General features: G+C 64.9%; 30 protein-coding genes. 22 read left to right on the top strand and 8 right to left on the bottom strand.

From position 1 onward, the window contains the following. Positions 1-168 precede the first annotated feature (168 nt). The gene (locus ABDW57_RS26565) at positions 169-672 is read left to right on the top strand and encodes a hypothetical protein (protein ID WP_343733146.1); all 504 of its coding nucleotides are present in this window, start codon (positions 169-171) and stop codon (positions 670-672) included. 3 nt (positions 673-675) lie between these two features. Here the strand turns inward: ABDW57_RS26565 and ABDW57_RS26560 are convergent, their stop codons facing one another. Then, positions 676-1,212 carry a UPF0149 family protein gene (locus tag ABDW57_RS26560; protein ID WP_343733145.1) on the bottom strand — a complete coding sequence of 179 codons (537 nt, stop codon included), beginning with the start codon at positions 1,210-1,212 and terminating at the stop codon, positions 676-678. A gap of 279 nt (positions 1,213-1,491) precedes the next feature. Here ABDW57_RS26560 and ABDW57_RS26555 point away from each other — a divergent pair, with 279 nt between their 5' ends. From ABDW57_RS26555 to ABDW57_RS26520, 8 genes are all read left to right on the top strand, one after another. After that, complete coding sequence (locus tag ABDW57_RS26555; protein ID WP_343733144.1) at positions 1,492-15,468, top strand: hypothetical protein; 13,977 nt, start codon at positions 1,492-1,494, stop codon at positions 15,466-15,468. Positions 15,469-15,573: 105 nt separating this feature from the next. After that, positions 15,574-15,711, top strand: a complete 138-nt coding sequence (locus ABDW57_RS26550) for a hypothetical protein (RefSeq protein WP_343733143.1) — start codon at positions 15,574-15,576, stop codon at positions 15,709-15,711. A 191-nt stretch (positions 15,712-15,902) separates the two neighbouring features. Next, positions 15,903-16,043 (top strand): hypothetical protein, encoded by a 141-nt coding sequence (locus ABDW57_RS26545; protein ID WP_343733142.1) that lies wholly within the window; start codon positions 15,903-15,905, stop codon positions 16,041-16,043. 95 nt (positions 16,044-16,138) lie between these two features. Further along, a complete protein-coding gene (locus ABDW57_RS26540; RefSeq protein WP_343733141.1) occupies positions 16,139-16,504 on the top strand; it encodes a hypothetical protein in 366 nt (121 codons plus the stop codon). 71 nt (positions 16,505-16,575) lie between these two features. Then, positions 16,576-19,998 carry a response regulator gene (locus ABDW57_RS26535; RefSeq protein ID WP_343733140.1) on the top strand — a complete coding sequence of 1,141 codons (3,423 nt, stop codon included), beginning with the start codon at positions 16,576-16,578 and terminating at the stop codon, positions 19,996-19,998. A gap of 88 nt (positions 19,999-20,086) precedes the next feature. Further along, positions 20,087-20,554, top strand: coding sequence for an acyl-CoA thioesterase (locus tag ABDW57_RS26530; protein WP_343733148.1), 468 nt, complete (start codon positions 20,087-20,089; stop codon positions 20,552-20,554). Beyond that, entirely contained in the window at positions 20,551-21,621 is a 1,071-nt protein-coding gene (locus tag ABDW57_RS26525; protein ID WP_343733139.1) for an alpha/beta hydrolase, read from the top strand. Before ABDW57_RS26530 ends, ABDW57_RS26525 begins: the two co-directional genes overlap by 4 nt. A gap of 107 nt (positions 21,622-21,728) precedes the next feature. Then, a complete protein-coding gene (locus ABDW57_RS26520) occupies positions 21,729-22,178 on the top strand; it encodes a Rid family hydrolase (RefSeq protein ID WP_343733138.1) in 450 nt (149 codons plus the stop codon). Here the strand turns inward: ABDW57_RS26520 and ABDW57_RS26515 are convergent. Both ABDW57_RS26515 and gudD read right to left on the bottom strand, forming a co-directional pair. Continuing rightward, positions 22,175-23,488 (bottom strand): MFS transporter, encoded by a 1,314-nt coding sequence (locus ABDW57_RS26515; protein ID WP_343733137.1) that lies wholly within the window; start codon positions 23,486-23,488, stop codon positions 22,175-22,177. The two genes, ABDW57_RS26520 and ABDW57_RS26515, sit on opposite strands and share 4 nt — an antisense overlap. 32 nt (positions 23,489-23,520) lie before the next feature. Continuing rightward, positions 23,521-24,852, bottom strand: coding sequence for a glucarate dehydratase (gene gudD, locus ABDW57_RS26510; RefSeq protein ID WP_343733136.1), 1,332 nt, complete (start codon positions 24,850-24,852; stop codon positions 23,521-23,523). 150 nt (positions 24,853-25,002) lie between these two features. Between gudD and ABDW57_RS26505 the strand changes: the two genes are divergently transcribed. Next, complete coding sequence (locus tag ABDW57_RS26505; RefSeq protein WP_343733135.1) at positions 25,003-26,034, top strand: LacI family DNA-binding transcriptional regulator; 1,032 nt, start codon at positions 25,003-25,005, stop codon at positions 26,032-26,034. 18 nt (positions 26,035-26,052) lie between these two features. Next, the gene (locus ABDW57_RS26500; RefSeq protein ID WP_343733134.1) at positions 26,053-26,322 is read left to right on the top strand and encodes a KTSC domain-containing protein; all 270 of its coding nucleotides are present in this window, start codon (positions 26,053-26,055) and stop codon (positions 26,320-26,322) included. On the opposite strand, the gene ABDW57_RS26495 is transcribed toward ABDW57_RS26500, so the two are convergent. Genes ABDW57_RS26495 through ABDW57_RS26485 form a run of 3 tightly spaced genes read right to left on the bottom strand, consistent with a single transcriptional unit; the run spans position 26,323 to position 29,454 of the window. After that, complete coding sequence (locus ABDW57_RS26495) at positions 26,323-27,285, bottom strand: alpha/beta hydrolase (RefSeq protein ID WP_343733133.1); 963 nt, start codon at positions 27,283-27,285, stop codon at positions 26,323-26,325. 37 nt (positions 27,286-27,322) lie between these two features. Continuing rightward, a complete protein-coding gene (locus tag ABDW57_RS26490) occupies positions 27,323-28,573 on the bottom strand; it encodes an MFS transporter (protein ID WP_343733132.1) in 1,251 nt (416 codons plus the stop codon). Next, the gene (locus ABDW57_RS26485) at positions 28,570-29,454 is read right to left on the bottom strand and encodes a dihydrodipicolinate synthase family protein (RefSeq protein WP_343733131.1); all 885 of its coding nucleotides are present in this window, start codon (positions 29,452-29,454) and stop codon (positions 28,570-28,572) included. Before ABDW57_RS26485 ends, ABDW57_RS26490 begins: the two co-directional genes overlap by 4 nt. 59 nt (positions 29,455-29,513) lie before the next feature. Between ABDW57_RS26485 and ptsJ the strand changes: the two genes are divergently transcribed. Further along, on the top strand, positions 29,514-30,812 hold the full coding sequence (gene ptsJ / locus ABDW57_RS26480) for a transcriptional regulator PtsJ (RefSeq protein WP_343733130.1): 1,299 nt from the start codon (positions 29,514-29,516) through the stop codon (positions 30,810-30,812). A gap of 69 nt (positions 30,813-30,881) precedes the next feature. Continuing rightward, the gene (locus tag ABDW57_RS26475) at positions 30,882-31,457 is read left to right on the top strand and encodes an SET domain-containing protein-lysine N-methyltransferase (protein WP_343733129.1); all 576 of its coding nucleotides are present in this window, start codon (positions 30,882-30,884) and stop codon (positions 31,455-31,457) included. Here the strand turns inward: ABDW57_RS26475 and ABDW57_RS26470 are convergent. Both ABDW57_RS26470 and ABDW57_RS26465 read right to left on the bottom strand, forming a co-directional pair. Then, positions 31,375-34,221, bottom strand: coding sequence for an EAL domain-containing protein (locus ABDW57_RS26470; RefSeq protein WP_343733128.1), 2,847 nt, complete (start codon positions 34,219-34,221; stop codon positions 31,375-31,377). The two genes, ABDW57_RS26475 and ABDW57_RS26470, sit on opposite strands and share 83 nt — an antisense overlap. 208 nt (positions 34,222-34,429) lie before the next feature. Beyond that, positions 34,430-35,092 carry a fused MFS/spermidine synthase gene (locus ABDW57_RS26465; RefSeq protein ID WP_343733147.1) on the bottom strand — a complete coding sequence of 221 codons (663 nt, stop codon included), beginning with the start codon at positions 35,090-35,092 and terminating at the stop codon, positions 34,430-34,432. 165 nt (positions 35,093-35,257) lie between these two features. Here ABDW57_RS26465 and ABDW57_RS26460 point away from each other — a divergent pair, with 165 nt between their 5' ends. The 9 genes from ABDW57_RS26460 to fdhD all read left to right on the top strand — a co-directional run bounded on the left by ABDW57_RS26460 (position 35,258) and on the right by fdhD (position 44,314). Next, positions 35,258-35,533 (top strand): hypothetical protein, encoded by a 276-nt coding sequence (locus ABDW57_RS26460; RefSeq protein ID WP_176647357.1) that lies wholly within the window; start codon positions 35,258-35,260, stop codon positions 35,531-35,533. A gap of 14 nt (positions 35,534-35,547) precedes the next feature. Beyond that, positions 35,548-36,717, top strand: a complete 1,170-nt coding sequence (locus ABDW57_RS26455; protein ID WP_343733127.1) for a GGDEF domain-containing protein — start codon at positions 35,548-35,550, stop codon at positions 36,715-36,717. Between the two features lie 70 nt (positions 36,718-36,787). Continuing rightward, positions 36,788-38,239: a Ppx/GppA phosphatase family protein gene (locus tag ABDW57_RS26450; RefSeq protein WP_343733126.1), complete on the top strand. Its 1,452-nt coding sequence runs from the start codon at positions 36,788-36,790 to the stop codon at positions 38,237-38,239. Positions 38,240-38,252: 13 nt separating this feature from the next. Next, positions 38,253-39,026, top strand: a complete 774-nt coding sequence (locus ABDW57_RS26445) for a transporter substrate-binding domain-containing protein (RefSeq protein WP_343733125.1) — start codon at positions 38,253-38,255, stop codon at positions 39,024-39,026. Positions 39,027-39,072: 46 nt separating this feature from the next. Beyond that, positions 39,073-41,670 carry an ATP-binding protein gene (locus ABDW57_RS26440; RefSeq protein ID WP_343733124.1) on the top strand — a complete coding sequence of 866 codons (2,598 nt, stop codon included), beginning with the start codon at positions 39,073-39,075 and terminating at the stop codon, positions 41,668-41,670. Beyond that, a complete protein-coding gene (locus ABDW57_RS26435; RefSeq protein ID WP_343733123.1) occupies positions 41,667-42,044 on the top strand; it encodes a response regulator in 378 nt (125 codons plus the stop codon). Before ABDW57_RS26440 ends, ABDW57_RS26435 begins: the two co-directional genes overlap by 4 nt. A 38-nt stretch (positions 42,045-42,082) precedes the next feature. Beyond that, positions 42,083-42,583 (top strand): hypothetical protein, encoded by a 501-nt coding sequence (locus ABDW57_RS26430; protein ID WP_343733122.1) that lies wholly within the window; start codon positions 42,083-42,085, stop codon positions 42,581-42,583. Between the two features lie 99 nt (positions 42,584-42,682). After that, the gene (locus ABDW57_RS26425; RefSeq protein WP_343733121.1) at positions 42,683-43,453 is read left to right on the top strand and encodes a GNAT family N-acyltransferase; all 771 of its coding nucleotides are present in this window, start codon (positions 42,683-42,685) and stop codon (positions 43,451-43,453) included. Between the two features lie 57 nt (positions 43,454-43,510). Next, entirely contained in the window at positions 43,511-44,314 is an 804-nt protein-coding gene (gene fdhD, locus ABDW57_RS26420; protein WP_343733120.1) for a formate dehydrogenase accessory sulfurtransferase FdhD, read from the top strand. Positions 44,315-44,602: the final 288 nt, after the last annotated feature.

Raw genomic sequence — 44,602 nt, 5'->3', positions numbered from 1 at the left:
GTGATCAGCGCCGTCATGCATAAACTCGCACACCTCATTTATGGCGTGATCCATACCGGCAAGCCTTTTGATCCCAATTACCTGTCAAAAGGCCTTGCTATTCAAGACGGTATCTGACCCCGAATTGTGATTCGGGCTAGAATGCGGAAAAATTAATGAGGAGAAGTTATGAAGTCTGTTGCCGCATTCCTGATCTCGACCCTGCTGGCTGGCGCCGTTCACGCGGCTACGCCCAACCCGGACGCCGCCCAAATCAAGGCGGCGCATGATCTGCTGGCCGCCATGCAGGCCGAGAAGATGATGCGCATGACCGCCGGCATGAGCAAATATGCCTCGCCCGAGCAGCGCAAGCAGGTGATGGATAAGGTCATCAAGCTGCAGCCGGAATTCGTCTACAACAAGCTGGCCACGCCGGTGGCCAAGCTGCTCAGCACCGAGACGGCGCTGGAAATGACCCGCTTCTATCAGTCCAGTTACGGCAAGAAGATTCTGCAAGACACCTACAACAGCAGCGCCCAGCTTTATCCCAGCACCCCGAAGCCGACTCCGGCCGAACAGGTGGAATTGAAGAAGCCAGCCTATCTCAAGGCGGAGAAGGAGTTCAAGGCCAACGAGCAGGCCATCCACCATGAAACCTTCGTGCTGCTGAAGGAAGTCATCAACGGCAAGTGAGTCTCAGCCGCAGCACTTCTTGAATTTCTGTCCGCTGCCGCAAGGGCAGGGATCGTTGCGGCCGACCTTGGCCGCTTTCGCCTGCGGCACATGGAAGAAGGCGTTGATCTGGATGACGGACGGCGCCACCCTGGCGGCGTTGACCGGCGCCGTGAACGGCACCAGCAGCGCCGGCTGCTGCGCGCGCAGCGGCGCCCAGGCGTCAGCTGCCAGCTGTATGCCGGCCATGAAGCCGGCGCACCACGCCTCGGCGGTCCAGTTGCCGCCGCATTCGTAGATCGGCTCGAAACTGGCCGGGTCTTTCTGCATCCACGTCTGCATGTAGGCGTGATGGCGCAGCACCAGCGCCTGCGCTTCGGGACTGCCTTGCGCGCCGCCCCACACCAGCGGCAGCCATGCTCCCTGCGCCACTTCCACTGGACCGATCACCAACGCGGTCAGCAAGCCTTCCAGCGCGGACACGTCCATCGATTGCGGCCCGATGGCCAGCAGCAGTTCGTCAAGTTGATCGTATTCGTCGTCGTTCAGTGGGGTGCTCATGGCGGCTGTGTGTGCGGTGAAAAGCCGCCATTGTACCTAGCTGGCTTTGAAGCAGGCAGGCGCGCCATCGGGAGGTTTGTAATCGTTCTGGCAAAGTTGATTTTTTTCTCTGTTGTTTTCCTTTTCTCTGACACATTTTCTGTTCCTAGGTTCAACTTTTTTCTTGGTAAATCAGCTACATAAATGCTAATTTGGTTCCTTTCCGACCGACCCAAAGATGGCGGCGGAGCGTTGCCAGACAGTAGATCAGACGCAAAAACCAATATTCAGGGAAAAATCATGGGAAATGTAATCAACGGCACGAACGGCCCGGACACGCTTAACGCCACTGGCAGCGGGGACACCCTCAACGGCCTCGACGGTAACGATTTTCTGACCGGCAAAGCTGGCAACGACGTCATCAACGCTGGCGCCGGTAACGATTACATCAACGTCCGCGGCGGCGGCTCGGATACGGTAGACGGCGGGGAAGGACTGGACCGTGTTTCCTACTACAGCACGGCCGGCCAGCTGAAAGTCGATCTGGAAGCGGGCACTGCCGACGATGGCAACGGCAGCAACGCCATCGATCACCTGACCAGCATCGAGCGCATTACTGGCAGCGCCGGCTTTGGCGACATCATCACCGGCCGCGCCGATACCGATGAGACCCTCCAGGGGAACGCCGGCAACGACACGCTGGACGGCGGCATCGGCGGCAGCGATACCACCAGCTACTACTTCGCTGTGGGCGGCGTGCAGGTCAACCTAGCCGCCGGCGTCAGCAGCGGTGCCGACGGCAACGACGTGCTGAGCAACTTTGAAAACATCGAAGGCAGCCGGTCCAACGATATGCTGATTGGCGACAGCGGCGCCAACATTCTTTCCGGCCTGGACGGCGACGACCAACTGCTCGGCGCCGGCGGCAACGACACCCTGATCGGCGGCGCCGGCAATGACCGCGCCATCTACACCGGCAACCGCAGCGATTACACCATCACCATGCTGGCCAATGGCGATGTCACCGTGCAGGACAACCGCGACGGCGCGCCGGACGGCATCGACACCGTGCGCGGCGTCAAATACCTGCAGTTTGTCGACACCACCTTGGTGGCGGTGGCCCAGGCGCAAGTGGTCAACGGTGACACCGCCGGCGCGCAGCTGTCGCAGGCATCGGTCGTGCTGAACGGCACCGGTGGCGCCGGCGCCAATGGCTACGTGACGGTGTTTCGCGGCAGCGATGCCAGTGGCGACGGCATCTTCGTGCGCCTGTTTGACGAGGACGGCCAGCCGCGCAGCAACGATATCGCGGTCAACACCACCACCACCGGCGACCAGCGCGTGCCTGGCGTGGCGGCACTGGCCGATGGCGGCTTCGTGGTGATCTGGGACAGTACCCCGGAAAACTACCCATACACCAATCAAGCCCTGCAGGAAATCAAGCTGCAGCGCTTCGATGCGGACGGCAACAAGGTGGGCAGCGAGGTGGAGGTGAACACCACCACGGACTTTATGCAGCGTTTCCCATCCGTTACCGGCACTGCGGATGGCGGCTATCTGGTAGTGTGGCAGTCGCGCCATGAGAGCGGCGGTACCAGCACCGGCATTTACGCCCAGAAATTCGACGCCGCCGGCGCCAAGAGCGGCGATGAAATGCACATCAACACCACCGTGAACGGCAATCAGCAGTTGCCGCTGGTGCGCCAGATTGCCGATGGCAGCATGGTGGTGGTCTGGCAGGGTACGCTGTCGAGCGGCGCCAACGGCTTTGCCCAGCAGTTACTGGACGCCAGCGGCAACAAGATCGGCGTCGAGCAAATCGTGTACACCGCCCCGGCCGGCGCCGTCATCAATTTCACGCGCGAGACGCCAGTCGAGAATGGCTATGTGCTGACCTGGACCATGACCCTGGCCAACGGCAGCGGCGCCGTCATGGCGCAAGTGTTCAACCTGGACGGCACGGCGCGCGGCAACGCCTTCACGGCCGCCGCCGGCGAACGCTACCGCGGCAGCGATGTGATCGAAACCTACAACGGCGACATCATGCTGGTGTGGGATGTCACCCACGGCAATGGCAGCAGCGAGGTGGTCGGCCGCAACTTCAACGCGGCCACCGGCGCCGCCAGCGGCGCGCTGTTCCGCGTGAGCGACGACATCACCAGTATCAACGCCAGCTATCCAACCCTGAGCGCCAGCGGCAACGGCGACATCATGGTCAACTGGAGTTCGCTGGTCACGCCATCCACCAGTGGCAGCGGCGGCGTGTTCCAGCAACTGATCAACGGCAATGGCGAGCGCGAGTATGGCGTGTTTGACACCGGCGCGGCGCCGGCCGCCACCACCTTCACGGTGCAGACCGTGGCCGGCGGCGCTATGCCGCAGGTCAACTCGCTGGGCGAATATGTGCTGGGCGCTGCGCTCAACAGCGGCGATACCGTCAGCGGCCAGCATCTGGCCCTGAATGGCACGGCCGCATACGGCAGCCGGATCACCATCTATGCCGGCGACACCGCCCTGACCACGGTCAGCACCGATGACACCGGCAAGTGGTCGGCCGACATCAAGCAGCTGAGCGACGGCGTGTATCACCTGACGGCGGTGGTCAGCGATCTGTTTGGCCACGCCAGCGCGCCAAGCGCGGGCTTTGACCTGACCATCCAGAGCGTGGCCGCCATCAACGGCACCAGCGGCGACGACAATGCCCAGTACTGGTACAACAACGGCGCCACCAGCGGCGCCCAGACCCTCAACGGCGGCGACGGCAACGACACCATGGACGGCGGTGGCGGGGCCGACACCCTGAACGGCGGCGCCGGCAACGACACCTATGTGTGGAAATACGGCGCGGTGATCAATGAGGATGCCGACAGCGGCACCGACACCATCCTGTCCGAGTATGGCATGGCGTTGCCGGACAATGTCGAGAACATGACCAACACCACCAGCGCCAACAACGGCATGTTCGGCAATGCGCTGGACAATGTGCTGAAGGGCGGCAGCGGCAGCGACTTCATCGATGGCGGCGCCGGCAACGATACGCTGTGGGGCAATGCTGGCAATGACAACTTCCTGGGCGGCGACGGCAACGACTCCGAACTTGGCGGCGACGGTGAAGACTATTTCATCGGCGGCGCCGATGATGCCGGCAACGACCTGATCGACGGCGGCGGCGGCAACGATTACTTCAACCTCTCGACTGGCCAGGACACCATCCTCGGCGGCGCCGGCGACGAGGACCGCCTGTTCACCAACATTCCCGGCGCCACGCATGGCGTCAACATCAACCTGGCCACCCAGGTGATAGTCGATAATGGCTTTGGCGAGAGCGGCGTCATCAGCGGCATCGAGCGGGTGGAGGGCACGGCATTTGCCGATACCGTGATCGGCAGTGGCGTCGACGAAGACTTCCACAGCCATGGCGGCAATGATTCCTTCGATGGCGGCGCCGGTTCTGACGCCTTCATCTACGACGGCAGCGCTGCCTTCACCGGCAGCCTGAGCACCGGCACCGGCAGCAGCGCCGACGGCACGGTCAGCTTCACCAATGTGGAGGCGCTGGGCGGCGGCAGCGGCAACGACAGCCTGACCGGCAGCAGCAAGGCCGACATCCTGGGCGGCTTCCTCGGCAACGACACCCTGACCGGCCTGGGCGGCAATGACACGCTGTACGGCGTGGGCGGTGCCGATACGGCGGTCTACCGCGGCAACAAGACCGACTACATCATCACCACCAATGCCGACTTCAGCGTCACCGTGCAGGACAAACGCACCAGCGGCACCACGCTGGACGGCACCGACACCCTGTACGGCGTGCGCACCCTGAAGTTTGCCGACGGCACGACCGACTTGCGGGCGGTCGACCATGTGGTCAGCAGCAGCGCCGGCGGTTACCAGGTCTATCAGAGCACGGCGGCGCACTGGTATCGCGATGGCGGCTTCATCCAGGTGTTCCGCGCCACCGACGGCAGCGGCGACGGCCTGTACGCGCGCGTGTTTGACGAAGATGGCAACCCGTGGGGCAACGACATTCTGATCAACGCCGGCAACACCGGCGGCGACCAGCGCGCGCCGGTGGTGAGCGCGCTGCAGTTTGGCGGCTATGCGGTGGCGTATCACAGCAACGCTTCCGTCGGGGCCGGCGTCGGCAACCCGGGCTGGGATATCAAGGTGCAGATCCTCGACAACGGCGGCAATATGATCGGCGGCCCGGTCACGGTCAGCACCACCGCCGACGTGGCGCAGCGTCTGCCTAGCGTCGCAGGGCTGGATCACGGCGGCTTCATGGTGGCCTGGCAGTCGGCACAAGCTGGCGAGGATGGCCATCTCGGCGTATATGCACGCCTGTTCGCGTCCAACGGCCAGCCGTACGGTCCGGAAATCCAGGTTGGCAGCACCAGCATTTACAACCAGAGCGCACCGACCATCACGGCGCAAAACGGTAACACCGCGGTGGTGACCTGGAACGGGGTGACGCAGGACGGCCACTACGGCCTGATCGAGCAGCGCTTCGACGGCGCCGGCAACAAGCTGGGCGACGAGCAGGTGGTGTTTGCCACCAATGACAACGTGGCCACCCTGTCGGTATCGCACAGCACGCGCACTGCCGACGGCGGCCATGTGTTGACCTGGATCTACGACGCCGACGGCGCTGGCGCCGGCCAGGACGTGGTCATGGCGCGCAACTACAATGCCGACGGCGAACCGGTGGGCGAAGCGTTCGTGGTCGCCACTGCCGGCTTCCAGCGCGCCACCCAGGTGCTGGGCCTGAGCGACGGCAGCTATATGGTGGTGTGGGACGTGGAAAATGCCGATGGCAGCTCGGCCATCATGGGGCGCCGCTACAGCGGCAGCGATAACAGCACGCTGGGCGCGGAATTCAAGATCAGCAATTCCAACACCGCCGGCGTCAAGATGTTCCCGACCCTGGCCGAGTTCCAGAATGGCCAAATCGTGGTGAGCTGGGGCACGCAGGGCCTGGCCGAGCTGACCAGCAGCGGCGGCATTTACCAGCAGATCATCGACTTTAACGGCGTGCCGCTGTTCTACGCCGGCGATTCCACCGGCGTCAAGCCGGCCGCCACCACCCTGACGGTGCAAACCGTGGTGGGCGGCACCCAGCCGGTACTGGATCCGGCTTACCCGGCCTCGGCGTATTACCTGAAGGACGCGCCACTCGGCACTGGCGCCACGGTCAGCAACAGCCACCTGGTCATCAGCGGCACGGCCGCGCTGGGCGCGACCGTCACGATCAAGGACGGCACCACGGTGCTGGGCACGGTGGCGGTTGACGACGACGGCCGCTGGGCTCTCGACGTGCCGTCGCTGCTCAGCGGCAGTCACGCGTTCAGCGCCACCGTGACCAATCTGTTCGGCGTCGCCAGTGTGGTGAGCGGCACCTTCAACCTGACCGTCAACAACGCCATCGACGGTACCGCGGGAGCGGATGGTGAAAATTACTGGATCATCCGTGGCGCCAATGGCACTGCGCAATCGCTGATGGGCAAGGAAGGCAATGACACCATCAACGGCGGCGGCGGCAACGACACCCTGAATGGCGGCGCCGGCGACGATACCTACATCGTCAACAACACCGGCGTCACCATCACCGAAGCGCTGAACGCCGGCACTGATACCGTGCTGACCACGGTGGGCCTGACGCTGGCAGCCAACGTCGAGAACGGCGTCGTGCAAGGCACCACCGGCGTCGCGCTGACCGGCAATGCGCTCAACAACCTGCTGGTGGGCAGCGACGGCAACGACACCCTGAATGGCGGCGCCGGCACCGATACGCTGCAAGGCGGCAAGGGCGACGACACTTACCTGGTGGATGCGGCCGGCGACGTGATTGTGGAAGGCGGCAGCGAAGGCACCGATACCGTGCAAGTGGCCTTGGCGGCTGCCGGCACCTACATTGTCGGCAGCAATGTCGAGAACGCGATCGCCAACGGCACCGTGGCCATCAACCTGACCGGCAACGACCAGGCCAATGCGCTGACCGGTAACAGCGCCGCCAACATCCTGATCGGGAACGGCGGCAACGACACCCTGAACGGCGGCGCCGGCAACGACAGCATGAGCGGCGGCGATGGCAATGATGTGTACGTGGTGGATGCCAGCGGCGATGTGGTGACCGAGGCTGCCGACGGCGGCAGCGACACCATCCAGACCACGCTGGCCACTTACACGCTGACCGCGGCCAACGTCGAGAAACTGGCCTACATCGGCACCGGCAACTTCACCGGTAACGGCGGCAGCGGCAATGACGCTATCAATGGCGGCAACGGCGCGGACACCCTGAGCGGCGGCGCCGGCAACGACACCCTCGGCGGCGGGCTTGGCAACGATTCGCTGCTGGGCGGCGACGGCGACGATCTGGCCTACGCCAGTGGCGGCGCCGACGTGGTGGACGGTGGCGCAGGCCTGGATACCGTGGCGCTGGAAGGCAATCTTGCCGCCTACACCATCACCCGCGTGACCGGCACCGACACCCGGTTCACCAGCAAGATGACCGGCGAGAGTGTGTTGGTGCGCAACGTTGAACAAATCATGTTCAACGACCAGACCAAGACCATAGAGCTGCTGACGGCCAATACCGCCAGCCCGGGCAACGATCTCATTACCGGCAGCGAGAACAACGATAGCCTCGACGGTCTGGCCGGCGCCGACACCCTGCGCGGTTTGCAGGGCGACGACACCTACTACATCGATAACAAGGATGATGTGATCGACGAGAGCCTGGATGGCGGCACTGACGCCGCGCTGGTGGGCTTTGCCGCCGCAGGCACTTACACGCTGGCGGCCAACGTGGAAAACGGCGTGGTCACCTCGGGCGCCACGATCGCGGTCAATCTGGTCGGCAATGACGGCAACAACGCGCTGTACGGCAACGCGGCGGCCAACGGCCTGACCGGCGGCGCCGGCGACGACACCCTGGTGGGCGGCACCGGCAACGACACCATGGTGGGCGGCACCGGCAATGACCTGTTCGTGGTGACTGACGCCGGCGATGTGGTCACCGAGCTGGCCGGCGGCGGCACCGACGTGGTGGCCACCAACCTGGCGACCTATGTGCTGGCGGCCAACGTGGAAAACCTGACCTATGCCGGCGAGACGCAAACCAACGCCACCGGCAATGAGCTGAACAATTCCATGCTGGGCGGCAATGGCGCAGACACCCTGGCGGGCGGCGGCGGCAGCGACACCCTGAGCGGCGGCCTCGGCAATGACAATCTGCAGGGCGGCAGCGGCGGCGATTTGCTACTGGGCGGTGGCGGTGCCGATGTGCTGGATGGCGGCATCGGCGGCGACACCCTCAACGGCGGCGCCGGCAACGACACGCTGGAAGGCGGCCTCATCACCGACAAGATCGGCTACAGCGACGCCAATGTGGTCAGCTACGATGGCGCCACCAGCGGCGTCACCGTCAACCTGGCCAGCGGCACCGCCCAGGACGGATTCGGCAGCACCGACAAGCTGAGCAACATCAACGTCGTGGTCGGCTCGCTCCACGACGACGTCATCGTCGGCAGCAGCGCGCTGGTGTTCGAGCAGTTCGAGGGCCGCGAAGGCGACGATACCATTGACGGCGGCGCTGTCACCGATACTCTCAACCAGGAAAACAACAACCGCGTCACCTACGTGCGCGCCACCGGCGGCGTGGTGGTGGACCTGGAGCAGGGCACCGCCAACGGCGACGGCGTTGGCACCGACACTGTGCTCAACATCACCCAGGTGCGCGGCTCGGCCTTTGGCGACGAGCTGCTGGGTTCGGACAGCACCCTGACCGAGCAGTTCGAGGGCATGGCCGGCGATGACACCATCGACGGCCGCGACGGCTTTGACTTCGTGCGCTACGACAGCGCCACCAGCGGCGTCAGCGTCGACCTGGCCAGCGGTACCGCCAGCGATGGCTATGGCGGCACCGACACGCTGCTGCATATCGAAGGCGTGCGCGGCTCGGCCTTTGACGACGAGCTGATCGGCGGTAATGCGGACAACGGCGCCGACCTGCACGACGGCCTGGTGGAAGCCTTCATCGGCAACGGCGGCAACGATACCATCGATGGCGGCCAGGGTTATGACCGCGTCGACTACACCAGCAGCACGGCGGCGGTGACGGTCGACCTGGGCGCCGGCACGGCACAGGACGGCCTCGGCGGCACCGACGAGCTGCACAATATCGAAGGCGTGCGCGGTTCCAGCTTCAACGATACGCTGCTCGGCAGCGACGAGGGCGAGTTCGAATCATTCGAAGGCCGCGAGGGCAACGACAGCATTGACGGCAAGGGCGGCACCGACCGGGTGGATTACCAGCATGCCAAGGCCGGCGTGGTGGTCAACCTGACCACCGGCACCGCGGCCGATGGCTACGGCGGCACCGACAAGCTGCTCAACATCGAGGATGTGCGCGGCTCCACCTTCAACGACAGCATCACCGGCAGCGCCGGCGACAATGACCTGCAAGGGCTGACCGGCAACGACACGCTGGCGGGCGGCGCCGGCTTCGACCGCCTGGACGTGGGCACCGGCGTCGATGTGGCGGACGGCGGCGCGGATGCGGATACGCTGGTGCTGCTGGGCGACTATCAGAGCTACACCATCACCCGTCCGAACGCAACCGACCTGGTGCTGGTGAATACGCTGACCGGCGAGAACATCACGGCGCGCAATATCGAGCTGTTCGAGTTCCAGGACGGTCCACGCAGCTACGAGGACACCATTGCCAACACTGTCAGCAACTTTGGCGACTTGTTGACCGGCAGCCCCGATCCGGACCGGATTGACGGCAAGGGCGGCAGCGACACCATGGTGGGCCTGGAGGGCGACGACACCTACGTGGTGGATGTGGCCGGCGATGTGATCGTCGAGGACCTGGGCGGCGGCACGGACACGGTGGAAGTCGCCTTCACGGCGGCGGGCACCTACACGCTGGGCGAGGAGGTCGAGAACGCCAAAGTGACCGCGGGCGCCACGATCGCGGCCAGTGTGATCGGCAACGCACTGGACAACGCATTGGTCGGCAACGCCGCCGCCAACAAGCTGACCAGTCTGGACGGTGCCGATACGCTGGACGGCGGCGCCGGCGCTGACACCATGATCGGTGGCAATGGCGACGACCGCTACGTGGTGGATGTGGCGACCGACGTGGTCACCGAGCTGGCAGAGGGCGGCAACGATGCGGTGGTCGCCAAGCTGGCCACCTACGTGCTGGCTGCCAACGTGGAAGACCTGGAATACCAGGGCAGCGGCGGCTTCAACGGCACTGCCAATGCACTCGATAACCTGGTATCCGGCAATACCGGCAACGATACGCTCAGCGGCCTGGCCGGCGATGACACGCTGTACGGCTACGACGGCAACGACAGCCTGCTGGGCGGCGACGGCAATGACCAGATCAACGCCGGTCTCGGTCTCAACGTGGCGGATGGCGGTCTGGGCGACGACACGGTGCTCGTCAGTGGCACGTTCGAGGACTACACGCGCACCCGCATCTCGGCCACCGAAACCAGGCTGGTCAACAACGATACCGGTGAAACGGTCACCATACGCAATGTGGAACACGTGTCGTTCGATGGCGACGATCGCACGCTGACGGAAGTCAATTACAACCTGCAGAGCGTGGCTGACGACGTGCTGGAAGGCACTGCCGGCAACGACAGGATCGACGGCCTGGCCGGCAAGGACACCATGAGCGGCCTGGCCGGCGACGACACCTATGTGGTGGACGTGGCGGGTGATGTGATCAATGAAAGCGTGGGCGGCGGCGCCGACACGGTGGAGGTCGCCTTCACTGCGGCCGGCAGCTACACGCTGGGCGCTGAAGTGGAAACCGGCAAGGTCACCTCGGCGGCCACCATTGCGGTCAACCTGGTCGGCAACGCCTCCGACAACGTGCTGGCCGGCAATGCCGCAGCCAACACGCTGACCGGCAACGCCGGTAATGACAGCCTCGACGGCGGCGCCGGCAATGACAGCCTGCTGGGCGGCGATGACAACGATACCCTGGACGGCGGCGCCGGCACCGACACGCTGGTGGGCGGCGGCGGCAATGACCGCTACTACCTGGACGGGGGCACCGACGTGGTGGTGGAGGCACTGGATGGCGGCTACGATTACGTCTACGTCAAGGCGAACAGCTATGCGTTGACCTCCAATGTCGACTACCTGGCGTTCACCGGCACCGGCAATTTCAATGGCAGCGGCAACGCGCTTGACAACGACCTCTATGGCGGCGCCGGCAACGACACGCTCAATGGTCAGGCTGGAGACGACGCGCTGCTGGGCGGCGATGGCAACGACAGTCTGCTGGGCGGCGATGGCGATGACAATCTGGTCGTCGGCAAGGGTAGCAACGATGTGGCCGATGGCGGTCTGGGCGAGGATACCGTGTCGGTGGACGGCGATTACGATGACTTTGTATTTACGCGTACCAGCGCCACCGACACCAGGCTGGTCAACACCATTACCGGTGTCTCGGCCACGGTGCGCAACGCGGAATTTGTCTCCTTCAACGGTCACGAGCATACGATCGCGGAAATCAACTTCAACCTGCCTAGCGTCGGCAACGACGTGCTGCAGGGCACCGACCTGGCCGACAGCATGGACGGCGGCCTCGGCAACGACACCATGTCCGGCGGCCTCGGCAACGACATCTATGTGGTGGAGGTGGCAACCGATGTGGTCACCGAACTGGCCGACGAGGGCACGGACCTGGTGGAAGTGGCCTTCAAGGCCGCCGGCACCTACGCCATGACGGCCAACGTGGAAAACGCCAAGGTGACCAGCGCACTGGCCGTCAATATCACTGGCAATGCGCTTGGCAATACCCTCACCGGCAACGCGCTGGCCAACACCCTGAACGGCGGCGATGGCAACGACAGCCTGATCGGCGGCGCCGGTATCGACACGCTGATCGGCGGCGCCGGCAACGACACCTTTGTGGTGGATGTGTCCGGCGACGTGGTGACCGAAGCGGTTGGCGGCGGTACCGATCTGGTCCAAACCGCGCTGGCCGCCTATACCCTGGGCTTGAACGTCGAGCAGCTGAGCTACACCGGCAGTGGCAACTTCAGCGGCAATGGCAATGCGCTGGACAACCTGATCACGGGCGGCGCCGGCAATGACACGCTGACCGGCGGCGCCGGCAACGATACGCTGGGCGGCGCCAACTTTAATCCCGGCAACGACAGCTTGTCCGGCGGCGATGGCAATGACCAGCTGTTGGTCGGCGTCGGCACCAACGACTTTGCTGACGGCGGCAACGGTGAGGACACGTTGATCGCCTCGGGCAGCTTCAGCGACTTTGTCCGTACCCGTGTGAGCGCCACCGATACCAAATTGGTCAATTCCATTACCGGCGAGTCGTTCACCATCCGCAACGTCGAGTGGGTCCAGTTTGACGAGACGACCAAATCACTGGCCCAGATCAACGACAATCTGGTCAGCGTCGGCAACGATTCGCTGACCGGTTCCAGCGGCGTTGACTCGCTCGATGGCCTGGCCGGCACGGACACCCTGGTCGGCCTGGAAGGCGACGATACCTACGTGGTGGATGTGGCGGGCGATGTCATCGTCGAGGCGGCGGACCAGGGTAGCGACCTGGTCAAGGTGGCCTTTGCCGCAGCCGGCACTTATACGCTGAGCGCCAACGTGGAAAATGCCGCCATCACTGGCACGGCTGCCATCAACGTCACCGGCAATGCGCAGGATAACGTCCTGACCGGCAATGCGGTCGGCAACAAGTTGGCAGGCGCGGGCGGCAACGACACGCTGATCGGCGGCGCCGGCACCGACACCATGGAGGGGGGCGAGGGCAATGACGTCTATGTGGTGGACGTGTCCGCCGACGTGGTGACCGAGGGCGTGGGCGCTGGCACCGACCGGGTGGAAACCAGCGCCGCCAGCCTGACGCTGGCGGTCAACGTCGAGAATCTGAAGTACACCGGCGGCCTGGCCTTCAGCGGCACCGGCAATGCGCTGGCCAACGAGATCACCGGCGGCGTCGGCAACGACACCCTGAGCGGCGGCCTGGGCAATGACAGCCTGAACGGCGGTGCCGGCAACGACAGCCTGCTGGGCGGCGACGGCGATGACACCCTGTCGGCCGGCAGCGGCACTGGCACCGGCGATTTCATCGACGGCGGCCTGGGCAGCGATACCGTGAACCTGGCCGGCAACTTCAGCGCCTATACCCGCACCCGCGTATCGGCCACCGACACCAAGCTGGTCAACAACGCCACCGGCGAAGTGCTCATCATCCGCAATGTCGAGACGGTGCACTTCAACGATGGCGACAGGGATCTGGCTGCGGTCAATGACAACCTGGCCAGCGCCGGCAACGACAACCTGACCGGCACGGACGGCAATGACGCGATGAACGGCGGCACCGGCGCCGATACCATGGCTGGCGGCCTCGGCAACGATACCTACACGGTGGAGGTGGCTGGCGACGTGGTGACCGAACTGGCCGACGAGGGCATCGACACCGTCAACGTGGCGTACGCCGCAGCGGCCACTTACACCTTGGGCGCCAACGTCGAGAACGCCACGGTGACCAGCGCCGTGGCCATCAACCTGCTTGGCAATGCGCTGGACAACATCCTGACCGGCAACGCCGTCGGCAACAAGCTGACCGGTGGCGCCGGCAACGACACCCTGGTGGGCGGCGCCGGCGTGGACACCCTGGACGGCGGCGACGGCAACGATGTTTATGTGCTTGATGTCGCTGGCGACGTGGTGACCGAGGGCGCCAGCGCCGGCACCGACCGCATTGACACCAGCGCCGCCAGCCTGACCCTGGCGGCCAATGTCGAGAACCTGAGCTACACCGGCAGCCTGGCCTTCAGCGGCACTGGCAATGCGCTGGACAACGAAATCCAGGGCAGCAGCGGCAACGATACCCTGGGCGGCGGTGCGGGCAACGACACCCTGCGCGGCGGCGTCGGCAACGACAGCCTGCTGGGTGGCGATGGCAACGACGAGCTGTATGCCGGCACCGGCACCACCGACGTGGTGGATGGCGGCGCCGGCGACGACAAGGTGTACGTGGCCGGCAATTTCGCCAGCTATACCCGCACCCGCGTATCGTCCACCGACACCAAACTGGTCAATGTCAACACCGGCGAGTCGCTGACCATCCGCAACGTTGAAACCGTGCACTTCAATGACGGCGACAAGGCGCTGGCGGCAGTGCAGGACAACGTGGCCAGCCCGGGCAACGACACGCTGACCGGCACCGATGGGAATGACGTGCTGAACGGCGGTGCCGGCATCGACAGCCTGATCGGCGGCCTGGGCGACGATACCTATGTGGTGGACGTGGCCGGCGACGTGGTAAGCGAACTGGCGGACGAGGGTACCGACACCGTCAACGTGGCCCTCATCGCTGCCGGCAGCTACACGCTGGGCGCCAACGTCGAGAACGGCACGGTGACCGGCACGCTGGCCATCAGCATCGTCGGTAATGACCTCGACAACGTGCTGACCGGCAATGCCGTGGCCAACACCCTGACCGGCGGCATCGGCAACGATACGCTGATCGGCGGCGCTGGCAACGACACCATGCTCGGCGGCGCCGGCGACGACCTGTACGTGGTCGACGTCAGCACCGACGTGGTGACCGAAGCCGTGGGCGCCGGCACCGACCGCGTGCAGACCGCGCTGGCCACCTACACGCTGGGCAACAACGTCGAGAACCTGAGCTACACCGGTACGGCGGCCTTCACCGGCACCGGCAATGCGCTGGCCAACGAGATCCGCGGCGGCATCGGTGCCGACAAGCTGCTGGGCGGCGCAGGCAGCGACACCCTGATCGGCGGTGCCGGCAACGACACCCTGACCGGCGGCACCGACAGCGACACCTTCGTGCTCAGCAGCGCCACCGGCGTCGATACCATTGCCGACCTGTTCAGCGGCAGCGACAAGATCAGCATCAGCCAGGCCGTGCTGGCCATCGGCGATGGCGACAACGTGGTGGAGGATGGCGTGGTGCGCGCGGCGACGGGCGGCTTCTCGGCCGACGCCGAACTGGTGATCTTCACGCCAAACACCGGCGGCACCACGGAGGCCACTGCGGCTACCCTGATCGGTTCGGCCACCGGCAACTACACGCTGGGCCAGCAGGCGTTGTTCGTGGTGGACAACGGCAGCAACAGCTATGTCTACCTGTTCAAGTCCAACGGTACCGATGCCGCGGTGTCGAGCAGTGAGCTGACGCAGATTGCCATTCTGACCGGCAACGCTGCTACCGCGCTGACCGACTTCCAGTTCGTCGCCTGACGCACTGTCGCCCTCCTGCGTGTGGCAACGCACGCAGGAGGGCATTTCCTCCTTTGCATGCGCCCCGGCGTAGCCGACACTGAAGGCTAACCGAGGAGAATTCGTATGCAGCACCTGCACACCACCCCCGACCCCGAAGTGCCGCCGCCGCCGGAAAAAGATCCGCCGCCGGACAATACGCCATTGCCGGAACAGGCGCCGATCGAGGAACCGACTCCGCCCAAGCCGCCGATTAAAACTTGACGATTGATTACATGATTGTGTGCGCCAGCGTACCGTCCGTTGCGTGGAACGGACGGTATTCTGGTTCCACGTCGCTGCTTGTTGCTCGCTGGACACATATTTTCCCTTTTGTGCCGGGCGTCACACAGCGGTCATGAAAGAGTTTCTATAATTTAGTCATGTCGTCGGTTTTCTGTTCACGGAGAGCAATCATGGGCAATTCCTTACACAATAAAATCTACCTCGGTCGCCGTACGGTTGCCCTGAGCACCAAGCGTGTACCAGCCATGATTTGCATCGCAGCGTTTGCCAGCATCGGCCTGGCCTGGCTGCTGATCCGAGCGTTCCAGTAAGCAGCGTCATCCGCGCTTAACTGTCATTGCTTGCCGCCAAGGCGGCGTGCGCGTACCATGAGGGCCGCAGTAAGTCTCTTATGGAAAAAATGGCAATGAAGAATGAAAAATTCACGCAGGACGAGTACGACGCCCTGTACGAAATCAAGCGCGGCATCAAGGGTGATCGCGTCAGCGCGTGCGTCGGCCGCAACAGCAAGCGCCTGTCCGGGCTCAAGCTGATCAGCATCGCCCGCAACGGCCGCATCTCGCTGACCGAGAAGGGCGAGCAGGCGATTTTCCTGCGCCGCTGCGTGCTGGCCCTGCGCGCGCTGTCCGAGCAGCCGGGCGCCCCGGTGGACGCCGACGTCGCGCTATTCCTCGGTAAAAAGTCCCACATCCTCGAACGCGCCGAAGGCGGCTTCGAAATCAGCGACAAGGGCCGCGAGTCGCTGGAAGACATCATTAGCCAGGGCTACTGATAAAAACGCTCCTACGGAGCGTTTTTTTTCTGTAATGTAGAGCTAATACACCAACAAGAGCTCCGTCCGTCATGAGAATCACCACGCTGCACAAGTTTCGCAAACTGTTTGGCATGCTGGTGACGGCCGTGGTGGTGGTGTTGCTGATCGTCTCGGTGTTTGTGGTGCATGTGCTGAATCAGAGCCGGCTGCGCTACTACGCCAGCGCCGAGGCCACCGCGCACAATCTCACGGTCTCGCTGGAAAACTTCCTCAACTCCCATTTTCAGGCGGCCGAGCTGGCCATGCGCCGCGCCGACCAGGAATTCCGCACCCTGCATCAGGAGCGCCGTTTCGACGACGCCCAATTCAGCGCCTACCTGCGCAGCCTGAAGGAGCGCCTGCCGTACGCGCAGGCGGTGCGCGGCTCCAACGCGGCCGGCCTGGTGGTGTACGGCGAACAGGTCGACCTCGCCAATCCACAGGATCTGACCATCCGCGAGTTTTACGCGCGCGTGCAGAATGAGCATCAACTGATCTTTGGCGTGCCGGTCAAGTCGCGCATCAGCGGCGAGTGGGTGCTGCCGCTGGTCTACCCGCTGACCCTGCCGAGCGGCGAGTTTGGCGGCACCGCCTATGTGGTGATGAACAGCGCCCGCATCACCGAAGCGTTTGCCGCCCTGAATGTCGGCCCGCACGGTTCCATCGTGCTGCTGGATGACAAGCGGCGCGTGCTGCACCGCTATCCCGAAGTGCCGGACATGCCGATCGGCAGCACCATCAAGGTCAATCCGGCCACCCAGGCCATCCTGGACGGCAAGCAGCAGCGTGCCAGCTATATCGTCATCAGCCCGCGCGACCGCCGCGAGCGCACGCTCAGTGTGGAGAAGATCGGCGCCTATCCGGTGTATGTGGTGGTGGGCCTGGCCAGCGACGATTTCCTGGCGCCGTGGTACAAGGAGGTGCGCAACGCCTCGATCTTCCTGGCTATCCTGCTGGGGCTGGCGGCGGCGCTGCTGGTGGGCGTGCGCTATGGCCTGGAGAAGCAGTTCCAGGCGCTGCAGACCCTGGGCGAGACCGACCGCGCGCTGCAAACCTCGCTGGCCCGGCTGACCGCCTCGGAATCGCGCTGGCGCTCGTTGACCGAGGGCCTGCCGCAAATGGTGTGGACCGCCACGCCGCAACTGCGCATCGACTTCCTCAGCCATCACTGGGAAGATTTCAGCGGCATGCCGGCCGGCCAGCTGATCGCATCGGGCGACTGGTCGCGCGTGATTCATCCGGATGACCTGCCGGTGGTGACGGCCGCCTGGCAGCGCGCGCTGCTGGGCGGCGACCAGTTCCGCTGCGACTGCCGCCTGCGCCGCCACGATGGCGAATGGCGCATCTTCGACAATCACGCGCTGCCGCAGAAGGATGCCAGCGGCGCCATCGTCAGCTGGGTCGGCAGCAGCACCGATTCCACCGAGCTGCGCACCGCGCACGAGGCGCTGCTGCAGGCCAAGGAAGCGGCCGACAAGGCCGGCCGCGCCAAGTCCGACTTCGTGGCCAATATGAGTCACGAGATCCGCTCGCCGATGAACGCCGTGCTGGGTATGCTGCAGCTGCTGCGCCAGACCGAGATGAGCGGGCGCCAGCAGGATTACGTCAACAAGGCGCATGCGGCCGCCAGCGCCTTGCTCGGGCTGCTCAACGATGTGCTGGACTTCTCCAAGGTGGAAGCCGGCAAGCTGGCGCTCGATCCGCATCCATTCCGCCTGGACAAGCTGTGGCGCGACCTGGCGGTGATCCTGTCGGCCAATGTCGGCGCCAAGGATATCGAGGTGCTGTTCCGCATTGCGCCCGAGCTGCCGGCCATGGTGGTGGGCGATGCCCTGCGGCTGCAGCAGATCCTGCTCAACCTGGCCGGCAATGCCATCAAGTTCACCGAGCGCGGCGAGGTGGTGGTGTCGGCCCAGCTGGTGGCGCAGGGCGAGCGCAGCCTGTCGATCGCGTTTGCCATCCGCGACACCGGCATCGGCATCGCTCCCGAGCAGTGCGAACGCATCTTCGACGGCTTCTCGCAGGCGGAAGCCTCGACCGCGCGGCGCTTTGGCGGCACCGGCCTGGGGCTGGCGATCAGCCAGCGGCTGGTGCGCCTGATGGGCGGCACCTTGCGCGTGGTGAGCGAGCCGGGCCATGGCAGCGTGTTTGATTTCACGGTGGAATTCGGCATCTCCGACGAACAGCCGCCAGCCGCGTCGCCGGCCGTGCTGCCGGCGCAGGAAGCCATGATGCGTGGCCTGTCCTGTCTGGTGGTGGACGACAACCCGGTGGCGCGCACGGTGCTGCGCGAAATGGCCACCTCGTTTGGCTGGCGGGTCGAGGTGGCGGCCGACGGTTACGAGGCGCTGGATGCGATTGCCGCGCAAATCGCGCGCCACAAGCTGTATGACGTGGTGTTCATCGACTGGCGCATGCCGGCGCTGGACGGCTGGGAAACCAGTTGCCGCATCCGCCAGCTGGCGCCGGAAGGCAAGACGCCGCTGATCGTGATGGTGACCGCGCATGACCGCGAGATCCTGGCCCAGCGCCACAAGGAAATGGGGCCGGTGCTGGATGGCTTTGTGGTCAAGCCGGTCACGGCCTCGATGCTGTTCGATGCCGTGGCCGACGCCCGTCTTGAACGGCGCCAGCCGCTGGAGCTGGTGGCGGCACCGGCGCAGCAGCGGCTGGCCGGCGTGCGCCTGCTGCTGGTGGAAGATAATCCGGCCAACCAGCAGGTGGCCAGCGAACTGCTGGGCAACGAGGGCGCACAGGTGGAGGTGGCCAGCTCCGGCCAGGCCGCACTTGCCGCCCTGAGCCGTCCGGGCGCTTTGCCGGACCTGATCCTGATGGATATCCAGATGCCGGGCATGGATGGCTACCAGGCCACGCGCGCCATTCAAGGCAAGCTGGGCAAGGCGACGCCGGCCATCGTGGCCATGACCGCCAACGCGCTGGCGGCCGACCGCATTGCCGCGCTGGAGGCCGGCATGGCCGACCACATCGGCAAGCCTTTCGATCTGGAGCAACTGATTGCCGTGATCCTGCAGCATGCGCGCGGCACGACGCCGGCCGCCGTTGCCGAGCCGGCGGCTGCGGTGGCGGCGGCGCCGGCCGGCGAGGAGGGCGGCGCCATGCCGCTGCCAGACGCCGGCTTGAACAGCGCTGCGGCACTGAAGCGGATGGGCGGACTGGAGTCGGTGTACCTGATCGCCTTGCGCAGCTTCGCGGTGGAAGCCGAACGGCTGGCCGAGCAATTGCGCAATGCCAGCCAAGAGCACGATACCGCGGCCGCCTTGCCGGCGCTGCATGTCCTGAAGGGCCTGGCCGGGACGGTGGGCGCCGACCGGTTGGCCACCCTCAGTCAATTGGCCGAGCGCGCGCTCAAGCAGGATGCGGCGGCGTGGAAGCCGCTGGAGCTGGTGCTGGATGCCTGCGCCGATGTGGCCGAGGACGTCGGGCAATTACTGACCGAGCGTCATTCGCGCTGAAACCGGTCCAAATCATTATTTGCGAATAGCAAGCTTAGCGGATAGCATGTTGTTACAGACAACTAGGAGCTAGGCAATGGAAAAACCGATGAACTGGGTGGAGCACGAACTGAGCATGACCGTGCTGATGACGCCGGATATGGCCAACTTTTCAGGCAACGTCCACGGCGGCACGATTCTGAAATACCTGGACAGCGTGGCCTATGCCTGCGCCAGCCGTTACTCGGGCAGTTATGTGGTGACGCTGTCGGTGGACCAGGTGATGTTCCTGCAGCCCATCCATGTGGGTGAACTGGTGACCTTCCTTGCCTCGATCAACTACACCGGCCGCACCTCAATGGAGGTGGGCATCCGCGTGGTGACGGAAAACATCCAGCAGCGCCTGGTGCGCCATGCCAACAGCTGCTACTTCACCATGGTGGCGGTGGACTCCAACCGCAAGCCGGTGGAAGTGCCGACCCTGGTGCCGGCAACCGAGGAACAGAAACAGCGCTGGGAGCAGGCCCTGCTGCGCAAGCAGGCCCGTCAGATGGTGCACGGCAACCGCAAGAAATGAAGCGGCTGGCGCTGGCCGTCGCGTTGGTCATGGCGTTGCCGGCGGTGCTGGCGGCGCCGCCGACCGGGCGGGAGATCATCGGCGACGTCAGCCGCATTGTCGCGCCAGACGGCGTGCAGGAGAACTTCAAGCTGCACGTCAACGGCATCGATCAGTGGGTCTACACGCGCGGCCAGGACCGCAGGAATCCAGTGCTGCTGTTCCTGCATGGCGGGCCGGCATCACCCAGCGCGCCCACCATGTGGATGTACCAGCGCCCGTTGGAGGAGTATTTCACGGTGGTGAATTACGACCAGCGCGGCGCCGGCAAGACCTATCTGGAAAACGCTCCAGACCAGGTGCGCCCTACCCTGAACATCCAGCAGTTTGTTGATGACGCGGTGAAAGTAACCGAAGCCGTCTCCCGACGTTACGGCAAGCGCAAGGTGATCCTGGTCGGCCACAGCTGGGGCACGGTGGTGGGCATGCGGGCGGCATTGGCGCGGCCGGACCTGTTCCACGCCTATGTCGGCATCGGGCAGGTGATCAGCATGCTGGATAACGAAAAGGTCAGCTTCGATTTCGCCATGGCGCAGGCGCGCAAGGAAAAGAATGAGAAGGCGATCAAGGAGCTGGAGTCGATCGCGCCGTATCCGGGCGATACGCCGATCACGCGCGAGCGCATCGTCATCGAGCGCAACTGGGCGCAGCACTACGGCGGCCTGGCGGCTTACCGCAGCGACTTCGCCTACTACTTCAACGCGCCGCTGCTGTCGCCCGAGTATGACGACAAGGCCACGCAAGCCATCGACCAGGGCAGCCTGCTGACGCTGGAGCGGGTGTTGAACGAGTGGCTGCAGGTGGACTTCAAGCCGGTGAAATCGTTCCCGATTCCGGTGGTGATGTTCATGGGCCGTCATGACTACACCACGCCGTCCGAACCGACGGCGGCCTGGCTGGCCAAGGTCAAGGCGCCTTATAAACGCGCCGTCTGGTTTGAAAACTCCTCGCACCTGGTGCAATTCGAAGAGCCGGGCAAGACCCTGGTCAGCCTGCTGAACTACGTGCGCCCGCTGGCCAGGGACTGAGGCGCGCTTCTGCAATAAGGCGTACGCGCAACGCCTATATGTGGTGACGCGGGCTGCCGCGCGATTGTCTATGCTTCTTGCTCGATTCATTCACCGGGAAGAAAGACATGACTACCTCGACGTTAAACAAGCAGACCGCCAACCTCGGCGTGGCCTGGGAAGGCATTTACGGCTACACCCAGGCCGTGAAGGTGAAGGACACCATCTACATTTCCGGCCAGCTGAGCCACGACAAGCAGGGCAATCTGGTGGCGCCCGCCGCACTGGGCGCCGACGGCAAGCCGCGCGATTTCGATACCATGGCAGCGCAGATGCGCCAGACCTATGGGAACGCCGTCGAACTGCTGGCGCAGTTCGGCGCCACGCTCGACAACGTGGTGGAAGAAACGCTGTTCGTGCTGGACGTGGACGCCGCCTTCAAGGTGGCTGGCGAGGTGCGCAAGGAGATGTACGCCAGCGCGCAACCCGCCATCGCCAGCAATCTGATCGGCGTGTCCAGGCTGGCATTCCCTGAACAGCTGATCGAGATTACTTTCCGCGCCATCCTGCCGGATTAAGCCGGCTTGCGGCGGCGGGTCAGGAACACCAGGCCCGCAGCGATCACCGAAGCGGCGGCCAGGGCGTACAGACCGCCCTGGATGGAGCCGGTCTTCTGCTCCAGGTAGCCGAAGGTGGCCGGCGCCACGAAGCCGCCCAGGTTGCCCAGCGAGTTGATCAGCGCGATCACGGCGGCGGCGATGCGGCTGTCCAGATAGCCTTGCGGGATCGGCCAGAACAGCGATGAAGCCGCCTTGAAGCCGATGCCGGCAAAGCAGATCGCCACGAACGCAAACACCGGACCGCCGGTGGTGGAGGCAAACATGCCGCAGGCCGCAATCACCAGCGCCACCGCCACCCATGCCTGCTGGTGGCGGTACTTCTGCGCCAGCGAGGCAAACATATACATGGCCGCAATCGAGATGATCCACGGGATTGAGTTGAACAGGCCGATCTGGAATTCGCTGAAATGGCCCATCTTCTTGATGATGCTGGGCAGCCAGAAGGTGGCGCCGTAGATGGTCAGCTGGATCGCGAAGTAGATGAAGCAGAACAGGGCGATGCGGCTGTCCTTCAACAGCGTGAACATGCTGGCGTGGGCCGGCTTGGCGGCGTCGCGCTCCTTCTTCTCGGCGGCGATCACGGTGGCCAGGGCGGTGCGCTCGGCATCGCTGAGCCACCTGGCGTCTTCCGGACGCGAGTCGAGGAAGAACCACACCACAAAACACAGCGCCACCGAGGCCAGGCCTTCAATAATGAACATCCATTGCCAGCCGTGGAAGCCGCCGCCTTCAATCGACAGCAGCGCCCCGGACAGCGGCCCCGACATCACCGACGCCAGCGCCGAACCGCTCAGGAAGATGGCCATGGCCTTGCCGCGCTCGCGGTTCGGCAGCCACTGGGTAAAGTAGTAGACCACGCCGGGGAAGAAGCCGGCTTCGGCCACGCCCAGCAGGAAACGCATCACGTAGAACGACATCTCGCCCTGCACAAAGGCCATGCCGGTCGCCACCACGCCCCAGCTGGCCATGATGCGGGTCAGCCAGGCCTTGGCGCCGAAACGCTGCTGCAGGATGTTGGAGGGCACTTCAAACAGGGCGTAAGCCAGGAAAAACACGCCGGCGCCAAAACCGAACGCCGCCGCGCCGATGCCGAGGTCTTTTTCCAGATGTGAACGCACAAAGCCGATGTTGACGCGGTCGATGTAGTTGGCGATGAACATCACCACAAACAGCGGCAGGATGCGCCATTTGACTTTGCTGACCGCCGTGTCGAGCACGGCCGGGACGGCGGCTGCGGTGCCGCCTGTGGTGGTTGCTGCGGTAGTCATGCTTGTCTCCAGGTTCGTTGTTGTTATCGGTGTTAGCGAACCATGCAAGGCATCTTGTTGTTGAACTGCCAGCCCGGGATCAGGAACTGCATCGCCACCGCGTCGTCACGCGCGCCCAGGCCCATGTTGTTGTACAGGTGGTGGGCGGCATCGATGGCGTCCATGTCCAGCTCCACGCCGAGGCCCGGCGCGGTCGGCACCTGCACCATGCCGCCCTTGATCTGCAGCGGGTTTTTGGTCAGGTGCTGGCCATCCTGCCAGATCCAGTGGGTATCGATGGCGGTGATATTGCCCGGCGCGGCGGCCGCCACGTGGGTGAACATGGCCAGCGAGACGTCGAAGTGGTTGTTCGAGTGCGAGCCCCAGGTCAGGCCCCATTCATGGCACATCTGCGCCACGCGGACCGAGCCCTGCATGGTCCAGAAGTGCGGGTCGGCCAGCGGAATGTCGACCGATTGCAGCTGGATGGCATGGCGCATTTCGCGCCAGTCGGTGGCGACCATGTTGGTGGCGGTCAGCAAGCCGGTGGCGCGGCGGAACTCGGCCATCACCTCGCGGCCGGAGTAGCCGTTCTCGGCGCCGCATGGGTCTTCGGCGTAGGCCAGCACGTCGCCCTTGTCGCGGCACAGGCGGATGGCGTCCTTGAGCAGCCAGCCGCCGTTCGGGTCCAGCGTCACGCGCGCCTGTGGGAAGCGTTCGTGGATGGCGGTGACCGCTTCGATTTCTTCCTCGCCGCGGAACACGCCGCCTTTCAGCTTGAAGTCGTTGAAGCCGTAGCGCTCATAGGCGGCTTCGGCCAGGCGCACCACGGCTTCCGGCGTGACCGCCTGCTCGGTGCGGATGCGGGTCCAGTTGTCGCTGGCGTCATCCGGCACGCCGGCGTAGGGCAGGTTGGTGGCATTGCGGTCGCCAATGTAGAACAGATAGCCCAGCATCTCGACTTCGCTACGCTGCTGGCCCTCGCCCAGCAGGGCGGCCACCGGCACGCCGAGGAATTTCCCCACCAGGTCCAGCAGTGCCGCTTCCAGTGCGGTGACGGCGTGGATGGCGATGCGCAGGTCGAAGGTTTGCAGGCCACGGCCGCCGGCATCGCGGTCGGCAAAGGCGGCGCGGGCGGCGTTCAGGATGGCGTTGTAGTTGCCGATCGGCTGATTCAGCAGCAGCGGGCGCGCATCTTCCAGCGTCTGGCGGATTTTCTCGCCGCCCGGCACTTCGCCGACGCCGGTGTTGCCGGCGCTGTCGGTCAGGATGACGATGTTGCGGGTGAAATAGGGGCCATGGGCGCCGCTCAGGTTGAGCAGCATGCTGTCGCGGCCGGCCACGGGAATAACGCGCACGGCAACGATACGTGGGGTGTCTTGCATGATAATCCTTCTAAAATGATTGCGCTGTCATTTGCATGGTAACCATGTATCCCAGCATTTTCAAGGGAAACCTGCGGATTTTAGGTTTTTAAAATGATAGAAAATGATGTGCGATGCTACAATGGCACCTCTTTTTATAGCGAGGTGTTTATGAGCGAGCTGCGCACGTTGCGCACGGCCGCCGGCGAGATCAGTGTCAGCGGCGCCACGCTGGCGGATGTGGCCAAGGTGGCGGGCGTGTCGCCAATTACCGTCTCGCGCGCGCTGAACCAGCCGCATCTGGTGCGGCCGAATACCGTGGCCAAAGTGCAGGCGGCGGTGCAGCAGACCGGCTACGTGAAAAACATGATGGCTGGCGCGCTGGCCTCCAGCCGCAGCAGGCTGGTGTCGCTGGTGCTGCCGACCATCTCGACGCCGATCTTTGCCGACATGGTGCAGGCGGCCAGCGATCATCTTACTGCGGCCGGCTATCAGGTGATGCTGGGCTTGTCCAGCTACGAGGCCTGGCGCGAGGAGGTGCTGGTCGAGACCATCCTCAGCCGCCGTCCGGATGGGGTGATCCTGACCGGCTCGCTGCACACCGACAGCACGCGCCGCCGCCTGCAGGCGGCGCAGGTGCCGGTGGTGGAGGCCTGGGACCTGACGCCGTCGCCGATCGACATGATGGTCGGCTTCTCGCACGAGGAAGTGGGCCATGCGATTGCCCAGCATTTGCTGGAGCGCGGCTACCAGCGGATCGCCATCCTGGCGGTGGAAGATCCGCGCGCGCAGCGCCGCAACCAGGGCTTGCAGGCCGGGCTGGCCAAACATGGTTTGCAGGTGAGGGCGATACAGGTCATGCCCTTGCCATCCACCTTTGCGCTGGGGCGCGATGGCCTGGCGCAGTTGCTGGAGCGCTGTGCGGATGTGGATGCGGTGGTGTGCAGTTCCGACACGCTGGCGCACGGCGTGTTGACCGAAGCCATCGCGCGCGGACTGGCGGTGCCGCAACAATTGGCGGTGGTCGGCTTTGGCGATCTGAATTTTGCGACGCGCACCCATCCGCCGCTATCGACTGTGCGCGTCGATGGCGCTAATATCGGACGTGTGGCGGCGCAGGCGATCCTGGATCGGCTGGAAGGCAAGGCGGTGAGCTGCCTGACAGATACCGGTTTCCAGTTTATCCAGCGCGGCAGTACTTAACCGACCAGGGAGGCCGGCATGGAAATGAAGCGCATCAATGCGGGGAAATTGCGGGCCATCGGCTATGACGCGCGCGACAAGCTGTTGCGGGTGGAGTTTGAGGATGGCAGTGCCATCGACTATTCGGGCGTGGGCAACGAGGTGTGGCGCAAGCTGTCCAGCTCCGGTTCGGCGTGGAGCTACTACCGCGACAATATCGAGGATGAATATACCGGCCGGCGCGGCGTGGTGCGCAAGCCCACCACGCGCGCCGACCTGGAGGACTTGTTCAAGTCCCCCGGCGAGTAATTACAGGCGGCCGACGGCGATGACGGCGTCGGCAAAGGCCTTGGGCGCTTCCTGCGGCAGGTTGTGGCCGATGCCGCCGTTGATCTGCTGGTGCTGGTACTTGCCGGTGAAGCGCTTGGCGTAGCTGGCCGGTTCCGGATGCGGCGCGCCGTTGGCGTCGCCTTCCATGGTGATGGTCGGCACGCTGATGTTGGGCGTCTTCGCCAGGTTGTCTTCGAGTTCCTGGTATCGGGCCTCGCCCGGTTCCAGGCCCAGGCGCCAGCGGTAGTTGGAGATGGTGATGGCGGCGTGGTCCGGGTTCTCCAGCGAGGCGGCGCTGAGGGCGTAGGTGGCGTCATCGAAATGCCATTGCGGCGAGGCCAGTTTCCAGATCAGTTTGGCGAAATCGCGGTGGTTCTTCTGGTAGCCGGCGCGGCCGCGTTCGGTGGCGAAGTAGAACTGATACCACCATTGCAGTTCGGCGGCCGGCGGCAGTGGCTGCTTGCCGGCTTCCTGGCTGCCGATCAGATAGCCGCTGACCGAGACCAGTCCGGTGACGCGCTGCGGCCACAGGGCGGCAATGATGTCGGCGGTGCGCGCGCCCCAGTCGTAGCCGGCCAGTGTGGCTTTTTCGATGTTCAGTGCATCCATCAGGGCGACGATATCGGCGGCCAGCGCGGCCGGCTCGCCGTTGCGTGGCGTGCTGGCGTTGAGGAAGCGGGTGCTGCCGTAGCCGCGCAGGTGCGGGATGATGACGCGGTAGCCGGCCTTGGTCAGCAGCGGCGCCACATCGACGTAGCTGTTGATGTCATACGGCCAGCCGTGCAGCAGGATCACCACCGGACCGTTGGCCGGCCCCTGATCGACATAGCCGACATTGAGGTCGCCGGCGTTGATCTGCTTAATGTCCGTAAAGCCAGCGGCCGACGCCGCTCCCGATAAGGCAAACAGCGCGGCTGCAATAAGATGGCGGTAAAGTTTCATGACGGTCTCCGGTAAAGGTGGGATGAGCCGTCAAATCTTAGACCTTCCGCTGCCGCCCCAATTCCTCCCGAAGAGATAAGCCGCTCGTTCTTTTGGGTAGGTAGGCCAGCATGGCGGCAGTGGTGATGAGGAGGGTGCCGGCGAGCAGTGGCGTGCGGGCGTCCCAGCTGGACAGCAGGCCGGCGCTGGCGGTGCCCGCTGAGCCGGCCGTGATTTTCAGGGCCGCCACCCACAGGAAGATCTGGCCGCGGGCGTTGGCGGGCGCGTATTCGGTGCGCGCGGCCAGGGTGGCGGCAAAGAAGAAGGCGTTCGCCACGCCGGCGATCCAGAACAGGCACACCGCCAGTTGCCAGCCGTCGCTGAGCATGATGGCGCACAGGCCGCTTGCGGCACACAGGGCGAGGCGGGTCATCAGCCGGTCCGGGCTGCCGCGCAAGGGGCGCAGCATGACGCCGACCGATCCCGACAGATTGCCGATGCCGTAGGCGGCGGTCATGGCTGCCGCGCCGGCCAGCGGGATGCCGAGCCGGCCGGTCATCTGGACGGCGGTGATCGGCAGCGCGGCCATGCAGAACGCCACCAGCACGGTCATGTAGAGGGTGCGGCGCAGTTTGCCGTTGCCGGCGATCAGGGCAATGGTGCGCCATGCGCCGGGTACGGCTTGCGGATTGCCGCCATGCCCGGGCGCGGCGTAGGGCAGGCGCATCACCAGCCCGGCGGCCAGGAAGGTGGCCGCGGCCAGACAATGTGCGGCCAGCGCGGGTGATCCCCAGGCCGAGACGGCGGCCACCATGGAGGGGCCGACGGTGCCGCCGATGCCGTAAGTGGCGACGTCCCAGCCTTGGGCGCGGCGCAGGTCGGCGCCGCAGCCGGCGATGGCGGGCAAGCGGGTGCTGATGCCGCCGGTCAGCAAGGGGCCGCACAGGCCGGCCAGTGCCAGCAGCAGGCCGGTCAGGGCGAGCGGCACGCGGCCGTAAGTGGCGACGGCGGCGGCCAGCGCGGCGGCGTATAGCAGACAGGCCAGGGCGATGATTTTGCGGCCGTCGTCGGCCAGGTCGATGCGGCGCGCGACGAAGGGACCGAGCAGGTGGGGCGCGGTCAGGCAGGCGCCCAGCACGCCGGCGACCTGGCCGCCGTCGCCGCGCGTGGTGGCAAGCAGGACCACCGCCACCACCGCGCCGCCATCCGCCATCCGCGCCAGCGAGGCCGCGGCGACATAGCGGGCGAGGGCGCCGCGCGGCGCAGTCCCGGCACTCGCGGGAACGGCAGCGCGTGCCAGAGCGGTCATGCCAGTTCCAGGGTGTCGATCAGCCTGGCCAGTTCGGCGCGGTCGGCGGCCGCCAGGGATTGCAGCGGCCGGGGCAGGCAGGGGCCTGGCACCAGGCCGAGGATTTCCAGCGCGCTGGCGGTGACGCGCAGGCTGCCGCCATGGCGGGCGATCAGATCCCAGTAGGGCTGCAGGCGCTCGGACAGCCGCGTTGCCTGTTCCTTGCTGGCGGCGCGGCTGATGGCCAGCGTGGTTTGCGGAAACAGGCCGCCGATCACCGAGTACCATGCCTCGCAGCCGGCGTTCAGGCCGGTCGCGCCAAACCAGTCGCCGCTGACGCCGATGGTGACGCTGTCCGGGATGAGCGCGCGCAGGCGGCCCACGCGCTGCGCCGCCTCCACCGGATCGGCCGGCACGCCCGGAATCTTGATCGAGCCGACATGCGGCAATTGCGCGATGCGGCCATGCAATTCATCGCTGAAGTGAAAGCGCGTGGTGCCGGGATTGTCATACACGCACAGCGGGATCGACAGATGACGCGTCACCGTCTCGTACAGCCCATACACCTCGTCCGCCGTCAAGGCGTGGTACGACACCGGCGCCAGCAGCACCGCGCTGGCGCCAGCCTTCTGCGCGTCTTCGGCCAACGCCAGCACATCGCGCGTGCGCAGCGCGCCGATGCCGACCATTACAGGGACGCCGTCCGCATGCTCCACCGCCAGTTGTGCCGCCCGTGCCCGCTCGGCCCGGCTCAGGTAGGGGTAGCAGCCAGTTGAACCCAGGGCGCCGATCGAGTCCACGCCGGCGGCGGCCAGACGCTGCACCAGCCGGCCATAGGCCGCTGCGTCGATACCGTCTTCATTGAGGGGCGTAATAGGGAATGCGCTGAGACCGGAAAACATGGCGTAACTCCTGAGAATGGTAGAATGTCTGGTACATAATAACACTATGTCCTAGGACAATGTCAAAGATTACCGGAACCACTGCCATTGAAATTGCCGACTGCATCCGCGCGCTGGTGCAGAACGGCCACTATCATCCCGGCGACACGCTGCCGCCCGTGCGCGAACTGGCCGAAACCCTGGGCGTCAACCGCAACACCGTGGCCGCCGCCTACCAGCGCCTGACCAAGGCCGGGCTGGCACTGGCGCAAGGCCGGCACGGCACCAGCATCGCCACGGCGCCGCAAGCCGGCGAACAGGAAGGCCTGAGCGGCGACACCCCGCTGATCGACCTTGCCCACGGCAATCCCAACCTCAACTGGCTGCCGGACGCCAGCCCGCTGCTGGCCGGCCGCCCGCTGCGCTCGGCCCTGTACGGCGAGGACACCATCCTGCCCGAACTGCGCGCCGCGGGCCTTAGCTGGTTTGCCGACGACTGTCCGCCCGGCTGGGAACTGGAACTGACCAACGGCGCGGTGGACGGCATCGAACGGCTGGCCGCCGCGCAACTGGTGGCCGGCGACAAGGTGGCGGTGGAAGACCCATGCTTCCTCGGCTCGATCAATGCCCTGCGCCTGAGCGGCATGCAGACCATCGGCGTGCCGATCGATGACGAAGGCATGCAGCCGCAAGCCCTGCAGCGTGCACTGGAACAGGGCGCACGCGCCGTGCTGCTGACGCCGCGCGCCAACAACCCGACCGGCTGCAGCCTGTCCAGGCGGCGCGCCGAAGAGCTCAAGCGCGTGCTGGCCGGGCACCCCAATGTGCTGATCATCGTCGACGACCATTTCGCTTTGCTGGCCAGCGAACCCTACCACTCGGTGATTCCATCCCCGGCCACGCGCTGGGCCGTGCTGCGTTCCGTTTCCAAGGGCCTGGGGCCGGACATGCGGCTGGCCTTCGTGGCCTGCGACGCCGGCACCGCCGCCCGCCTGCGCACCCGCCTGGCGCCGGGCATGAGCTGGGTCAGCCGCATCCTGCAGACCGTGGTGGCGGCCTGCCTCGGCGCACCCGCGGTGCAGCAGCAGATTGCGGCCGCCCGCGCCGGCTATGCGGCCCGCCGCGCCGAACTGCGCAGCGAGCTGATCGCACAGGGCATCAGGCTGCCGCCGCCGGCGGACGGCCTCAACGTCTGGATACCGCTCGACCGCGACGCCAGGGACGTGGCTTACGCGCTGGCCAAAAAAGGCTGGCTGGTGCGGCTGGGCAGCGCTTACGATGTGCAGGCGCAGTCGCAAGCGATCCGCATCACGGTCTCCAACATGCAGGATGGACAGGCGCGGCAATTTGCGCTGGACTTGAAATCGGCGCTGCGTTAGCGCGTGTTCCGATTGAATCCGCCAGGAGGCTGTGGTTTAATCAAAAGATCGTTGATCTTTTCGATAGCCATGTCCAGCCAGCCAGAAACTCAGCAAGACCAACCCGCATATCGCGTCGAACGCTCTTCGGTGCACGGCAATGGCGTGTTCGCGCAGCGCGATATCGCCCCCGGCGAGCGCATCATCGAATACGCCGGCCGCGAAATCACCTGGGACGAAGCGCAGATCCGCGCCGAGATCCAGGGCGGCCCGCATAACCATACCTTCTTCTTCAGCCTGGCCAACGGCAACGTCATCGACGGCGGCGATCATGGCAACGAGGCGCGCTTCATCAACCATTCCTGCGAGCCGAACTGCGAAGCCATCGAGGAAGAGGATGGCCGCATCTTCATCTACGCTCTGTATGACATCAAACAGGATGAGGAACTCAGCTATTCATATCCGCTGATTTACGAAGGCCGCCACACGCCGGCCATCAAGAAGGCGTTTGCCTGCCGCTGCGGCGCCGCCAACTGCACCGGCACCATGCTGGCGCCCAAGCCGCGCAAGCGCAAACCCAGGGTCAAGCCTGCGCCCCCGTTGTTTGCAGATCCCGTCCCTGCTTTAGCAGCTGTTCAAAGTCCGCAGCCGGCAGCGGCGGGCTGAAGTAATAGCCCTGGATTTCGTCACAGCCGTGGCGGCGCAGGTAGTCGACCTGGCTTGCGGTTTCCACGCCTTCGGCAATCACGCGCAGCTTGAGGTTGTGCGCCAGCGCGATGATCGACACCACAATGGCCGCCTCGTCTGCTTCGCTGATGTCGCTGACGAAGGAACGGTCGATCTTCAGCACGTCAATCGGGAAGTGCCGCAAATAGGAGAAGCTGGAATAGCCGGTGCCGAAGTCGTCGATCGATAGCGCCAGGCCCAGTGCCTTCAGCTTGTGCAGCAACTCCACTGCCTGCGCCACATCGTGCATGAACAGGCCTTCGGTCAGTTCGATGTCCAGGCAGGCGGGCGGCAGGCCGGTGTCCTGCAGCACCTGCGTGATCGAGCTCAGCAGTTGCGGCTCGCTGAACTGGCGCGGCGACAGGTTGACCGCGATGCGCAGCATGCCATGGCCGTCGTCGATCCAGCTGCGGGCCTGGGCGCAGGCCGTCTGCAGCACCCAGGCGCCGATCTCGACAATCAGCCCGGTTTCCTCGGCCAGGCCGATGAAGCGGTGCGGCGCCACCATGCCCAGTTCCGGATGTTGCCAGCGCAGCAGCGCCTCCATGCCGACCACGCGGCCGCTCTGCAAATCCACCTGCGGCTGGTAGTGCAGCACGAATTCCTGCCGCTCCAGCGCATTGCGCAGCGCGCTTTCGATGCGCAGCCGCTCGCGCGCCTCCTCGTTCATGGCCGGTTCGTAGAACTGGGTATTGTTGCGGCCCAGCTTCTTGGCGCGGTACATGGCAATGTCGGCGTGTTCGATCAGGCGCTGGGCCGAGGTGCCATCGGCGCCGTACACCGCCACCCCGATCGAGCAGGTGACAAAGAATTCCTTGCCCTCCAGCATGGCCGGCTGGGTCACGGCGCGCATGATGCGCTGGGCGATGTCGTGCGAGGCCTCTTCCGGGTACTCGCGCAGGATGGCGACAAACTCGTCGCCCGACAGCCGTGCCACCGTGTCGCTTTCGCGCACGCTGTCCTGCAGGCGCCGGGCCACGGTTTTCAGCAGCTGGTCGCCGGCCTTGTGGCCGAGGCTGTCGTTGACGAACTTAAAGCGGTCGAGGTCGATCAACATCACCCACAGCGGCTTGCCGCTGCGGTTGGCAAACGCCACCGCCTGCGCCAGCCGGTCCTGCAGCAGCACGCGGTTGGGCAGGCCGGTCAGCACATCATGATGGGCGATGTGCTGGATGCGCTGTTCGGCCTGTTTGCGCTCGGTAATCTCGGTGCCGGTGCCGCGATAGCCTTTGAACTTGCCTTCGCGGTCGAACACCGGTTCGCCGCTGGTGCTGAACCAGTGGATCTGGCCGTCGGTGCCGGGCAGGGAATATTCCAGGTTGGTGAAGGGCAGGTGGGCTTCCAGCGTGGCGCGGTGGTCGCGGCCCCAGCGGTTGTCCCACATGGCCGGGTGCAGTTCCCAGCGGGTCCGGCCCAGGAAGGCCTTGGGGTCCTGCTTGCCCTTGTCGAAAAAGCCGCCGGTGATGTTGGTGAAGCGGAATTGCTCATCCTGCTCCCAGTACCAGTCCGACGACAGGGCCAGCAGGCGGCGGAAGCGGTGTTCGCTTTCCTGCAGCGCTTCCTCGGTGCGCTTGCGGGCGGCCACGTCCTCGGCCAGCTTGTCGTGGCTGGCCTTGAGCGCCACGGTGCGCTCGTCGACCAGGCGCTGTACCCGCACCGAACGGCGCGCCAGCGAATTGACGAAGGCGGCGGTGAGCAGCGAGAACAGCAGGCCGCCGACCAGGGTCGACAGCGAACCCAGGTGGTGCGGCAGGAACGGGCGCGGCAGCGGCGTCACCTGCACGTGCCACGATTTGCCCGCCGCGCTGAAGGTGCGGGTGTAGGGCTGGCGATAATCGAACGCCAGCCAGCGTTGCAGCGGCAGCGGCGCCGGCGGCTCGTCGGTTTGCTGGCCGCGGCTGTAGACCAGGTTGGCCGGGCGAATGTCGTCGCCGATGTAGACCTGGACCAGCAGTTCACGGTCGTCCAGCAGGTCGGCCGCCAGCAGGATCTTCTGGATCAGCTCGGCAGAGCGTATCACCGCGCTGGTATTGCCGACCCAGGCCGCGCGCCGCTGCGCCACGGTGCTCAGTTCGGCGCCCGGTCGATAGACCGGCATCATCAGCACGAAACCCTTCTGGTCCGCGCTTTCCTGCTCCAGCCGCAACAGCTCGGTGGTGCGCGGCTGGGCATTGTCCACCGCCTCGCCAATGCTGTGGGCCATGGCGGGCAGGGAGGCCACGTCCAGCCCCAGGGCGGCCTCGTTGCCTTCCAGCGGCTCCAGATAATCCACGATGATGTGCTGGGCGCGGCTGCCCAGCGGCTGGCGGTTGGCGTCGTGCAGGCGGTAGTCCGGGTGTTGTTTCTGCGTTTCAGCCGCATGCCGGCGCGCGGTGGGGCCGTCCATCACGCGCTGGAAATTGAAAGCTTGCACAAACGGATAACGTTCCAGCAGCGGCCGGGTGAAGGCGGCAAATTGTTCGCGGTCGACCACGCCCACCGACTTGAACAGGGTGTTGATGATGGTGACCAGCTCCAGCGTATCGTCCATGCCACGGCGGATGGCGGCCGCGCGCATGTGGCCGCGCTGCTGGAAGCTCAGTTCCATCTTGCTGTATTCCAGCGCGCTGACAGCCACGAACAGCAAGCCGGTGACAGCAACGCCGGTCAGCAGCGTCAGGGTGGCCGCCAGCGAGATCCGGGATGACTTGCGGGGTGACGACATGACGCCCTTTCCGACGGGAAGATTGGCATGGCGCGGGCGGGTACTGGGGCCGCAGGGATGCTGCTAGTGTGTCACAAAACATGCTGTGACGACAGAGAACGTGCCAAATAACCACGCCCCGTCGTTCCGGCGCAGGCCGGAACCCGTAGAGCGCCCGCGCAGACGGGACGCATGCGTTCCATGGATGCCGGCCTGCGCCGGCATGACGTCAGAGCCAGCGCATTTTCAGCACAATCCAGTGCGCCAGCAGGCGGTTGAGCAGCGGCAGCGCCAGGCCGTGGGTACGCGCGACCTTCTGCTGCATGGCCAGCGCTGGCGAGGCGCCGCCGCCCTTGACCGCGAACAGGATGCGGTTGTTGCCGGCAATCCCGCGGAACCAGCAGATGCGGCCCTGGAAGGTCTGGCGCAGGCGGCGCAGCATGGCACCGTAGTGCGGATCGTAGCTGAAGATATTGGTCACCATCACGCCGCCGGGGCGCAGAGCACGGCGGCAATCGGCGTAGAAGCTGGCGCTGCCCAGCGCCGGCGGCAAGCCGTCGGCGTCAAAGCCGTCCACCAGCAGCACATCGGCACTATTGTCCAGCCGGGCCATGTACTCGACCGCATCGGCCTGGATCACGCGGAAGCGGGCATTGTCGCGCGGGATGGCAAATTGCTCGCGCAGGGCGATCACGTCCGGATTCAGCTCCAGCACGGTGATGCGGCACTGCGGCAAATAGCGGTAGCAGAACTTGGCCAGCGAGCCGCCGCCCAGCCCGACCATGACTATGTGCTCCGGCTGTGGGTGAAACAGCACAAAGCACATCATGGCGCGCGCGTAGCTGAGCACCAGGTCGTCCGGGCGCGACAGGCGCATCTCGCTTTGCACCATGCCGGGCTGGAACTCCAGCAGGCGCTTGTTGCCGTGCGTGCGGACTTGCGGGCGGGGCGTGGGAGGCGTCAAGTTGTGTTGTATTGTGGATTTACCTAGGGAATCATAGTAGCATGGCGTTAGCACAGGCCAGCCCCTCCGGCGGCCATCTTGGAGAGAGATACGATGTTTTTAGACCACCCTACGCTTACCGCCACCAACAGCTTCACCGAGCCGGACCGCCTGGAGCGCCTGACCCGGGTCTACGGCTACGTGGCGGCGCTGGCTGACCTGGCCGGCAAGCAGAGCTTTATTGAAAAAGTCAGCCAGCTGCACGACCACAAGGGCACCCTGATCGTATTCTGGCACGACAGCCCGACCGAGGATGAAAAGGCCTTCTTCGTGCAAGCCTGGTCCAGCAAAATGGGCGACGGCAGCACCAACGTGGAACACGAGGTCTGACCCCGGCTGCGGTCATGGATATAAAAACCTTGCAGTTGGCGCTGGCGCTGGGCAACTTCAGCCTGTGCGCGGCGCTGTTCTTTTTTGCGCAGGAGGCGCGCCGCAACGGCCAGGCCGGGCGCGTCCACGCCACCTGGGCCTGGGCCAAGCAGTGCCAGGCCGTGGCCTGGAGCTTGTTGTATTTCCGCGGCGTCCTGCCGGATTTCCTGACCATTCCATTTGCCAACGCGGTGCTGTTTGCCGGCTTTGCGCTGGACGCGGCCGCCCTGTGGGAGCAGGCCGGACGGCGCGTGTGGCGCTCGCACCTGCTGCCGGCGCTGGGCGCGGCGATCGGCATGTACGTGGGCGCCTGGCTGCTGCAGGCGCCGGCCGGCGGCCGCATCGCGATCGCCTCGCTGGCGGCGGCATTCTTCTTCCTGGCCGGCGCCGCCGCGCTGGGACGCGGCTGGCGCAACGGCACGCCGCTGCGGCGCTACCTGGTGGTGCTGATGCTGGCGCTGAGCGCGGCCGTGGCGGCGCGCGGCCTGTGGTCGCTGTTGCCGGAAGGCGTCAACGGCGTCAGCACGCTGATGGTGCAGGGCGTCGGCATCGGCGCCTTGTATCTCATGATGTTGGGCAACGCCTTCGGCTACCTGTTGCTGGCGCGCGAGCAGGCCGAGGCCGAGCTGGCGCGGCTGGAAGTGGTCGATCCGCTGACCGACGTGCCCAACCGGCGCGGCTTTTACCAGGCGCTGACGCCCTGGATCGCGCTGGCGCGCCGTCCCGGCATGCCGACCGCGCTGATCATCCTCAACCTGGACCAGTTCAAGCGCGTCAACGACAGTTACGGCCATCCGGCCGGCGACATGGTGCTGAAAGCCATGGTGGACGTGTGCAAGAAACAGCTGCGTGATTCCGACCAGATGGGCCGCCTGGGCGGCGCCGAGTTTGCCATCCTGCTGCCGCGCACCTCGCTGGAAGACGCCACCATGGTGGCCGAGCGCATCCGCAATGCGGTGGCGGCGCTGCCGGTCAAGGCTGAAAAAGCCATCATCAACATGACGGCCAGCCTGGGCGTGACCGTGATCCGCGCCGAGGACAGCAGCGTCAGCCTGTTCAAGCGCGCCGACGAGGCGCTGCAGGCGGCCAAGCAGGGCGGCCGCAACCGCGTGGTGGAGCTGAGTCATCAAGCTGTCACAAATTGAGCTTATCGTGCTTATAATGGTATAAATCGTTTAGTTTGATTTGTTTGATTTAGCGCGGAGCCTTCGAGATATGTATGCAGCAGTAGATTTAGGTTCCAACAGTTTCCGCCTCCACATCGGCAAGCATGATGGCGAGGCGATTCGCGTCCTCAAATCGGTGCGCGAGCCGATCCGGCTGGCGGCAGGGCTGGACAAGGACGGCAACCTGACCCCGGCCGCCATGCAGTCGGCCCTGAATTGCCTGAAAAACTTCCGCACCGTGCTGGCGGCCTACAAGCTGGACGCGGTGCGCGTGGTCGCCACCTCCGCCATGCGGGTGGCGCGCAATGCCAACGCCTTCCTGCCGGAGGCCGAACTGGCCATCGGCTACCCGATCGAGATCATCTCCGGCGAGGAAGAGGGCCGCCTGATCTACATGGGCGTGGCGCACGCGGTGGCGCTGCCCGGCGAGCGCCGGCTGGTGATCGACATCGGCGGCGGCTCCACCGAACTGATACTGGGGCGCGGGCAGGAGATTGAAAAGGTAGAATCGTTCAGCGTCGGCACGGTCAAGCAAAGCCTGTCGTTCTTCATCGGCGGGCGGGTGGACGGGCCGTCGTTTGAGGCGGCGGTGCTGTCGGCGCGCAGCCATTTCGAGGATGCGGCGCCGCCTTACCATCCGCAGTTCTGGAAACAGTGCTACGGTTCCTCCGGCACCGCGCGCACGATTGCCGACATCATCGTCAAGAACGGCCTGGGGCGCGAGGTCAACGCGCAGTCGCTGGAGGCGCTCAAGCAGCGCTTCATCGAATTTGGCCACGTCAGCAAGATCGACATGCCGGGCCTGAAGCCGGACCGCGCCTCGACCATCATCGGCGGGCTGGCGATCCTGATAGGCCTGGTGCGTGAGCTGGATATCCCGGTGGTGGTGCCGATCGAAGCGGGCCTGCGCATGGGCGTGATGTGGGACTTGCACCTGCGCTCCACCAAGCGTGACCGCCGCGAACAATCGGTGCAGGCCTGCGTGCAGCGCTTCCACGTCGATGAGCGCCGCGCCAACCGCGTGGCCGACGATGCGCTGGCGCTGTACGCCCAGACCAAGCCCAGCTCCGACCAGTACAGCCGCCACCTGTACTGGAGCGCGCTGCTGCACGAAATGGGCATGGTGGTCTCGCACACCGGCTACCACAAGCACGCCGCCTACATTATCGAAAACGCCGACCTGCCGGGCTTCACGGCCCGCGAGCAGCGCCTCATGAGCCGCCTGATCGTGGCCCACAAGGGCAATCTGCGCAAGGTGGCCGAGGTGCTGGGCGAGCCGGATTTTGCCAAGGCCATCGTGGCGCTGCGGCTGGCGGTGCTGTTCATGCACTCGCGGATCGATATCGACTTCACCCAGATCAAGCTGCGCTTCAAGAGCCGCATCGAGCTGGAAATCCGGCGCGAATGGGTGGCCGAGCATCCAACGCTGTCCTACTGGCTGGAGAAGGAGCAGGAGCAGTGGGATGAAGTCGGTGTAGACTTCGCTATCCGGACCAGTTGAAGAGGAAACCATCATGCGAAACAGGACGACATGCTTTTGCGCGAGCATAGCGCTCGTTCTGTCGCTGCCTGCCGCCGCCGCGCCCAGGGAAACCGTCACCCTGTGCTACGAGGCGCAGGACGTGCGGCCGTGGCGCACCGAAAAGGGCGGCGGCCTGAATTTCGAGCTGCTGAAAATCGTCGAGCAGCGGCTCGGCATCCGTTTCGATTTCCAGAGCATTCCGTGGAAGCGCTGCCTGGCGCAGTTGAAGGCCAATGCCGTTGATGGCGCGTTTGCCGTCAGCTACAAACCGGACCGGCGCGAGCTGGGCGAATATCCGGGCGGCGACAACATCGACGCCAGCAAGCGTATGCACACCGATACCTATGTGGTCCTGCGCCGCAAGGGCAGCAAGGTGGAATGGGATGGCAAGCATTTCAGTAACCTGGATGGCGCCGTCGGCTTCCAGCTGGGCTACTCGGTGGGCGATGTGCTGCGCGCGCAGAACCTGGAAGTGGACGAAGGCAGCCAACGCGCCGATGAACTGGCGCGCAAGCTGATCGCCGGCCGTCTGGCCGCGGCGGCGATGGGCGGCAGCGACGCCGCCGGCTTGATGCGCGGCCCGCTCGGGCCGCAGCTGGAGCAACTGCCGATCCCCCTCATCGAAAAACCGTACTTCCTGATCCTGTCGCACGCGCTGCTGGCCTCCAGGCCGCAACTGGCGGCCGGCATCTGGAGCGAAGTGGAAAAGGCGCGCAACAGCGCAGCCTACAAGAAGCTGGCGCAGGCCGAAGGAGTGCGCCATTAACGCGCCAGGCAAGCGGCCGGCCGACGGCGGCGGACCGCTATCGCAAGTGCGGCTGGCGTGGCGGCGCAATATCCTGCTGCGGCTGGGCTTTGGCATCTTCCTCGCGGTGGCGATTTCCACCGCCATCTACACCACCTATGTGATGCGCACCTTGCGCAGCGAGGCCGAACAGAATCTGCGCGAGCGCGCCGAGCGGCTGGCGGCGGTGCTGTCGCAGGCGCTGGCACGGCCGCTGTTCGACATCAACAGCGCGGCGGTGTCCAGCGTGGTCGACGCTTCCGGCGCCACGCCGGAGGTGCTGGTGCTGCGCGTGCTGGGGCCGAACGGCGCCGAGTTGGCCAGTTATGTGTCACCCATGAAGGAGCCGGTGTCGTCGATCCACGTGCGGCGCGAAATCCAGTTCAGCGACGCGCGCCGCAACTACCCGGTCGGCTCGATCGACCTGGCGTATTCGCGTCAGCAGATGGACCGCGATCTGCAGCGGCAGATCGTCAACACGGTGGCGGCCAACCTGCTGCTGGCGCTGGGCATCGTGCTGTCGATCTTTATCGTTGGCCGGCGCGCGGCGCGGCCGTTTGCCGACATCCGCATCGGACTGGAAAAGCTGACGCGCGGCGAGACCGATATCAAGCTGTCCGGCGTGGGGCGGGACGACCAGGTGGGGCGTCTGTCCGACGCCGTGCTGCGCTTCCGCGATACGCTGACGCGGCTGCGCGACGCCGAGCGCGAGCTGCGCGACCTGAATGCGGAACTGGAGCAGCGCATCAGCGCCCGCACGGCGGAACTGACGCGCAGCATGCAGATGGCGCGCGACAGCCAGGCCAAGCTGCAGGCCATTGTCGACACCGCGCTGGATGCGGTGGTGCGCATGGATGTGGAAGGGCGCATCGTCGGCTGGAACAAGCAGGCCGAGACCATCTTCGGCTGGACGCGCGAGGAAGCGCTGGGGCTGGAACTGGACAAGACCATCATTCCGCCGCGCTTCCGCTATGACCACAAGCGCGGCATGCAGCGTTACCTGACCGGCGGCAGCAGCGGCGTGCTCGATACCCGCATCGAGGTGTACGCCTTGCGCCGCAATGGCGAGGAATTCCCGATCGAGCTGGCGATCACGCAGGTAAAGATGGAGGAGCGCGACAGCTTTGAGTTCTGCGCCTTCATCCGCGACATCAGCGACCGCCGCGAGCGCGAGCAAAAGCTGGTGAACGCCAATGTAATGGCGGAAGCGGCCAATGTCGCCAAGTCCGAATTCCTGGCCAATATGAGCCACGAAATCCGCACGCCGATGAGCGCCGTGATCGGCATGGCCTACCTGGCGCTGCGCACCGAGCTGACCGCCAGGCAGCACGATTACATCAGCAAGATCCACCGCGCGGCGCTGACGCTGCTGGGCATCATCAACGACATCCTGGACTTCTCCAAGATCGAGGCCGGACGGCTGGAGGTGGAGTCGATCCCGTTCTCGCTGGAAGACGTGCTGGCCAACGTCAACAGCGTGACGGCGCAGCGCGCGGCCGACAAACACCTGACCTATGTCATCGACGTGGCGCCGGACGTGCCGCGCTACCTGGTGGGCGACCCGCTGCGGCTGGGACAAGTGTTGATCAACCTGGTGAACAACGCCGTCAAGTTCACGCTGGAGGGCAAGCTGGAATTGCGTTGCGCGCTGCGCGGCCGGCGCGACGACAAGGTGACGCTGCGCTTCACCGTAAGCGACACCGGCATCGGCATGACGCCGCAGCAGAAATCGCGCCTGTTCCGCGCCTTCAGCCAGGCCAATGGCTCGACCACGCGCCAGTATGGCGGCACCGGGCTGGGGCTGTCGATCTCGCAGCAGCTGGTGCGGCTGATGGGTGGGAATATCGAGGTGGAGAGCGAAGTGGATCATGGCTCCACCTTCGAGTTTGATCTGCCGTTTGCCTTGTCCGACCAGGCGGCGCTGGCGCAGCAGGCCAGCACGCAGCAGGCGCCGGTGGGCGACTTGAAGCTGGACGCCTCGCCGCGGCGCACCGCACGCGTACTGCTGGCCGAGGACAGCGCCGATAACCAGGACGTGACGCGCGCGCTGCTTGAATTGCAAGGACTGGACGTGGAAGTGGTGGGCAATGGCCGCGACGCGGTGGCGCGCCTGATCGAGGCCGGCCCGCGCGCCTACGATCTGGTGCTGATGGATCTGGGCATGCCGGAAATGGACGGTCACGAGGCCACCCGCCTGCTGCGCATCGACAGCCGCTTCAGCGAATTGCCGATCATTGCCGTGACCTCCAACGCGCTGGCCGGCATGCGGGCGCGCTGCCTGGAAGAGGGCATGCAGGACTACATCACCAAGCCGATCGACCCGCAACGCCTGTACAGCGTGTTGTCGCGCTGGCTGGGCATGTCGATGAAGGTGATCCCGCCGGTGCCGCCCTTGCCGGAATCGGCCGCGGACGGGGCCGATGCGCGGCAGGCGATGCTGGATCTGGCGGCGCTGCTGGCGGAATTCAGCGGCGAGAGCATGGATTACTTTGAACGCGCCCAGGGCGGCCTGGCCACCGTGCTGTCGCAGGCCGAGATGGGGCGGCTCAGGCACCACATGGAACAATATGAATTTCAGGCGGCCGGCAAGCTGCTGGCCGAAACCATAAGAAGACAGGAGACATGATGAGCAACACCAATCGCCCGACCGTTTTGATCGTTGACGACACGCCGGACAACATCACCTTGTTGTCCACGCTGTTGAAGGACAAGTACAACACCAAGGTGGCCACCAGCGGCGCCACGGCGCTGCAGATCGTGGCCTCGTCCAAGGTGGACCTGATCCTGCTCGACATCATGATGCCGGACGTGGATGGCATCGAGACCTGCCGCCGGCTCAAGGCTGATCCGGCCAGCGCCGCGATTCCGGTGGTGTTCCTGACCGCGAAAAGCCAGCAGGAGGACGAGGCATTGGGGCGCAGCGTGGGGGCGGCCGACTTTTTGCGCAAGCCGGTTAATCCAGATCAATTGTTTACCCGCGTAGCTGCTCAGCTAAAATGATATATACTGTTTATATTGTTGATTAAACTGGAGTGAGTATGGCCACCAAAGCAGCCCCGAAAACCACCGCAACCAAGACCGCCGCCAAGCCGGCAGCCGCAAAACCAGTCGTAAAGGCAGCGCCGAAAGCCGTCGCCAAAGCGGCGCCGAAAGCTGCCGCCAAACCAGCCAGCCGCGCCACTGCTGCCGCCAGGCCGGCCGCGCCGAAAGCTGCGCCTAAGGCGGCACCAAAGGCCGCGCCGAAAGCCGCTGCCAAGCCGAAGACCGCCCAAAAAGCTGCGCCAAAAGCCGCCCCGGTGGAAGCCAAAGTCAAAGCGCCGAAGGAAAAACTGGTCCGCGACAGCTTCACCATGCCGGAAGCCGAATATGCGGTGCTGGGCCAGGTGAAGAAAACCGCCCTGAAGGCCGGCTTCGAAGTGAAAAAGAGCGAGCTGCTGCGCGTTGGTGTCGCCCTGATCTCGCAAATCGACCTGGCCACCCTGAAAAAAGTGCTGGCCAGCCTGCCGCAGCTGAAGACTGGCCGTCCTAAAAAGGCCTGATTTAAAAACAACATGTCACGAAAATGACATTTCACTGTCATTTTCCTGAAGTATTCGCTGGTTACGCTTGCTTCGTCTTCCACAATAAAGGGATGAAGCATGCAAACCTCGATCATACAAGCGGACGTCCGGGCAGCGTCTGGCAAGCTGGTACTCAGTATGGCAAGCACGCCGGAAGAACTGCGCGAAGTGCAGCGCCTGCGCTACAAGGTATTCATCGAGTCCATGGGCCTGAGCGCGCTGCAAAACACCGACGGCCTGGATAGCGACGAATTTGACGAGCACTGCGATCACCTGATCGTGCGCGATGCGGACAGCCTGATGGTGGTTGGCACCTACCGCCTGCTGAACGCCACCCGCGCCCGCAAACTGGGCCGCCTGTACTCGGAAGGCGAGTTTGATCTGGGCCGCCTGAACAACATCCGTGGCCGCATCGTGGAAGCGGGCCGCGCCTGCATCCACCCAGACTACCGTGGCGGCAGCGTCATCATGCTGCTGTGGTCCGGCCTGGCCGAATACATGCGCCGCGAGAACGCCGAGTTCCTGGTCGGCTGCGCCAGCATCTCGCTGGCCGATGGCGGTCACAATGCGGTCGCCGTGTATCAGCAACTGGCGGCAAAAAACCTGGCGCCGATCGAATACCGCGTAACCCCGCACCTGCCGTTCCCGTTCTCGAAACTGGAAGCGGCGCAGAAGCCGCAAGTGCCGGCGCTGTTGAAAGGCTATATGCGCTCGGGCGCGTGGATCTGCGGCGAACCGGCGTGGGATCCGGATTTCGAAAGTGCCGATCTGTTCCTGCTGATGCCGCTGGCGAATCTGGACGCGCGCTACGCCCGCCACTACGGCGTCGGCGAACTGCAGGCGGCTTGAACGCGCATGCCCGGCCCCGTGTAGAATAAGGCGTTGTGCTTAATCTGCGGGGCTGTGATGAAGTTGGAACTGGAGTCGGGCAAGGCTGGTTATCAGGAGCGCCAGGTAATACGCCATCGCGGTGCCGATGCCGCTCGCACCATCGACCGCGTTATCGAAGAAATGCCGGTAGCGCTGGTATTCAATGGCATCTCGCATGCCGTCATGATGGTCACACCGCGTGACTTGCAACCGTTTGCCATGGGCTTTGCGCTGACCGAAGGACTGGTGGCGCGCGCCGCCGACGTCTTTGATATCGAAGTGCGCGAGCATGCGCGCAGCTTTGAGATCGAAGTCACCATCGCGACCGAAGATTTCGTGCAGCTCAAGCAGCAGCGCCGTTCGATGGCGGGGCGCAGCGGTTGCGGCGTATGCGGCATCGAAAGCCTTGCGCTGCTGGACCTGCAGCCGCAACGCATCGACGCGGCGCCGCTGCCGGGGGCAGTGCAGCCAGCCATCGCCCGCGCGGCGTCAGAACTGGGGCAGTATCAGGAACTGCAGCGTGCCACTGGCGGCGTGCACGCGGCGGCGTGGTGCAGCGCCGACGGCGCCGTAGTAAAAGTATGCGAAGACGTGGGCCGCCACAACGCCCTCGATAAACTGATCGGCCACCTGGCGCTGGCAAGCGTCGACATGCGGCGGGGCTTCGTCTTCATGTCCAGCCGCGCCAGCTACGAGCTGGTACGCAAAGCGGCGCGCATGAACATCCCCATGCTGGCGACCATCTCCGCACCCAGCACCCTTGCGATCGACATCGCCACCGAAGCCGGCATCAAACTGTTGAGCTTCTGCCGCCACGACGGCTGCGTCGAATACACCTAGCCCAATTCGGGGTCAGCTCTGACATTCGGACAGTCGCAATCAACATTTGATGCATATCAAGACGACGAGTTCAGATCGTTCGGACCCATCCGTAACGCAAATTGCTATTTTTCTGCACCAATAATTAGAGAAACGCGTTGATATTTCTCAAAAGTGGTGCCTGCGTGTCCGAATGTCAGAGCTCGTATATTGAACATGCCGCGTCACCCTTGGATAATCAAGGTGCAGAAGTGGTCAGGCAGGGAGATGCCGATCAGAGTCTGGGCCATTGAGCCCGTGGGTCAGATA

Origin of the sequence: Duganella sp., from assembly GCF_039595735.1 — a bacterium.
GTDB lineage: Bacteria > Pseudomonadota > Gammaproteobacteria > Burkholderiales > Burkholderiaceae_D > Rugamonas.
Note: the sequence above shows the minus strand (reverse complement) of the source record. Positions and strands in the feature narration are given on the sequence as shown.

Excerpts from the sequence above, each read along its gene's own strand:
- ABDW57_RS26535 (WP_343733140.1), top strand. The coding sequence starts at position 16,576 with ATGAGAATCACCACGCTGCACAAGTTTCGCAAACTGTTTGGCATGCTG.
- ABDW57_RS26425 (WP_343733121.1), top strand. The coding sequence starts at position 42,683 with ATGCAAACCTCGATCATACAAGCGGACGTCCGGGCAGCGTCTGGCAAG.
- ABDW57_RS26465 (WP_343733147.1), bottom strand. The coding sequence starts at position 35,092 with ATGGTGCAAAGCGAGATGCGCCTGTCGCGCCCGGACGACCTGGTGCTC.
- ABDW57_RS26550 (WP_343733143.1), top strand. The coding sequence starts at position 15,574 with ATGCAGCACCTGCACACCACCCCCGACCCCGAAGTGCCGCCGCCGCCG.
- ABDW57_RS26555 (WP_343733144.1), top strand. The coding sequence starts at position 1,492 with ATGGGAAATGTAATCAACGGCACGAACGGCCCGGACACGCTTAACGCC.
- ABDW57_RS26505 (WP_343733135.1), top strand. The coding sequence starts at position 25,003 with ATGAGCGAGCTGCGCACGTTGCGCACGGCCGCCGGCGAGATCAGTGTC.
- ABDW57_RS26445 (WP_343733125.1), top strand. The coding sequence starts at position 38,253 with ATGCGAAACAGGACGACATGCTTTTGCGCGAGCATAGCGCTCGTTCTG.
- ABDW57_RS26435 (WP_343733123.1), top strand. The coding sequence starts at position 41,667 with ATGATGAGCAACACCAATCGCCCGACCGTTTTGATCGTTGACGACACG.
- ABDW57_RS26520 (WP_343733138.1), top strand. The coding sequence starts at position 21,729 with ATGACTACCTCGACGTTAAACAAGCAGACCGCCAACCTCGGCGTGGCC.
- ABDW57_RS26560 (WP_343733145.1), bottom strand. The coding sequence starts at position 1,212 with ATGAGCACCCCACTGAACGACGACGAATACGATCAACTTGACGAACTG.
- ABDW57_RS26565 (WP_343733146.1), top strand. The coding sequence starts at position 169 with ATGAAGTCTGTTGCCGCATTCCTGATCTCGACCCTGCTGGCTGGCGCC.
- ABDW57_RS26500 (WP_343733134.1), top strand. The coding sequence starts at position 26,053 with ATGGAAATGAAGCGCATCAATGCGGGGAAATTGCGGGCCATCGGCTAT.
- ABDW57_RS26475 (WP_343733129.1), top strand. The coding sequence starts at position 30,882 with ATGTCCAGCCAGCCAGAAACTCAGCAAGACCAACCCGCATATCGCGTC.
- ABDW57_RS26455 (WP_343733127.1), top strand. The coding sequence starts at position 35,548 with ATGGATATAAAAACCTTGCAGTTGGCGCTGGCGCTGGGCAACTTCAGC.
- gudD (WP_343733136.1), bottom strand. The coding sequence starts at position 24,852 with ATGCAAGACACCCCACGTATCGTTGCCGTGCGCGTTATTCCCGTGGCC.
- ABDW57_RS26450 (WP_343733126.1), top strand. The coding sequence starts at position 36,788 with ATGTATGCAGCAGTAGATTTAGGTTCCAACAGTTTCCGCCTCCACATC.
- ABDW57_RS26430 (WP_343733122.1), top strand. The coding sequence starts at position 42,083 with ATGGCCACCAAAGCAGCCCCGAAAACCACCGCAACCAAGACCGCCGCC.
- ABDW57_RS26460 (WP_176647357.1), top strand. The coding sequence starts at position 35,258 with ATGTTTTTAGACCACCCTACGCTTACCGCCACCAACAGCTTCACCGAG.
- ptsJ (WP_343733130.1), top strand. The coding sequence starts at position 29,514 with ATGTCAAAGATTACCGGAACCACTGCCATTGAAATTGCCGACTGCATC.
- fdhD (WP_343733120.1), top strand. The coding sequence starts at position 43,511 with ATGAAGTTGGAACTGGAGTCGGGCAAGGCTGGTTATCAGGAGCGCCAG.
- ABDW57_RS26530 (WP_343733148.1), top strand. The coding sequence starts at position 20,087 with ATGAACTGGGTGGAGCACGAACTGAGCATGACCGTGCTGATGACGCCG.
- ABDW57_RS26525 (WP_343733139.1), top strand. The coding sequence starts at position 20,551 with ATGAAGCGGCTGGCGCTGGCCGTCGCGTTGGTCATGGCGTTGCCGGCG.
- ABDW57_RS26495 (WP_343733133.1), bottom strand. The coding sequence starts at position 27,285 with ATGAAACTTTACCGCCATCTTATTGCAGCCGCGCTGTTTGCCTTATCG.
- ABDW57_RS26540 (WP_343733141.1), top strand. The coding sequence starts at position 16,139 with ATGAAGAATGAAAAATTCACGCAGGACGAGTACGACGCCCTGTACGAA.
- ABDW57_RS26545 (WP_343733142.1), top strand. The coding sequence starts at position 15,903 with ATGGGCAATTCCTTACACAATAAAATCTACCTCGGTCGCCGTACGGTT.
- ABDW57_RS26485 (WP_343733131.1), bottom strand. The coding sequence starts at position 29,454 with ATGTTTTCCGGTCTCAGCGCATTCCCTATTACGCCCCTCAATGAAGAC.
- ABDW57_RS26470 (WP_343733128.1), bottom strand. The coding sequence starts at position 34,221 with ATGTCGTCACCCCGCAAGTCATCCCGGATCTCGCTGGCGGCCACCCTG.
- ABDW57_RS26490 (WP_343733132.1), bottom strand. The coding sequence starts at position 28,573 with ATGACCGCTCTGGCACGCGCTGCCGTTCCCGCGAGTGCCGGGACTGCG.
- ABDW57_RS26515 (WP_343733137.1), bottom strand. The coding sequence starts at position 23,488 with ATGACTACCGCAGCAACCACCACAGGCGGCACCGCAGCCGCCGTCCCG.